Below are 57,671 nucleotides of genomic sequence, written 5' to 3'. Positions count from 1 at the left end.
TCGATCAGGATGATGGTGATGCCATGTTCGCGGATCTTGCGGATGATGGCCATCAGCTCCTTGATGTCGGGCGCCGTCAGGCCCGCAGCCGGTTCGTCGAGCAGCAGCAGGCGCGGGTTGAGGCCCAGCGCGCGGCCGATTTCCAGCAGCCGCTGTTTGCCGTATGGCAGGTTGCGTGCCTCCTCGTCGGCCAGGTCGGCCAGGCCGACGAATTCCAGGATGCTGGCGGCCCGCTCGCGCGCGGCCTTTTCTTCGCGCTTGTAGCGCGGCGTGTGCAGCATCACGTCCAGCACGTTCGACTTGAAGGTGTTGTGCAGGCCCACCAGCACGTTTTCCGTCGCCGTCATCTCGCCGAACAGCTGCACGTTCTGGAAGGTGCGCGCCACACCGCCCAGGGCGATCTCGGACGGCGTGCGCCCGGAGATCACCACGCCGGCGAATTCCACCTTGCCCGCCGTCGGCTTGTAGATGCCCGTCAGCACGTTCATCATGGTGCTCTTGCCCGAGCCGTTCGGCCCGATCAAGCCATGCACGGAGCCTTGCGTGACGTTCAGGTCCACCTGGTTCAAGGCCTTCAGGCCGCCGAACTGCATCAGCGCCTGCTCCACGCGCAGCAGGGTTTCGCCTTGCGCGCCGCCTTGCGCATGATCAAACGGCGCCACGCCGCTGGACGCCACGGCTTTCACGTGGCGGCGGCCCTTGCCGACAAAGCTCATCAGGAAACCGACGATGCCGTCCTGCAGGTAGTACACGACAAACAGGGTCATCAGGCCGAAAATGGTCAGGCGCCAGTCGACCATGTTATCGAGCTTGTAGGAAAACGCGGCCAGGCCGATGGTGGCCACCAGGGGCACGATGACGCCGCGAACGGTCGAGCGTTTTTTCGCCAGCATGAAAGCCGAGCCGATCACGCCCAGCACGGCGGCTGCCACGGCGATCTTGCGGAACAGTTCGATATCCGACAGCAAGCTCGGCAGCATGACGACGATCAGGGCGCCGATCAGCGCGCCTGAACGGGTCTTGCGCCCGCCCATGATGACGGCCAGCAGGAACAGTATGGTCAGCTCGAAGTTGTAGGTATTGGGTGAAATATATTCTTCCGAATACGCATACAGGCTGCCGGCCAGGCCCGCGAAGCCGGCGCTGATGACGAAGGCGTAGACCTTGTAGCGGTAGACGGACACGCCCATGCAGTCGGACGCGATGGGGCTGTCGCGCAGCGCCTCGAAGGCCCGCCCCAGGTTCGATTTCAGGATGCGGTGCACGACGATCAGCGAAATGAGCATCAGCGCGGCCACCATGTAGTAATACTCGACCTCGCTCAATTTGTGGCCGAAGATGGCGGGCTTGTGGATCTTGATGCCCATCGGCCCTTCCGTCAGGAAGCTCATTTCATTGATCAGGATTTGCACGATGGTGCCGAAGGCCAGCGTGACCATGGCCAGGTACGGGCCCGTCACCCGCAAGGCAGGCAAGGCCAGGATGGCGCCGAACAGGGCCGCGCCCAGGATGCTGGCGGGGATGGCCAGCCAGAACGGCGCGCCCAGCTTGAACACCAGCACGCCCGTGGCATACGAGCCGATGCCGAACAGGCCCGCGTGGCCGAGCGACACCTGCCCCGTGTAGCCGACAACGATGTCGAGGCCGAACAGCAGGATGGCGTAGATCAGGATGGTCTCGGCCAGGTGAATATAGTAGGGATTCGGAATGACGACGGGGAACAGCGCGAGCACGGCCAGTCCCGCCGCGCTCAGCGCCAGCATGGTGATTTTCTTGTTCATGAATCCCTCAGACTTTCTTGATCGCGGCTTTGCCGAACAGGCCCGACGGCTTGATGGCCAGCACCAGCAGCAGCAACAGCAGGCCAGGCACTTCCTTGTAGCCGGTGGAGATGTAATAACCGGTGGTGGTCTCGGCGATGCCCAGGATCAGGCCGCCGACGATGGCGCCCACGCCCGAGGTCAGCCCGCCGATGATGGCCACGGCGAACGCTTTCAGGCCCAGCGAGGCGCCCATGGTCGCGCCCGTCAGGGTCAGCGGCGCCACCAGCACGCCCGCGAAGGCGGCCGTGGCCGACGACAGCGCGTAGGAAAACGTGATGACCATGCCCGTGTTGATGCCCATCAGGCCTGCCGCGTCGCGGTCATTCGCCGTCGCCACGACGGCCTTGCCGTAGATCGACTTTCGGTTGAACACTTCGACGGCCAGCATGATGGCCAGCGCGCCGATGATGACGGCCACCTGCATCTGCTGCACGTTGGCGCCAAACACCTGGAAGGGCGCGGCCGACAGCGGCGACGGGAACATCAGGTCATCCTTGCCCCAGATGTTTTCCGCCACGTTCTTGAAAATGATGGCCAGGGCGATGGTCGACATGATCCAGCCGAATTCGGACTTGATCTTGATGGCGGGCCGCACGCCGATCCACTCGACGAACACGCCCTGCAAGGCGCCGAAGGCGATGACGATGGGGATCATCAGCAGGTAGCTCATGTAGGGGCCGCCGTGGATGCTGCCCACCAGCGACAGGCCCACCAGTGCGCCCAGCATCAGCGATTCGCCCTGGCCGAAATTGAGGGTGCCGGAGGTGGCAAAGGTCAGCTGGTAGCCGAAAGCGATGACGGCATAGATCATGCCCAGCGCGACGCCGCTGAAGACAAGCTGCAGGAAGATTTCCATGGTATTCCCCGAAGGAAGGAAGATAAAAAAATGGCCAGTCCTGATTCCTCAAGGCTGGCCACTGCGCGGCGACTGTCTGCCAGGCTTATTTCGCGAGGACGACTTTGCCGTCCTTGACTTCGCCAAATACGGTCAGGTCGGCCGTGATCGCTTCATGGTTGGTTTTGCTGAAGGGCTTGTTGTACGTGGTGACGGCGCCTTCCACTTTTTCCGTCAGGTTTTCCAGCGCGGCGCGCACTTTCGGGCCATCCGTGCCGCCCGCCTGCTTGATGGCGGCGGCCAGCAGGTAGATGGAGTCGTAGCCTTGCGCAGCCGACACGGCGGACGGCATGCGGCCGCCCGACGGCTTGTAGGCGGCGACATAGGCGTCGATGAAGGCCTTGCGTTTTGGCGTGCTGGCGTCCTGGATGAAGGTTTGCGGCATGCGCGTGCCGTCGCCATTCTTGCCCGCGTTATCGATGAAGTTACCCATGGCCAGGGTCCAGCTGCCGATCAGCGGCACTTTCCAGCCCAGCTTTTCCATGCCGTTGGCAATCTGCGCCAGTTCCGGGCCGATGCCGTAGGTCAGCACCACTTCCGCGCCCGCCTGCTTGGCTTTCAGCAACTGGGCCGTCATGTCGACGTCCTTGATATTGTATTTTTCCACGGTGACGGGCTTGATGCCCTTCGCGTCGAGGGCTTTTTCCAGGTCGGCGCGGCCCAGCTGGCCGTAGTTGGTGGAGTCGGCCAGGATCGCCACTTTCTTGAACTTGCGGCGGTCGACGGCTTCCTCGACGATCATGTGCGACTGGATCTGGTCGTTGGCGGCGTTGCGGAAAATGTAGTTTTCAGGCTGGTCGGCAAACTGCTTGGTGACGATGGAACCGGTCGCCACATTGTTGATCACGGGGATCTTCGCTTCCTGGTAGAAACGTTGCGACGCCAGCGCCACGCCCGTATTGATATAGCCGACGGTGGCGGCGACCTTTTCCTTGTTGATCAGTTCTTGGGCGATTTGCACGCCGCGTTCGTTCTTGGCCTCGTCGTCGCGCTCGATCAGCAACAGCGAACGGCCCATGACGCCGCCCTTGGCATTGATTTCCGCGACGGCCAGTTTCACGCCGTCACGCATCGACACGCCCATCGGCGCGGAACCGCCCGTGAACGGACCGGAGACGCCGATCTTGATGGGGTCGGCTGCGGCTGCCGCTTGCGAGAAACCCAAAACCAAACTTGCCACGAGCAATTTCTGTTTCAAATTCATTGTCATCTCCTGTAATACAACGTTTTTAATGCCACTTATTTTTATAGTCGTACGCTGGATAACCGCCCCATCGATAAATCATTGTAGGTTAGTAAACATGCTCCAGCAACAACAACATATGACGCGTCGCAGCATGCGAAAAAGCCGACGTTGTCAGCCTTTTGTAAGGAAAATATGACGCAAATTGACACAGCTTGCGCCAACGGCGAACAGTGCTGTGGCATAGCGGGACAGTGCGATATGAGCGAACTGGGCAATTAACAAGATACTGATCTGGCGCAAGATTGCCACCGTCCGGCATGCTAAGTTCGGCCATGCCTGCGCGTACACGCGGGTCCGATCAGCCACTCCCACCGCCTGGAGGCGATATGCAGCACCCGCAGACATTCCCCGTTTCCACCCTGCTGTGCGTCACCCTGTCAAGCCTGCTGCTGGGCGGCTGCGCCAGCAACCTGGCGCCCGTGCGCAGCTTCGCCACCCAGACACAGAAAGTGGCCGTGCACTTCGAGCCCATGGTCGCGGGCAGCGTGCACAGCTGCATGGACAAGTCCATGCGCAAGCGCCTGATCCTGGCGGAGCGTTTCGATGCGCAAGCCAGCGAACAGGCGGCGCGCAGCGATTGCGCCGCCATCGCCGAGGCCAGCGTGCCGATCGCCACGCTGAATGCACTGCTGCTGCGCTATGCGCACACGCTGGCGGCGCTGGCCGACGAGCAGTTGCCCGTGTACACGGAGGAACTGACGGGACTGGGCACTTCGCTGGGCGGCCTGGCGCAGCCGGGCACGGGCGCCCCCCTGCTCGACGCGGACAAGCTGGCGAAAGTGGTCAAACTGAGCGACCTGCTGGGCCGCCTGGGCACGCAGCGGCTGCAGAAATCGGCCTTGCGCGAGCTGCTCGATCAGCAGGAAGCCGTCGCCATCGTCAGCAATGCGCTCAAGGAATATGCCCAGCGCAGCTACCGCGCGGGGCTGCAGGACGAGCTGCGCGACCTGGCCCTGCTGCGTGGCGCCGTCGATGGCAGCGCGCAGCGCGAACCGCTGGCCGCCAATTACGTGCGCACGCGGCTGTACCTGGAGGGACTGCAGTTGCAGGAAAGGGAAAAGATCGTTGCCACCTACGTGCAAGCCGTCGACGCGCTGCAGGCCAGCGTGGCCGCGTTGCGGGCCAATCTCGACCGTTTGCAGGCGCCGGAACTGGAGCGGCAGCTGGCGCAGTTTGCCCGCCACGCCGATACCCTGCAACGGCAAGCCGCCTATTACGCCCCTGCCCGCTGGTAAATGGCCGCCCCACTGGAGAATCCCATGCCCGAATTGACCGAACTGCCGAAGGAAGAGTATTTCGCCATCGCCGACAGCCTGGCCCAGGCGTCGAGCCTGGTGCTGGAATTGCGCATCCGCGCACGTGAATCGCTGGCGCCGGAAGAAAGCGCGCGGCTGGAAAACTATGAACAGCACCTGGACCAGATGGTGGCCCTGTTCCGCGCCTTCGGCATCACGCTGATCGCCGAAGGCGCCGAACAGGCACGCGCCGACATCGACGCCGCCATCGCCAAAGGCAAGTTGCAGCTCAAGCGCATCGCCGACGTCAAGGCAGCCATCAGCGCGGCCGCCAAGCTGGTCGACCTGGGCGCCGCCATCCTGTCGCGCGACCCGTTCGCCATCGGCGAAGCGGCGGCCAGCCTGCGGGCCAAGCCGAAGAAGGCAGAGAATAGCTAGGGCTCGGGCGGGCGGTGCCCCATCGCGTGCGTGGCCATTTTCAGGTACAAATTCGCCTGTGCCTCGTTGTGCGCGTAGCCCATGCGCCCTTCGGCCAGGGCGACGGATTTCTGCTGCAGCGCTTCCGGATACTCAAGGTCGCAGGCGGCATCGAGCCAATGGCGCGCACGCGCTTCGTCGCTGTCTTGCAGCATGTTCGCCAGGATGAACATGGCGGGCGCCACGCCCCGTTGCGCGGCCTGCTCCAGCCAGCGCATGGCGGCGGCATTGTCCTGCGGCCCGCCCATGCCGTTTTTCAGCATAAGCCCCAGGTAATACGCGGCCGCACCGCCGCCCTGCCCCGCCGCATGCTCGAACAGGGCGCGCGCCTGCGGCTGGGACGCCGGCCCCGCGCGCATCAGTAGCTTGGCCTGGGCCGTGATATCCGGCGCCGGCGACGCTGCCACCGGTGCCGCCAAGGCGGCGGCCAGCAGCACATTTGCCAGCATCATTTCGACAAATCGAGCTGGTACAGCGCAAAGCCCTTGCCGGCGCCATCGTCAGCCTTTAACTGCATCACATTGCCGATGCCGGCCGCTTTCGCCAGCTCGATCACGTTGGGCGCCGAATGGAACACCACGGGGCCCTTGGTGGCAACTTTGGCGAAACGCCAGCTGCGCGCCGAACCGTTTTTCGCCCGCGTCAGGTTTTTTTCCTGCGTGACGTAGGCGATCAACAGTTCGCGGTTGTTGTCGGGCGAGGCCACCACCGTCTTGCTGCCATCGAGTCCAGGGAAATTGCCGCCGCCGCTGGCGCGGTAGTTATTTGTCGCAATCAGGAATTCCTGGCCCGCGTCCACCGGCTTGCCCTTGTACGTCAAACCCTTGATGCGCTGGCCGGGCTGCTGCGTGATGTCGATCTGGTAGCGCACGTCGGCGCTGGTGATGGCGTCGAAGTTGTAGCTCGGATGGGCCGCGTTGACCAGTTCCTGCGCTTCCAGCTTGTTCGGGTCGATGGTGTTGAAACGCTGCGCCGACTCTTCCAGCCAGGCCTTCAGTTCCGCGCCATTCATCTTCACGCCGTACAGCGCGTTCGGATACAGGTACAGGTCGGCCGCGTTATTCAGCGCCACATTGCCCGCCTTGACGTCCGTGTAGTCGGACACGCCGGCCGAACCGCTCTTGAACGGCGACGACATCGACAACACGGGCAAGTGCGCGTACTGCGGCAGGTTCGCCTTCACATACGCAGCCAGGTAGCCGGCCTGCGCCTGGTTCACCACTTCGATGGCGCTGACGTCGCCCACGTCGGCAAAGTAGGTGGACATGCGGAAGTCCGTCCTGCCCACCGGCGTCTGCACGTAGGCGATCGTCGCCGCGTGTTCCTCGGCCACCAGTTTGGCGATGGCAGGATCGGGCTGCACGTAACTCTTGTCGGCGTTCTGGATGCCGCGCGCTTCCACCGTGGTAGCGCTCTTGTCGATGACCCACTGCTTGCCGTCGTGGCGCAAGCGCAGGCCGATGACGCCCAGGTGCTTGCCCCACAAATTGGCCATCACGGTGGGCACGCCGTTCACCAGGCCACGGGCCTTGTCGACGCCGGGCAGATTAAACTGCGGCACCGTGCTGGCGGCGTTCGGGAACAGCTGGTGCGAATGGCCGATCAGCATGGCGTCCACGCCAGGCACTTGCGACAGGTAGTAATTGCCGTTTTCCATGCTTGGCGAATACGCACTGTCATCCAGGCCGCCGTGCGAAATGGCCACCACCAGTTCGGCGCCCTTGGCGCGCATCTCGGGGATGAATTTTTCCGCCGTCTCGCGCACGCCCTGGGTGTACACCCGGCCTTCCAGCCAGCGCTTGTCCCAGGCCATGATGGTCGGCGGCGCGAAGCTGATGATGCCGACCTTCACGGTGCTGGTGATGGCCTTGCCATCGGGGCCGGTGGCCGTGATCTGCTTGTCGATGATGTGATACGGCGCGAACAGCGGCTTGCCGCTCTTCACGCTGTAGACGTTGGCCAGCACTTGCGGGAACGCGGGGCCGGCGCACCGCGGCTTGGCGGCATCGACGCTGTCGACGTCGAACTGGTTGCCCGTCACCTGGCTCAAAAACGCCAGGCCGTAGTTGAATTCATGGTTGCCGATGCCGCCGCCGTCCACTTTCAGCAGGTTCATGGCCTTGTAGATGGCCAGCGTCTGGTCGCAGGCCAGCGGTTTGACGAGGGCCTGGTAGTCGGCCAGCGCCGTGCCCTGGATGGTGTCGCCATTGTCGAGCAAGAGCGTGTTCGGGAACTCGGCCCGCGCCTGCGCGATCAGGGCCGCCGTGCGTTCCAGGCCGATCGACGGCTCCGCCTGCAGCTTGTAGTAATCATAACTGAGCACATTGGCGTGCAAGTCCGTCGTCTCCAGCAGGGCCAGGGTGGCGCTGCTGCCTGCCTGCGCGGCGGCCAGCGGGTGGGCCGGCCCGGTGGCGGCGGGCGGCAAGGCGCCGCAGCCGGCCAGCAGCAGCGGCAGCAGGGCAAGGCGGGGAAGTTGGCTCATGAGGTGTTCCTGTTGAAAGACAATATCGCCAGCATCATACGCAGCACGCCAGCCCCTATCAAGGCATAAATATTGTCGCAAATACAGCAAAACAGCGATTTTATTGCCCCTGACGCCAGCGATTCGGCGCCACCGGCATGGGAAACGGCCCGCGCTCGCGTATAATTCAGGGTTTGATTTCACCATAGAAGACCAGAACATTATGGAAGCCGAACGCATCAACGCCATCTCCGCCCTGCTCAACGACCTGACCGTCCGCGAAGCCGAACTTCGGAGGTATCTTTGACTTCACTGTCAAGTCGGAGAAACTAGAGCAAGTCAACGAAGAACTGGAAGATCCAACCGTCTGGAACGATCCCAAGCGCGCCCAGGATCTCGGTAAAGAAAAGAAGGCGCTGGAAGCCATCGTCTTTACCCTGACCAAGGCCGATGCCGACCTGCGCGACACCCGCGACCTGTTCGACATGGCCCGCGAAGAAGGCGACGACGAGACCCTGGAAGCGATCGAGCAGGACGTGCAGGAAATCCGCAAGGTCATCGAAAGCATGGAATTCCGCCGGATGTTCAACAATCCGATGGACCCGAACAACTGCTTCATCGACATCCAGGCCGGTGCCGGCGGTACGGAAGCCCAGGACTGGGCCTCGATGCTGCTGCGCCAGTACCTGCGCTACTGCGAACGCAAGGGTTTTAAAGTTGAAATCCTCGAGCAGTCCGATGGCGAGGTGGCCGGCATCAAGACGGCCACCCTGAAGGTCGAGGGCGATCACGCCTATGGCTTCCTGCGCACGGAAACGGGCGTGCACCGCCTGGTGCGCAAGTCGCCGTTCGACTCGGCCAACGGCCGCCACACTTCGTTTACGTCGCTGTTCGTGTATCCGGAAGTCGATGATTCGATCGAGATCGACGTCAACCCGGCCGATATCCGCGTCGATACCTACCGCGCGTCGGGCGCCGGTGGTCAGCACATCAACAAAACCGACTCCGCCGTCCGCATGACCCACGCGCCGACCGGCATCGTGGTGCAGTGCCAGAATGACCGTTCGCAGCACCGCAACCGCGCCGAAGCGATGGAAATGCTGAAAGCCAAACTGTACGAACATGAGCTGCGCAAGCGCATGAGCGAACAGCAGAAGCTGGAAGACTCGAAGACCGACGTGGGCTGGGGTCACCAGATCCGTTCTTACGTGCTGGACCAGTCCCGCATCAAGGACTTGCGCACCGGCTTCGAGACGGGCAACACCAAGGGCGTGCTCGATGGCGACATCGACGACTTCATCTCCGCCTCGCTGAAACAGGGCGTGTAAGCATGGCAGTCTCCGCCCCAGCGCCGGCGCAGCGTGCCTTCCTGTTCGACATGGATGGCACGATCGTCGACAACATGGCCTACCACACGCAATCGTGGCTGGCGTTCTTTGAACGCCAGGGCCATGCGCTGGACGCGGGCGCGTTTTTCCGCGACACGGCGGGACGGCAGGGTCACGAAATCATCGCCAAGTACCTGGGCGAGGATGCAGACCACGTTACCCTGCTGGCGCAAAAGGAAGTCGTCTACCGCGAACTGTATGGCCCACATTTGGCGACAGTCGCCGGTTTCGACCGGCTGATCGCCAGCGCGCGCCAGCATGGCGTGGCGCTGGTGGTCGGCACAGCCGCGCCGAACGAGAATATCGCGTTCACGCTCGACGGCCTGGACCTGCGCCACCGCTTCGACGCCATCGTCGGCGCCGCCGACGTGGAACGGGGCAAGCCGCACCCGGACGTTTTCCTCAAGGGCGCGCAGCTGGCAGGCGCGCTGCCGCAGGACTGCATCGTCTTTGAAGACGCGCCCCTGGGCGTGGAAGCGGCGCGCCGCGCCGGCATGCGCGTCGTGGTGCTCACCACCACCCTGCCGGCTGAAGCGTTTGCCGCCTTCGACAACGTGATCGCCATCGTGCCGGATTTCTCCGCGCTCGACGTCGACGCACTGTTTGCCAGCGTGGCGCCAGCGCTGGCACCACATCATCAATAATCACCAACGAAGAACATCATGACTACGGATATCCAAGAACAAGCCGCCGCCCCCGATGAAAACAAGATCATCGCCGAGCGCCGCGCCAAGCTGGCCGCACTGCGCGAACAAGGCGTCGCCTTCCCGAACGATTTCCGCCCTGAGCACAAGGCGGCCGATCTGCACGCGCAATACGACGGCAAGTCGCGCGAAGAGCTGGAAGAAAACCCCGTACACGTGGTGCTGGCCGGCCGCATGATGCTCAAGCGCGAAGCCGGCAAGAAAGCCGCTTTCGCCACCCTGCAAGACGCTTCCGGCCCGAAGGCCGATGGCCGCATCCAGATCTACGCCACGCTTGATCTCACCGGCGAAGCGGCGATGGCCGCCCTGCACCACTACGACCTGGGCGATATCCTGGGCGTGCAAGGCACCCTGTTCAAGACCAAGACGGATGAACTGACCATCAAGGTCACGCAACTGCGCCTGATCACGAAGTCGCTGCGCCCGCTGCCGGACAAATTCCACGGCCTGGCCGACCAGGAAACGAAATATCGCCAGCGCTACGTCGACCTGATCATGAACGAAGAGACGCGCCGCACCTTCAAGGCGCGTACCGCCGCCATCTCGTCGATCCGCCGCTTCATGGAAAAGAACGAATTCATGGAAGTGGAAACGCCGATGCTGCACACCATCCCTGGCGGCGCCGCGGCCAAGCCGTTCATTACGCACCACAATGCGCTCGACATGCAAATGTTCCTGCGCATCGCGCCCGAGCTGTACCTGAAGCGCCTGGTGGTGGGCGGCTTTGACCGCGTGTTCGAGATCAACCGCAACTTCCGCAACGAAGGCGTGTCGATCCGTCACAATCCTGAATTCACGATGATGGAATTCTACGCGGCCTACACCGACTACAAATGGCTGATGGATTTCACCGAAGCCGTCATCCGCCAGGCCGCCATCGACGCGCACGGCACCGCCACCCTGACCTACGGCGGCCGCGAACTGGATCTGGCAAAACCGTTCCACCGCCTGACCATCGTCGAAGCGATCAACAAGTACGCGCCGGGCTACACGCCGGAGCAGCTGAGCTCTGCGGACTTCATCAAGGAAGAGCTGAAGAAATTCGGCGTCAAGCCGTTCGCCACGGCCGGCCTGGGCGCGCTGCAACTGGCGCTGTTCGAAGAAACGGCTGAAGCGCAGCTGTGGGAACCGACCTACATCATCGACTACCCGGTCGAAGTGTCGCCACTGGCGCGCGCTTCCGACACAGTGGCCGGCATCACCGAGCGCTTTGAGCTGTTCATGGTGGGCCGCGAGATCGCCAACGGCTTCTCCGAGTTGAACGACGCGGAAGACCAGTCGGCCCGCTTCCTGGCGCAAGTCGCTGCCAAGGATGCAGGCGATGAAGAAGCGATGTTCTACGACGCCGACTACATCCGCGCGCTGGAATACGGCATGCCGCCAGCCGGCGGCTGCGGTATCGGCATCGACCGCCTGATGATGATCATCACGGATTCGCCGAACATCCGTGACGTGCTGCTGTTCCCTCACCTGCGCCGCGAAGAATGATGAACACCTGAAAAATCTACTGCGCGTCGCGATTTGCGGCCTGCGATGCTCACTGTGCGAAAGCACAGTTACGCTTCTTAGCCGCAACTCGCATCCGCTCGCTACGATTTTTCAGGCGTTCGATGCTTCAAGGCAAAAAAAGCCGCCTGATCTTGCGATCAGGCGGCTTTTTTTAACCCCAACAGCAAGGGCCGGGGTCGGACCCTCAGGGTCCGACCCCAGTATTTCTTGGGTTTATTGGGTCATACCCGGCGGGTCCGACCCCGGCCTTTCTTTCGGGTTTACTGGATCACCGTATAGCAAGGCACATACGCCGTTCCCGCCAATTTCATCCGGTGCTGCGCGACGAACGATGCCAGCAGCGCATCCATCGGGCCCATGATGGCCTTGTCGCCATGGATTTCGAAATTGCCGTGTTCCTCGATCGAGCGGATGCCATCGTCCTTGACGTTGCCGGCCACCACGCCCGAGAAGGCGCGGCGCAACTGGGCTGCCAGCAAGTGGGTCGGCTGGTTCTTGTGCAGGCTCAGGTTGCGCATGTTTTCATGCGTGGGGTGGAACGGCTTCTGGAATTCATGGTCGATCTTCAAGAGCCAATTGAAGTAATACGCATCGCTGTGCGCCTTGCGGAATTCGCGCACCTGGCGGATGCCTTCGAGCATTTCGCGCGCCACCAGTTCCGGATCGTCGATGATGATCTTGTAGCGCTGCTGCGCTTCCGGGCCCAGGGTGTCATGGATGAACTGGTTGATCTGCACGAAATACTCGCGCGAGGTTTCCGGTCCCGTGAAGATCAGCGGGAAGGGAATTTCCGCATTATCCGGGTGCAGCAGGATGCCGAGGATATATAAAATCTCTTCGGCCGTGCCGGCGCCGCCCGGGAACACGACGATGCCGTGGCCCGCGCGCACGAACGCTTCCAGGCGTTTTTCGATGTCCGGCATGATGACCAGGTCATTGACGATGGGGTTCGGCGATTCGGCGGCGATGATGCCCGGCTCGGTGATGCCCAGGTAGCGGCCGTTGTGCAGGCGCTGCTTGGCGTGGCCGATGGTGGCGCCCTTCATGGGGCCCTTCATGGCACCGGGGCCGCAGCCCGTGCAGATATCCAGGCCGCGCAAACCCAGCTGGTAGCCCACTTCCTTCGAATAATTGTATTCGGCGCGGTTGATCGAGTGGCCGCCCCAGCACACCACCAGGTTCGGGTTGAGCTGGGTTTGCAGCACATTGGCGTTGCGCAGGATGTGGAAGACGGCATCCGTCACGCCTTCCGTGCTGTGCAAATCGAATTTCGGGTTGCCCGTGACTTCATCGCTGACAAAGATAATGTCGCGCAAGACGGCGAACAAATGCTCGTGGATGCCCTTGATCATCTTGCCGTCGACGAAAGCGATGGCCGGCGCGCCCTTGATGTCAAGCTTGATGCCACGTTCGCGCTGGATGATGGAAATCTCGAAGGATTGATACCGCTCAAGCAAGGCGCGCCCATCGTCGATGGTGCTACCGCAATTCAATACCGCCAGCGCGCAGCGGCGGAAAGTGTTGTACAGGCCGCCCTGGCTGGTGTCGAGCAGTTTATTGACTTCAGTCTTGGAGAGCACGTCAAGGCGGCCTTCCGGTGAAACCAGAGTATCGATAACGTCGTGTTCCATAATGCGAAAAATCCTTTTAAAATCGATCCTCGAATGTCTTGCAGCACCAATATACGACAAGTCAGGCAAGTTGTGCTGTAGCGCCGCAAATTTGCCGCCCCCACTCTGCGCCGCAAACCGGTTTGACTAATATGAAACAGTCATTCTTGCTAATGCGAATGGAAACCTTCGCTCAGCGCAATTTGTAGATTAGAATGCCAGCCTATTGGAATTCCCGTGCATGAGGTTCTTCAAAAGAGTCCCCGCCGCCCGCAGGCTTCCATAAGTTTGTTTTATCGATTGACTATAATAATTTTTCAGGAGGAACCGCATGAGCGGTGCGACTACGCCCAACAAGGAAGCCGTTATTCCCGAGTTCAAGCAGATTATGGGCCATCCAAGCCCATTGTGGATGTTGTTCATGACTGAATTCTGGGAACGCTTCGCGTTCTACGGAGTTCGCTGGGCGCTGGTCCTGTACATCGTGGCCCAGTTCCATGGCGGCGATGCCTCGGGCCAGGCTGCGGCCAACCTGACGTACGGTTCCTTCCTCGCGCTGGTGTACGCCGGCGCCCTGTTCGGCGGCTATATCGCCGACCGCATCATCGGCTACCAGCGCTCCATCCTGCTGGGCGCCATCTTCATGGCAACCGGCCTGTTCTGCATTGCCGTGCCAAACCAGGACATCTTCAACCTGGGCCTGGCGACCATGATCGTCGGTAACGGCATGTTCAAGCCGAACATCTCGACCATGGTGGGCAAGCTGTATGCGTCGGCCGATCCGCGCCGCGACAGTGGCTTCACGATCTTCTACATGGGCATCAACATGGGCGCGATGGTCGCTCCCGTATTTACCCAATGGCTGGCCGAATCGATCTTCGGCACGGGCGGCATGCCGTCGTACAAGATGGTCTTCATGGCAGCCGGCGTGGGCATGCTGATCAGCCTGGTATGGTTCTACATCGGCCGCAACTCGCTCAAGGGCATCGGCGCGCCGGAAGCGCACGCCGCCAACCCGATGCGCGTCATCTGGGTCGCCCTGGGCTGCCTGTGCGTGATTCCGCTGATGTACTTCCTGCTGACGGTGGGCGCCGCCAACCTGCAGATCGTGCTGACCGTGCTGTTCGTCGGCCTGGCCGTCATGCTGATGGTCGAAGGTATCCGCGACGGCAAGGTGGCGCGTGACAAAACCATCGCCATGCTGGTGATTTTCGCCTTCAACATCCTGTTCTGGATGTTCTTCGAACAGGCTGGCAGCTCGTTTACCTTCCTGGCTGAAAACATCGTCAACCGCGACCTGGGCTTCTGGATCTTCCCGACCGCCTATTTCCAGAGCGTCAACTCGGTCGCCATCATCGTTTTCGCACCGATCATCGCCGCAGTATGGGTATTCCTGGCGCGCCGCAACGTCAACCCGTCGATCCCGCGCAAGTTCGGCCTGGGCTTGCTGGGCAATGCAGCCGCCTTCGGCCTGCTGATCTTTGCATTGTCGAGCCTGGTTGGCGCCGACAACAAGATCCCGTTCTGGACCCTGTTCATGGTGTATGTGATCCAGTCGATCGGCGAACTGTGCCTGTCCCCTATCGGCCTGTCGATGGTCACCAAGCTGGCACCGGTACGCCTGGTCGGCATGGGCATGGGCGGCTGGTTCCTGTCGACCGGTATCGGCAACAACCTGTCGGGCATCTTCGCCAGCCACGTCAGCGGCAATACAGGCATGACGGCCGATTCGGCGCTGGCCGGCTACACCTTCGGCTTCTGGTCGCTGCTGGGCGCCGGCGTCGTGCTGTTCCTGATCGCACCGCTGATCAACAAACTGATGCACGGCGTGAAGTAATTTTTCTGCCATAGCTAAAAACGGCGGCCTGCGGGCCGCCGTTTTTCATTCCGGCGCCAGATTTCCCCTTGGCGGGCGGTACAATACGGCCAGGGCCAGCGGCCAACCACCAACTTACACGAAGAATTCCATGTCCAGCATCTCCAACACCTCGCCCCTTTCCGACGACGAATACGCCGAACTCGACACCCTGTTGGCCGCGCCTGCCCTGGAAGGGCGGGCCATGGACGTGTCGATGCTGGAAGGTTTTCTCACGGCCGTCGCCCTCAGCCCGAAACAGCTCGCGCCAGGGCAATGGCTGCCGTGGGTATGGGACAAGGCGGCCGGCACCACGGCGCCCACGCCCGGCGCGGACAGCGACCGCGCGGCAAGCCTGGCCCAGCGCCACCACGCCTACATGGTCGAATGGCTGGCGAAAGATCCGGACAGCTTCGAACCGATCTACGAATGCGGCCCCGAATGGAGCGTGCCCGCCTGGTGCGCCGGTTTTGTGCTGGGCACCACCCTGGACAAGCCGCAATGGGCAGCCCTGGCCGTCAGCCACCCGCAATATCTGGCGCCATTCCAGCACCTGGCCACGGCCACCGAACTCGATGACGAAGCGGCTGAAACAGCCATGGATGGCGTCACGCCGTCCGTCATCGCCATCAACGCGGCCTGGGCGCGCCAGCGCCACCTGAAAAGCCAGGCACAAAGCCAGACTGGCGCCACGGTGCTGCGCGAACTGCCTAAAACAGGCCGCAACGACCCATGCCACTGCGGCAGCGGCAAGAAGTATAAAAAATGCTGTGCCGACGCCGATAGCGCGGCCGGCTAAGAAAGCCTCTCCTTGCGCCAGCTGCTGACGGCCCTGCTGCGTTTCCTGCTGCGCCACGCGCTGCAGTTCGCGCTGTTCATCGTCATCCTGCTGGCCGGGCGCCTGCTGCTGGCCGAATGGCGCGTCTACAGCGCCGGCAGCGAGGCGATTGCCGCACTGCGCCAGGCATCGAGCAGCGCCGGCACGCATGGCGCCAGTCTGGCCGATACCACCACGGCGCGCGTCAACGCCTTGCGCCACGCCTCGCACGCCGCCATCTCGGCCCGCCTGGCGCAAGTGCAGTCACAATTGGCCGCCTTGCGCGCGCGCCAGCAACCCTCACTGTTCACCCTGCCCCTGCCCGACGCGGACACGCTGGCGCAACACGCGCAGCAGGAAGCCGCGCGCCGCGTGGAAATCGAAGTGCTGGCGCAGGAAGCGCGCTATCTGCTGGCCCTGCAGGCAGCCCTGAATGGCGAGGATGCACGCCAGACCCTGGCGCGCCTGCATGCGGACCACGTGCGCGCGTACGCGGCGCTGCAAGAAAATGTGCGCCAGCGCCAGCTGCTCGAAGCGCAGCATCCGCTGGCGGCCCGCCTGCCAGGCAGCGATGCCCATGCGCAGCTGTCGCAGCTTGAAAACGCAGGCCGGCGCCTGCGCGCGAGCAATCTGCAAGCCTACAATGCCTGGCTGGCGCAGCGCGCCCGCGCACGCGACGCCACCAGCGCCGCCCGCCCCGCGCCATTCGCCATCGACGAACAGGCGCTGGCCGGCGCGCTGGCGCCCGTACAAGCGGCCATCGCGGCCGGCGAGGCGCAGCTGGCACGCAACTGGATCGGCCGCTGGCGCGCTCCCGTCATGGACGTGGCGCCCACGGCCGCCCTGCTGGTGCTGTCGGCCATCCTGCTGCCCGTCGCCATCAAGGCTTTCTTTTACTTCGTGCTGGCGCCCGTCGCCGCACGCTTAAAACCATTGTCGATCGCGCGCGAACTGCAGCTCGCGGGCAGCTCCCTGCCCCTGCCGCCGCATGGCGAATCGCGCATCTCCGCCGTCTCGCAGGCGCTGCAGCTGCGGCCCGGCCAGCGCATGCTGATCCATCCCGAGTACCTGCAATCGTCGCCCGTCAGCACGCGCAAGCGCACGCAATGGCTGCTGGACTGGCGCTTCCCGTTCACCAGCCTGGCCGCCGGCATGGTGGCGCTGACGCGCCTGGATAGCGACGCGACCGCGTCCGTAACGATTTCCGCCAGCGACGATCCGCTGCTGGAAATCGCCGTCGTCGAGCTGCCCGCCGGCAGCGCGCTGGTGTTCCAGCCACGCGGCCTGGTCGGACTGCTCTGCGATGCGGGCCAGCCCCTGGCGATCAGCAGCCACTGGCGCCTGGGCAGCCTGCATGCCTGGCTCACCTTGCAGCTGCGCTTCATCGTCTTTCGCGGCCCCGTCACCCTGATCGTGCGCGGCTGCCGCGGCGTGCGCCTGGAACGGGCGGGCCAGGGCCGTTCCATCAGCCAGTCCGCCACCCTGGGATTTACCACCGACGTGCTGTATTCCACCCTGCGCAGCGAAACCTTCATTCCCTACCTGCGCGGCCAGCAAGCCTTGCTCAACGACCGTTTCGACGGCGACAACGGCGTCTACCTGTACGAAGAAACCCCGCGCCACGGCAAGCAGCCGGGCAAGGTGGGCAGCTGGTTCGAAGGGTTGACCGACGCGATTTTAAAAGTATTCGGCATCTAGGCCGAAAGAACGCCATGAACGACTTCCTGTTTGCCGATTTTCTCGACGACCATGCCGTGTATGCGGCGCTGCAGGCCTACTGGGATGCACGCCTGGCCTGTTTCGACGGCCAGTGCACGCCGTACCTGCGCACCGCGTTTGCCAATGGCCAGCCGTTTTATGACGGCAATCCCATCGTCAACCTGGCGGACCGGCCCAATGGCAAGGCGGCGCGCATCGTGCAGCAATGCCCGCGTGAATTCGGCCACGACTACACCAGCTTCGAGCAAGCCATCGAATTGAGCGGCCCCGATGGGAGCCATGCGGTGCGGGAAAAAATCATCGTGCTGACCTTGACGCAGCAGACGGCGCGGCGCGCCGAGGCGGAACTGCGGGCGTGGTTTGCGCCGGCGTAAGCCTTCATTTCCGTGAAGATGCGCCGTCCGGCACAAATTCCTTCCGCAATAACCCATAGACATGCAGGTCGACAAACACGCCATTCAGGCATTCGCCCTGCCGCAGCACGCCTTCCAGCGTGAATCCCAGCCGTGTAGCCAGCGCCATGCTGGCCTGGTTGCCGGCCGCGCACTGCAATTGAATGCGGTTCAAATCCAGCGCGCCAAACGCATGTGCCAGCACGGCGCGCACGCACGCGCCGGCGATGCCGCGCCCCTGGAAGTGGCGGGCCAGGTAATAGCCCATTTTTGCCTTGCGGTCAGCGGCATCGATCTCTTTCAAACGGATGCTGCCGCACAAGGCCGTGCCGGAAAAAATATGCCACTCCAGGACGTCGCCGCTTGCGGCGCGCGCGGCAGCGGCCTGCAGATATGCGCCGGCATCGGCAACGGCGGCCAGTTGCAGCACGGCGGGAAGGTAAGCTTGCAGGTGTTCACGGTTTTCCCGCACCAGCACGGCGAGCGCCTCGGCATGTTCAGGCAATGCTGGAACAATACAAATATCAGGGAATGCTGAAGAAATCAGATGCATGGCTGCCCGTAGGCCGGCAAGTTAAACAACACGCAGCCGGATCGTCAGGCTGCAACCGAATGCGACACCACCAGCCATTCGCCCGGCTGCAGCCCGGCAGCCGCCTCGCGCGTGGCCAGTACGCTGTCCGGATCGAGGTCGGCGCGGGTCAATTTATAGGAATAGGCGAAATCGTCGGCATCAAATGCCTGCCCCGCCTTGACGTAATACTTGAAGCCGACGAAGGTATCGGGATTCGTGACGACTGCATATTCAAGCGTGACGCTGTTCATGGCGGGCCTCGTCGACGGTGGTGAGATGGCCATTATGCGTCAATTCCACCATCGGCGACGCAAAGACGCCGCCTTGCGGCAAGTCAATGGCAAGGATCGCTGGCAACGATACAGTAGCCTGGGTCGACACATACCGCACCTTCTGGCCGCCATGCGCAACTTCTTCAGCACAATCAGGAACAGCTTGATGCCGTCGGCCAGGCTATCGCCGGCGGCGCGCAGCGAACAGCTGTCTGACCGGGATGGACTGCCCGCCTTCGATCCCGGGCCGGCCGCCGTCGTCAAAGCCTGCACGGACTGGCTGGCAGCGGCGCAAGATCATTCCGCCTCGGCCGATGGCGGCGTCGCCCGCGATTACAGCCTGCAGACTGGCTGGTCAAGTTCCTACCCCGAGACCACCGGCTACATCATCCCCACCATGATCGCCATGGCGCAGCGCACGGGCGACGCCGCGCTGCATGGGCGCGCGCGGCACATGCTCGACTGGTGCGTGGCGATCCAGTTCGATAATGGCGGTTTCCAGGGCGGGAAGATCGACTCCACGCCGCGCGTGCCCGTCACATTCAACACGGGCCAGATCCTGCTGGGGCTTGCCGCCGGCGTGGCGGCGTATGGCGATGCCTACAAGGAGGCCATGCACGGCGCGGCGCGCTGGCTGCGCGACAGCCAGGATGCCGATGGCTGCTGGCGCCAGTACCCGACGCCGTTCGCGCAGCCGGGCGAGAAGGCCTATGAAACGCACGTGGCGTGGGGGCTGTTCGAGGCCGACCGCGTGGCGCCTGGCCATGGCTACGGCGCTGCCGGCTTGCGCCAGGTCGACTGGGCCCTCACCAGGCAGCAGCCGAACGGCTGGTTCGCCTCGAACTGCCTCGACGATCCCGCCCTGCCCCTGAGCCACACCATCGGCTACGCCTTGCGCGGCTTGCTGGAGGCCTATCGCTACTCTGCGCGCGCCGGTCTGCTGCACGCCGCCATGCGCACGGGCGCCGGTGTCGCCAGCGCCGTGACGGCCGACGGCTACCTGCCCGGCCGCCTGGGACCGCACTTCGAGCCAGGCGCCGATTACGCCTGCCTCACCGGCTCCGCGCAAAACGCGCATTGCCTGTTGCTGCTGTACCAGCTGACGGGCGAGCGCCGCCTGCTCGATGCGGGCCGCCGTTTGAACCGCTACGTGCGGCGGTCGGTCGCCATCGGCGGTCCCGCGCACATCCGCGGCGGCGTCAAGGGTTCGTTCCCCGTCGATGGCGACTATGGCACCAGGTCCTACCTGAACTGGGCCGCCAAGTTCTGCATCGATGCGAACCTGCTGGAAATGGACATCAAGCGGGAAACTGGCGATGCTTGAAAAGGCAAAAGACGCCCTCCGCGCCGCGCTGGAAATGCGGCGCCGCGCCGCCAGCGCCCGGGCACTGCGCCAGGGCGGCCGCCACGTGACGCGCGCCGAACTGGCGGCCGGTCTGGCGCGGCTGGGCGTGGCGCACGGCGATGTGCTGTTCGTCCACTCCTCGCTGAAAAGCCTGGGCTACGTGGAAGGCGGCGCGTTGACGGTGATCCGCGCCCTGCAGGACGCCGTCGGCCCGCAAGGCAGCCTGCTGCTGCCCACCTATTATCTGCCCGGCGGCAGCGTGCGCGCCACCTGCGACCTGCCTGGCTATGTGTTCGATCCGCGCCGCCACGGCACGCACATGGGGCGCCTGCCCGAGGCGTTCCTGGCCAGCGGCAACATCCATCGCAGCATCCACCCCACGCATTCCGTGTCGGCCTGGGGCCGCCATGCCGCCCACCTCACCGCAGACCACCACCGTGCGCCTTCGATCTTTGGCGCAGGCTCGCCCTGGCAGCGCTGCATCGGCTGCGAGCAGGCCAAAGTGCTGGGCCTGGGCATTTCCATGGGACCGGTCACGTTCTACCACGCGCTGGAAGACGCCATGGGCAAGGCCTTTCCCGTCCCCGTCTGGGAGAACAGGACGGCGCTGCTGGCCTGCCTAGACCACGATGGCAAGCGCTGGCAAGTCCCCGTGCGCCCTTTCGATCCCGCCATCGCCCAGCGCCGCATCGACCATCCCGGCCGCGGCGACTTGCGCGACTATTTTCAAACAGAGTTAGACGCCGCCGGCCTGCGCGCCAGCGGACAAGTGGGCGAGGCGGCATCGTGGCTGATACCGGCGCAGGCGTTCTATGCGCACCTGCGCCTGCTGGCCAGCGAAAACGTGACGATCTACGCCACCGCCGCGCAGCTGGCGGCGCGGCCCGTCCCGCTCACCGCGCCCACCCCGCTACGGCACGGCCGGTGAGGCCGGCAAGGCCGCTGGCGCGGGCCGGCTGCCAGTGACGCCGCGCTGCAGATCGTAAATGCCGCCGCCGCTGGCGACAAAATACAAGGTGCCGCCATCGGCACTCACCGCATCCTCGATGGGAGCGTCCGTACCCCGCTTGCGCACCGTCCACGTCCCCTCCTGCAAATCGGCCACCAGCACCTGCATGGGCGCGCTTTGCGCCGGCAGCTCGACGGTGACCGTCCCGTCCAGCGGCAAGCCGCTCTTCGAGAACAGCACCACGCGGTCCTTGATCCGCACGCCGGCCAGCAAGGCCGAATCGATGGCCGTCGTCGGCAATGCGGGCAGCGGGCTGCTGGCATCCATCACCTGCATCACGTTGAGGAACAGGTCCGTTTCATTGGGCCCCGGCGGCGACACTTCCAGCCGCCAGGCGCCCGCTTCCTCGGTCGAATACTCGGCTTCCGGCTGGATGGCATAATTCGTCCCGCCGACACTGAACTCATTGCCGCTGCCACCCACCTTGGCCAGCACGGCATTTGCCGGCAGCACGGTACGGTTGACCAGCTTGCCGTTGTACTGCAAGGTATGGTTATAGTCCCATTCCGTACGCCGGATGATCGCCGTGTCGCCGCTGATCTCCGGTTCATTCTGGCTGTGCAGCAGCCAGGTCTTCCTGAAGCCCGCGTCGCTGGCACTGACCTTGTCAAACACGACCAGCGCTGCCGGATGGTCCGCATTCTTCAGATTCAGGAATACGAACGAACGCTGGAACTGGCGCACCTTGGCGCTGTATGCGGCTGTCAGGTCGCCCTTGATGTAGCTGAAGTCGGGCGCCCCCGCCACGCCGCCGACCTGCTGCTGGCGCAGCACCGTGGCCACCTTGTAGCCATTGGCCAGTTCCGCCAGGCTTTGCGGCTCGTCGCCCGGGAAACGCTGGCCGCCGTCATTCGCATAACTGTCAAATTGTTCGTCCGGATCATGCACCAGCACGGTGTTGTGCGCGATGCTGCGCTTGTGATAATTCATGTCGTGCGCGCTGCCGTATTCAAGCACGATGGCGGGATCGGCGACATCCCGGCCGCTATAAATGCCCGAATCAATGGCAAGGGCGCCCTTGTAGTAAATCTGGAAATGCCCGGCATCGTAATGCTCGTGGTTGCCGAACCAGTCGCCACCGAGCTTCATCGTCGCCACGACATTGCCTGACTGAACCTGAATGCGCTCGCCCTCCGTCCAGCCCGTGCGGGCGACCATCAGTCCGGCGGGGTCCGGGAAATACTTGGTCAACGGCAACGCCGTCGGGCCGGGCGTGCTGCCCATGGCCGTATTGCCCAGCAGAATGGGCCAGATGCTGTCCCTGGAATGGATAAAGCTGGCCGACTGCTGCTGCGACTGCTTCAAATACTCCTGCTTCAAGGTGGCATTGTTGTAATAGGTGGCGGGCAGCATGAAGGCCAGCGGTTCGCTCCAGTATTGCGTGCTGTTGGTGTAGGAAGAATGGTAGACGTCGCCATCGCGCATCCATTGCCCGTCGGGGCGGCGCGTGTACAGCCAATGATACGGCGTCATCTGCTGCACGGGATCGAACACGGGAGCGGCGCCCATGCGCCGGAATATCCATGCGGCGTACATATCCGCCAGGAAGCGTACCGTGCCGTAGGAGGCGCCCTGGTGATAGGCTTGCGCGGCGTAGGCGTAATTGCGCGGCGCGATATAGTCGGCAAAAAAGCGCCCGGCAACGATGTTGTAGACCAGCGGCGCCTCGTCATAAAAGGCGATGGCGGCGGCCAGCTGGTCGCGCAGCAACTGGTTGTCGCTGCCATGGCCGACGACAGCGCCCTGCCGCGATGGCGGAAAGCCGATTTCCATCGTCGCCGCCAGTTGGGTAAAGCGCGTGACGACATACGCGCGCTGCTGGGCCGTCATCAGGGCGAAACACCAGTCGTACACCATGGCGCTGGCCAGGACGATATCGCCTTTCTCGTTCGGATGATTGTAGCCGGGCGCAAAACGCACGGCCGCCAGGTAGTCGAGCAGCATCTGCACGGCTTCCTGGCCCCGCTGCGCCTGGTCCGCCGGGCCGCCATATTCATACAAAAGGGAGTGCAGCGCTTTCGCCTTGATCCTGCTCACCACATCGCCCTGGTGGTTGTTCCTGGCCGGACCACCGGGCACGAACACGGGCAGCGCCACCAGCGCCGGCGCCTCGACAAACCCCTTCAGTACAGCGCGGTGCGGTGCCATCTCCTGCGCAGCCGATTCGAAACGGCCGCGTATCGCCGCCAGGTCCCCTGCCCTGGCAAACACGCGCGGATGTTCGCCAGCGGGCGGCAGCACGGTGGGCAGCGGATACACGCCATAACCTTGCGGCACGAAATCGGCCAGCGCCGTCACCAGCAGGCAATCGATGCCCAGGCCGCCCTCGCGGTACTGCAGCTTCAGTTCACGCTCGCCGGCGGCCAGCCAGCGCGTGACAGGCATCCACGTCCACTGCGCTGGCTGGCCGGCGGAAAATGGCACGGCGACGCTGGCATAGGCGGCATTGTCGAGCGCCAGGTACAGGGACGCGGCGTTCGCCGCCGGCGCCAGCACGCGCAGCCAGATGGTGTAATGGCCATCGCGGGGCACGGCCACGGTGTACGACAACTGTGCCGCCGCGCCTGGCGCTTCGGCGCGCGCCAGGTCGACGGGGGTACTCAGGTAAGCACCGCCAGAGACCACGTTGCGGCCCAGGCTTTCCGTCGCCCACGGTGCGCCAGGCGCCGTGGCTTCCGCTTCAAACATGGCCTCGACGGGAAAAGGCGCGGCATGCAGAACGGGACAGGCCGCCAGCAAGGCAACATGGATAAAACCGTGCAAGGTGTGACGGCATCGCGGCGTGGACATGGATAGCACCCCAGTTTGTTGCATTTTAAATAGCACGAACAATACACCATCCAGCGCATTTTGATTTCATTTTTATAACAAATTGTGCCGCTGCCTGCCTGATACCCGCAAAAAAAAACCGCCCGGTATGATCCGGGCGGTTTTCAATGGACAGGCCAAGGCATCAGGCGGGCGGGCTATCCGCCTTCTTCTCGCGCGCCACGAGATACAGCAGCACGATGATGGCCGCATACGGCAGCAGCGACAGCGCATCCGACTGCAGGCCCGCGTAGAACGGATTGCCATGCTCGGCCCAGTCGGCCATCATCTGGTCGAAGTGCGTCAGCACGCCAGCCGTGATGGCGATGATGATGCCGGCCAGCGCACCGCCGGCGATGTAGCCGGAGGCCAGCAGCACGCCCGAACTGCGGTCGCCCGCCAGCTGGCGCTCTTCCTCGTTCAGCTTGGCGTTGTGTTCCAGCTTGTTGTTGCGGCGGTCGGCCAGCCAGCGCACCAGGCCACCGACGAAGATCGGCAAGGTGGACGACAGCGGCAGGTACACGCCCACGGAGAACGCCAAGGACGGGATGCCGGCCATTTCCAGCACCACGGCGATCATCACGCCAAACAGCACCAGGGTCCATGGCAGCTGCTGGTCGAGTATGCCCTTGATGATGTAGGACATCAGCACGGCCTTCGGCGCATCGTATTTCTTCACTTCCGTGCCGTCCGGGCGCTTGTTGTAATGGCCGTTGATGCCCGGGTCGACCAGGTAGGCCAGCTGGCCATCGTCCTTGACGAAATACTTGCCGGCCGGGCCGCCCACGGTATCAGTCTTTTGCCAGACTTTATACGTATTGTGGTCGGTATCGGCTTGCGGGCCATGCAGCTCACCCGTCACCGTCAGCTTCGACGCGTCGACCGTCAGGCCAGGCGCCACTTGCGCGGCCGGCACGTAGACGGTGCTGGCATCATTGAGTTTCAGCAGGATCGGTCCGAGGATCAGGGCCGACGACAAGGCGCCCGCCAGAATCGCGTACTGCTGCAGGCGCGGCGTGGCGCCCACCAGGTAGCCCGTCTTCAAGTCTTGCGACGTTGTGCCGGCATTGCTGGCGGCGATACACACGATGGCGCCGACCGACAGGGCTGTCACATAGTAGCGCCCGCCCGTCCAGCCCATGATCAGGAAGATCAGACAGGTAAACAGCAAGGTGGCCACGGCCATGCCGGAAATCGGGTTCGACGAGGAACCGATTTCACCGGTCAGGCGCGACGACACGGTGGCGAACAGGAAGCCGAAGACGAGGATCAGCAGCGCACCGAGGAAATTCATGTGCAGCGGCGTGGCAAAGGTGATCACGGCGATGATGGCCAGGCAGCCGATGACCACCCATTTCAGGGGAATATCCTGGTCGGTGCGCAGGGTGGACGTCGCCTTGACGCCCTTGCCCAGGCCCTTCAGGCCGGCCGACAGGCTGCGCCAGATCATCGGCATGGCGCGTACCAGCGAAATCAGGCCGCCGGCGGCGACGGCGCCCGCGCCGATGTACAGCACGTAGGCGCTGCGTACGTCGTCGGCGCCCATTTCGCTGATCAATTTGGTGCCCGGCGAAAGCACGGTGGTCAAGCTGTCGCCGAAGAACTTGATCATCGGGATCAGCACCAGGTACGACAGCACACCGCCGGCCGCCATGGTGGCGGCGATGCGCGGGCCGATGATATAGCCCACGCCCAGCAATTCAGGCGAAATCTCGGCGCCGATGGAGCCGCCCTTCAGCGGTGCGGCAAATTCCACGCCCGGCGTGTCCTTCCAGCCCTTGAACGAGATATTGAAGACCTTGTACAGCAGGCCGACGGCAAAGCCGCCGAAGATGATCTTGGCGCGGCGCTTGGCGTCCAGCGCGGCGGCCGAATCCTTGGCGATGCTTTCGCCGGCGGCCAGGCGCGATTCTTCCGTGGCGGCGGCCTTCAGCACTTCGGCGCAGGCCGTGCCTTCGGGGAACTTGAGTTCCTTGTGCTGGTCGACGATCATGGTGCGGCGCATCGGGATCATCATCAGGATGCCCAGCAGGCCACCGAGGATACCGACCAGCATGACACGCGAGATTTCCAGGTCGAAGCCGAGAATCAGGATGGCGGGCATGGTCACGCCCAGGCCGAAGGCCAGCGATTCGCCGGCCGAACCTGCCGTTTGCGTGATGCTGTTTTCCAGGATCGACGAATCCTTGCCGCCCACCTTCTTGGCCAGGCCGAACAGGGTGATGGCGATGACGGCGACGGGAATCGAGGCGCTGACGGTCAGGCCCACTTTCAGCACCAGGTACAGCGAGGAGGCGCCAAAGACCATCCCCAGGATGACGCCCATGAATAGCGCGCGGAAGGTCATCTCGGGCAGCTTCGCATCGGCCGGGATGTACGGCTTCACGACGCTCGGTGTTGCATCTTTTGCCATGGATATTTCCTTAATTTTTAAAAATAAACAGCCCGGATTGACGCCCGGGCTATTTTCTTGAAGCCGAGACTATCGCACAGCCGCGTTTCGATGAAAAGGTTTTTTGCTCCCGCCCCGGGTGCCTGGCCCGGCGCCCGCCAACGCCGGGGCGCCGGGCGCATTGGTCTATAATCGCTGCCACCGTGCCCTGCACGCTCACGCGAGACTGACTTGACTGCCAAACGATCCGGATTTCCCTGGCCTTCGCGCCGCGCCACCATGCGCGGCTTCATCATCGCCGGCTGCGCCGCGCTGGCCGCTGCCCTGCTGCTGGCCGCCTGGCTGTTCCTGTACGTGCGCCCGCGCCTGCCCGAGCTGGGCGTCATCACCGACTACCAGCCGAAGATCCCGCTGCGCGTCTACACGGCCGACAATGTGCTGATCGGCGAATTCGGCGAGGAACACCGCGACTTCGTGCCGATCGCGCAAGTGCCGGAAATGATGAAAAAGGCCCTGCTGGCCATCGAGGACAGCCGCTTCTATGAACACAACGGCATCGACTTCGTGCGCGCCGGCGGCGCCGTGCTGTCGAACCTGCGCCACGGCTTCGGCCACGGCGGCGGCTCGACCATCACCATGCAGGTGGCGCGCAATTTCTTCCTGACGCGCGAAAAAGTCGCCTCGCGCAAGCTCAATGAAATCATGCTGGCCCTCAAAATCGAGTCAGCCCTGTCGAAAGACCAGATTCTCGAGCTGTACATGAACCAGATGTACCTGGGCCAGCGCTCGTTCGGCTTCGGCAGCGCGGCGCAGACGTATTTCGGCAAGCCTTTGTCGGAACTGTCGATCGCCGAAATGGCCATGCTGGCCGGCCTGCCGCAAAATCCTTCGCGCCACAACCCGATCAGCAATCCGAAAAAAGCGCACGCGCGCCAGCAGCTGGTCTTGAAGCGCATGCGCGAACTCGATTACATCAGCGAAGGCCAGTACCGGCAGGCGCTGGCCCAACCGCTGCATGTCAACAGCCGCGGCAAGCAGGGCTTCGACACGCACGCCGAATACGTGGCCGAACTGGCGCGCCAGGCCGTCTACGCGCAATACAAGGAAGACAGCTATACCAAGGGCATCAGCGTCTACACGACGATCCTGAAAGCCGACCAGGACGCGGCCTACGCGTCGACGCGCCGCAACGTCATCGCCTATGACCAGCGCCACGGCTACCGCGGCCCGGAAACCTTCATCGACATGCCCGCCGACCCAGAGCAGCGCGACGACGCCATCGACGCCGCACTGCAAAAACGCCCGGACAGCGACGGCCTGATCGCCGCCGTCGTCACGGACGTCGCCAGCGGCAAGGTGATGGCCGACATCGGCGATGGCGACGCCAAGGCCATCACGGGAGACGGCTTGCGCTTCGCCGCCCCGGCGCTGTCCGCCAAGGCCAGCGCCGGCATCAAGCTGCGTCCGGGCGCCGTGATCCGCATCAGCCAGGACGCCAAGGGCAACTGGGCCATCACGCAAGTGCCGCTGGTGGCCGCCGCCTTTGTCTCGCTCGACGCCGACACGGGCGCCTACCACGCCATGGTGGGCGGCTTCGACTACAACCTGCAAAAGTTCAACCACGTCACGCAAGCGTGGCGCCAGCCCGGTTCGGCCATGAAGCCCTTCGTGTATTCGGCGGCGCTGGAAAAAGGCTTTTCGCCGGCCACCCTGATCAACGACGTGCCTTTGGAAATGCAGGCGGGCGGCAAGGTATGGGCGCCGCAGAACGACGACTTCAAGTTCGATGGCCCGATCACCATGCGCTATGCGCTGGCGCAATCGAAGAACGTGGCGTCGGTGCGCATCCTGCGCGCGCTGGGCGTGTCGTACACCCACGATTTCCTGGAAAAATTCGGCTTTGATCCGGCGCGCCAGCCGAACAATCTGACCATGGCGCTGGGTACCGGCTCCGTCACGCCCGTGCAGATGGCGGGCGCCTACGCCCTCTTCGCCAATGGCGGCCACCAGGTGGAACCGTATCTGATCGACCGCATCGTCGACGCCAGGGGCACGGTGCTGATGCAGACCAAGCCACCTGCGCCTAACGACGACAAGACCCTGGCGCTGGACCCGCGCAACGCCTTCGTCATGGACAGCATGCTGCGCGAAGTGACGCGCTCGGGCACGGGTGCGGCGGCGACGAAAAAACTCGGACGCAATGACATCGCCGGCAAGACGGGCACCACCAGCGACGCCGTCGACGGCTGGTTCGCCGGCTATGGCGGCGGCATCGTGGCGGTGGCGTGGATGGGCTATGACGAGCCCAAGTCGCTGGGCGGACGCGAATTCGGCTCCACCCTAGCCATGCCGATCTGGATCGACTACATGCGCACGGCCCTGTCGACCCGCCCGCAAGTGGCGCGCGCCGTGCCGGCGGGCCTGAGCCAGGTCGATGGCGAATGGATGTACGACGAATTCATCGACATGAACGGGATCAGGACGCTGGACATGGAGGTGGAAACGCCGACGGATCCGGCGGCCGTGCCAGAGACGGTGCCGGTGGAAACCACGAACTGATGAGCCCGTAGGTCGGGTTAGCCGGAACGGCGTAACCCGACAAGCCGCCGTCGGCAGCGTTTTTACGCCGCCTTGACCATGCTCAAATACCCGCGCACCGTACTGATGACACTGTCGGCGAAATCATCGACATTGACTTTCGCCGCGCGGTATTTCCAGCGTTTCACGTACCAGTCCTGGAACAGGGCCAGGCAATGCGCCGACAGCAGGGTCGGATCGCCTTGCGGCTTCGGTTCGATTTCCGCGATGGTGGTGGCGATCAGGGTCTGCACGAACAATTCGGAATTTTTCGCCATGCTGCGCTGCTCCACCTGCAGCACGCGCGAATCCATGAAGACAAAATAAAACCACGGCTGCAGCACTTCGGACAGGTAGATCGACGAGCGTATCATCGCCTCGATCCGGTCCAGCGGCGACTTCACGTCGGCGAACAGCAGCGGCATGGCCTGCGTGGCGTGGCGCACCACGTCCTCGATCATCTCGGCCAGTTGATCCTTGCTGGTGATGTAGCCATACAACCCGCCCATCGACAAACCCGTCTCGCGGCACAGGTCGCGCAAGCTCATGGCGCGGAAACCCACGTCATTGGCCAGGCGGAAAGTGGCACCGAAGATGCGTTCGAGATTTTCCAGTGCCGGCTTGCGGCGCTTGACGCCGATACGGCCCGCGTGGCGGTCAAGAATATATTCCCAGATATTTTCGCCATTCAAAGGCGTCATCTGCTGAAACTGTTCAAAATTAAAATGGGTCGACAAGTGCATTCCCAAGTAACGGTTATGAGCGGTGTAAATACAGCGCCGGAAAATGGCCCTGCAAGACGGCGGGACTGCGGATTTCGGGGCGATTATAGCTCAGGAAAACAACTATTTGACTTTTCAACTATGCAATGGGCGTATAAGCAACGAGGAATGCGCACAGTTATTGCGCTGCATCATGCAATTCAAATGCTTTTTCCATCCAGCAGTGCTACATTTCAAAAACCGAGCGCTCGCTATATTTAAGGCATCAATAGAATGTAAGGCCCGCACGCGGTAATCGCTACAGCTTCGACATTTCCACTTATTTCCACTATTAACCGGTGAGTGATTTGGCCGGTCACAAATACATAACGGAGACAAAATGAAGAATCGCTTCTGGCAACTGCTATCGACCCTGCTGTTTTCCCTCGCCATCCTGCCCGGCAGCGCCAGCGCCGCCGGCTACACGCAAACCAAATACCCTGTCGTCCTCGTGCACGGCCTGTTCGGCTTTGACAAGCTGGGTCCCGTCGAATATTTCTATGGCATTCCCGCCGCCCTGCGCAGCGGCGGCGCGCAAGTGTATGTGACCACCGTGTCGGCTGCCAACAGCACCGAAGTGCGCGGCGAGCAGCTGCTGTCGCAGGTGCGGCAAATCCTCGCCGCCACGGGCGCGGCCAAGGTCAATCTGATCGGCCATAGCCACGGCGGCCCTACTGCCCGCTATGTCGCCTCCGTGCGCCCCGACCTGGTGGCTTCCGTCACCAGCGTGGCCGGCGTCAACAAGGGATCCAAGGTGGCCGATATCCTCAGCGGCGCCATTCCCAATACCAGCGGCGCGCTGGGCAATGCGCTCGCTTCCCTGATCGGTATTTTGTCAGGCAACAAGGGACTGCCGCAAAACGCGGGCGCCTCGCTGGCGTCCTTGTCCACGGCCGGTTCGCTGGCGTTCAACAGCCGCCATCCGCAAGGCATTCCCGCCAGCGCCTGCGGCGAAGGCGCCTACCAGGTGCAGGGCGTGCACTACTTTTCGTGGAGCGGCGCGCAGCCGTACACGAATGTGCTTGACGTGGGCGATCCGCTGCTGGCCGCCATCAGCCTGGCCTTCGGCGGCGCCAAGAACGATGGCCTGGTCAGCAGCTGCTCCAGCCACCTGGGCAAGGTGATCCGCGACGACTACGCCATGAACCACCTCGATGAAGTCAACCAGTTCGTCGGCATCGTCAACCTGTTCGAGACCAGCCCCGTGACGGTCTTCCGCCAGCAGGCCAACCGCCTGCAAGGCCTGGGACTGTAAGGAGAAGCGCATGCACGCGAAATGGATCATCGGCGCCAGCCTGGCGGCCCTGGCCCTGTATCTGGTCCTGCGACCGGGCGAGCCGCCGGCCCCGCCGCCGGAAAAGCCGGAGCCGGACCTGTTCGCGTTCGTGCGCTCGATGGAAGGCACGCGGCCCGATGGCAAGGTGACAGTGGCCGCCGGCGAGAAGCTGGTGGTCGACGCGGAACTGGGCCACTTGTTCGACTACTACCTGGCCGGCCTCGGCGAAAAGCCGCTGGCAGCCATCCGCAGCCAGATCGAGGCGGAACTGGACAAGCGCCTGTCCGCCGCCCCGGCGCGCGAGGCCAAGCGCCTGCTGGCTGCTTATTTGGCCTACAAGCAGGCGCTGGCCGGCGCGGAACAGGCCCTGCCCGCGCAGGCCGATGCCGCCACGGCGGCGCGCGCGCGGCTGCAAGCCATGCGCGGCCTGCGCGGCAATTACTTTACCCCCGAAGAAAGTGCGGGCCTGTTCGGCGCCAGCGACGCCCATGACGACGACGCCGTGGCGCGCATGGCCATACTCGGCGACGCCACGCTCGACGAAGCGCAGCGCCAGCAGAAACTGGCGGCGCTGGACCAGCTGCTGTCGCCGGCCCAGCGCGCCGCGCGCGACGCGCCCATGAAAGTGGCGCAGCTTGACGCATCGGTCCAGGCGCTGCGCGCCCAGGGCGGCGGCGAGAATGAAGTCTACCGCCTGCGCGCCAGCACCTTCACGCCAGCGGCCGCGGCGCGCCTGGCGGAGCTGGACCGCGAGGAATCGCAGTGGCAGCAGCGCATCATCGCCTACCAGGCCGCCAGGGCGCAACAGGCCAGCCTGGCCGGCGGCGCACAGGAACCGGCGGCACTGCAGCAGCTGCGCGACGCCAGCTTCACGCCGGAGGAACAGCGCCGCCTGGGCGCCTACGAATAGGCGCCGCACCTGCGCAGCTACGTCAGGCGCGCCAGCAATTGCGCCGCCGCCATCACATCCGTGCTGCCCTGCCCCTGCTCAAAGCAGGCATGCACGGGCGCCAGCAGCGCCCTGGCCTCGGCACTGCGTCCCTGCGCATGCAGCAGCGTCGCCAGGCTGGTGGCGCAGCGCAGTTCCCAGCCCGGCACGCCCTGCTCGCGCGCCAGCGCCAGCGCCTCCTGCAGTTGCGCCGCCACTTGCGCCAGGCCCGCCTGGTCGTCTTCCTCCAGGGTGCGCCACTGGCGGTGCGCGGCGCGGCGCAGCACTTCCGGCATGCTCCACGGCGCCTGGCCGGTGCGGGCGCGCCGCACGGCCTGCGTGTCAGCCGCGGCGTCATGCAGGGTGGCCATGACATCGATCTGCATGGGCCAGCTGCGCACCGTGGGCCAGCAAAATTCGCCGAGCCGTTCGTCCATGTCGAGCAGCTGCTGGTAGCCGGCGCCCCAGGCGCTCCAGTACAGCAGTCCGTAGCGCGCAGCATGCTCGCGCAGCAGACAGTTCCAGGCGCGCGCCAGTCCGTGCTCGCCGCACCACAGGGCCACGGGAATGGCGGAAAAGGCCAGCGCCACGCACAGCGAGGCGCCATTGTGCTCAAAGCCCAGCATCACCGCTTCGCGCGCGATATGCAGGGCTTCGTCGGGGCGCCCCAGCAGCCACAGGCAGCGCGACAGATTGCCGCGCAAGCATACCTGGTGATCGGCCAGCAAGGCATTGTTCAGGGTCAGCTGGCCGGCGCCGTCGGGATGCGCCAGCACCATGCGCGCGAGTGCCGCCGATTCGCCGTGGCGCCCCTGCAGATGCTCGCCCGCCGAGCGCATGCGCGCCTGCACCAGCTGCATCGCCGTGCTGCCGCTGGCCTGGCACAGGGCGCCAAACTGCGCCACATAGGCGCCGGCGCCCGTGAAGTCGGCCAGCGCCATGCTGCAGATCCACATGCCGCAGATCGCCTCGGCACGCCGCGCGGTGCTGTCCGTCTGCATGGCCAGCGCATAACCGTGGCGGAAGGACAGCAACATGGCGCCCGTCACGCCCTGCGTATGCATCAGCAGATGCGCCAGCGAGGCATGCAGCTGCATTTCGCTGTCGCGGTCATCGATCGCATGCAGCGCCAGCTGTTCCAGCGCGCGCTCCACGCGCACGCGGTATTCGTCCATCAGCGACAACTGGTAGAACAGGGTTTGCGCGGCCAGGGTCAGGGCGATGCCCAGCGCCGCATCGGCCGCATCGCCGAAGGCCCAGTCGATGGCGGCGCGCAGGTCGTCCACGTGGCGGCCATAGCAGGCGCTCCAGCTGGCGAACGACATGCGCTCCCAGTCGGCTGCCACGCGCTCGGCCAGCGCCAGGCAGTGGCGCGCATGGCGCAGGAACACGGCGTCGCCCTGCCCGCCCGCCTGCAGCTGCGTGGCCGCGTACGCGCGCGTCGTTTCAAGCAGCCGGTAATACACGTGCTCGCAGCAAAATTCGATGCTGACGAGGGATTTGGCGGCCAGGTCGGCCACCGTATCGAACACGTCGCGCCCCGCCACGGCGGTGGCCGACTGCATGCGGAAACGGCTGCTGAACGCGCTCAGCACCTGCAGCACCTCGCGCTCCTCGGCGTCCAGCAAACCATAGCTCCAGTCCAGGGTGGCGCGCAGGGTCTGGTGGCGCAGCGGCACATTGCGGGGGCCGCGCGTGAGCAGGCGGAAACGGTCGTCGAGCTGGCGCCGCAGTTCATGGATGCCAAAGTGGCCGCTGCGCCCGGCCGCCAGTTCCAGTGCCAGCGGGATGCCGTCGAGGCGGCGGCAGATTTCCGCCACCACGGGCACGTCGTCGTCGGCCAGCACGAAACTGTCATCGACGGCTGCGCAGCGCTCGCAAAACAGCTGCACGGCGGCGAAGTGCCGGGCCGCCTGCGCGTCAGGCACGACGTCGGCCGGCGGCAGTCCCAGCGCGGGCAGGCGCTGCAGATGTTCGCTGGTGATGCGCAGCGGTTCGCGGCTGGTGGCCAGCACATGCAGCTGCGGCGCGCCCTTGAGCAAGGCATCGGCCAGCGCGGCCGCCGCGCCGATCACGTGTTCGCAGTTATCCAGCACGATCAGCATATGACGCTGGCGCAGATAAGCCAGCAGGCCGGGCATGGAATCGCCGGCCGGCACGGCCACGCCCAGCGCCGTGGCCAGGGCCAGCGGCACCAGGCGGCCTTCGCCCAGCGGCGCCAGGTCGACGAAGCAGACGCCATCGGCATAGCGGCGCAGCACGCGCGTGGCCAGCGCCACGGCTACCGTCGTCTTGCCGATACCGCCTGGTCCGACGATGCACAGCAGACGCAGTTGCAGCAGCTGGTTGGCCATCGCCTGCACGGTTTCGCCGCGGCCCACCATGCGCGTCAGCAGCACCGGCAGGTTGTGGCGCGGCTCGGGGGTGGCCGGGCCGGCCGCCGCCTGTCCCGTGTACGACAGGGGCGCCAGGAAGCCGTAGCCGCGTCCGGGGATGGTGGTGATGTAGCGCTGGCCGTCGCGGCCATCGCCCAGCACCTTGCGCAGCGCGGCCAGGTGCACGCGCAAGGTGGCATCGTCGACAACGGCATGCGGCCAGACGATGGCCAGCAATTCATTCTTGTCGACCACCTCGCCGGCCCGCTCCAGCAATGCCAGCAGCAAGTCCATGGCACGGCTCCCCAGGCGCAGCGCGCGCTCGCCATCGAACAGCAGGCGCTCGAGCGGCAATAGGCGAAACGGGCCGAAAACAAAGGCCGGAATGGAGCTGTTCATAGTTGATGCATGGGGAAAGAGTGAAAGCAAACGGCGTGCGGTGGCCATATTCTACTGAGCATCGGCGCCAGGCCGCATGGCGCCATGTATGCGTCCTGTTACAAGGCGCGCTCACATGGCCGTCGCCGGCGACGAATGCGGCGCGGCAGCACCGGCCAGCAGCGCGCCGATGGCCGCTGCCGGCGCCGGGCGGTGCAGGTAAAAGCCCTGCACCTGCTGGCAGCCAAGGCGGCGCAGGCGTTCGAGCTGCTCGCCGCTTTCCACTCCTTCTGCCACCACCTGCAAGCCCAGTCCGCGCGCCAGGGCGATGGTCGAGGCGACGATCATGGCGTCATTGCGGTCGATGGCAATGTCGCGGATAAAGGAGCGGTCGATCTTCAGCGTGTGGATCGGCAGCATCTTGATGTGGCTCAGGCCAGAATAACCGGTACCGTAATCGTCGAGCGAAATGGCCACGCCCAGCGCGCGCAGGCGCACCAGCACATCCTTGGCCTGCGAGATATCGTCGATGAAGCAGCTTTCCGTCACTTCCAGTTCCAGCAGCCCTGGCGCCAGGCCGTACCTGTCCAGGCAGCGCGTCACGGTGGCCAGCAACTGCGGGTCGCGCAGCTGCCGTGCCGAGATGTTGATCGCCACCGGCACCAGCGCCAGCCCCGCCATGCGCCACTGCGCCAGCTGGCGGCAGGCGGCGGCAATGCTCCAGTTGCCCAGCGCGATGATGGCCTGGGTTTCCTCGGCCAGGCCGATGAATTCATTCGGGAAGATCAGGCCATGCCGCGGATGGTCCCAGCGCAGCAGGGCTTCCAGGCCGACGATATGCCGGCGCGCCGTGTCGAACTTGCCCTGGTAATGCAGGCAGAATTCGTCGTCGCGCATGGCCAGCTCGAAGCGCCCCTGCAATTCCAGGCTGCGCGCCGACGACAGGTTCAGGGCCATGTCATGGAAACGGTAGCTGTCGCGCGTCGCCTTGGCATTGTCCATGGCGCTGCCGGCACTGGCCAGCAAGGCGTCGACGCTCTGCCCGTCGCGCGGATACAGGGCGATGCCGATGCTGGCCGTGGCCGAGATCGCGGCGCCATCAGGCACTGAAAATGGCTGGCGCAGCGCCGCGAGGGCGCTGCCCGCAACGGCTGCCAGGCGCTCCTCGCTGCCCACTTCGCACAGCAGCAGGACGAATTCATCGCCGCCGAAACGCGCCAGCAGGTCGCCATCGCGCAACACGCGGCGCAGGCGCCCTGCCGCCTCCTGCAGCAAGGCGTCGCCGGCCAGGTGGCCCAGGCGCTCGTTGACGTGCTTGAAGCGGTCCATGTCGACCAGCAGCAGCGCATAATGGTTGCGGCTGTGGCGCGCCTGCAGCAGCTTGGCGCCGGCGCTGTCGTAAAAGCGGCGGCGGCTGGCCACCCCCGTCAGCGCGTCGCAGGCGGCCAGCTGGTCGGCGCGCTGTTTTTCGCGCGCCAGCTGCAGGCTCAGGGTGATGTGCGCGCCTTCCGCCTGGCGCCGCTGCGCGCGCAGCCGCCGCCGCGCGGCCCACACTACGGCGCCACCCAGCGACAGCACGGCCAGCGACACCAGCGCCGCCTGCGCGATCAGACGCAGACGCAGCCCGTCAAGCTGCGCCAGCACCCGCCCGCGCCGCTGGCTGACGCGTACCTGCAAGCCATGGCGCAGCAAGGTGCGCTGTTCCAGCAGGCAGCCCGCGTCGTGGCCGGCCTGGCCTGGCCCGGCGGCCGGCACGCCGTCCTGCAGCGCCGCCAGCACGGCGCCCGCGGCGCCGGCGATCTCGATGCGGCCATGCGCCTTGCGGCTGATGTCGCGGTAAGGACGCAGGAAATGCGCCAGGTCGGCGGGCAGTGCTGGCAGCGGCGCCAGGGCGTCGTCCAGCTGCGCCGCCAGGATCGCCGCCACATCGCGGTTCTCGATGCGCGCGCGCTCCAGCGCCTGCTCGGCCTCGTCGCCGAGGCGCACGGCCGTATAACCCCAGATGCACAGCAGCAGGCAGGCGGCCAGCACGGCGCACAGGACCGTGCTGGCCGCATGGCCCTGCCAGGCCGCGTCCAGCCAGCGCCGCGCGGCGAGCCGGCGTTCCACAATGACAGGCGCCTCCACTCAGCCCACTATGCGCTCAGGCGCCGCAAGGCGCGGGCCGGCGCAGGACGGCCAGGCAAGGCATGGGCCGGCAAGGCCGCCGGCGCCGGCTGCAGGCGGAACACGTTGACCACCTGCAGCAGGTTCGCCGCCTCGGTTTCGAGCGACTGCGAGGCCGCTGCCGCTTCTTCCACCAGCGCCGCATTCTGTTGCGTCACTTCGTCCATCTGCACCACGGCCTGGCTGATCTGGCCGATGCCCGTGCTTTGCTCGGCGCTGGCCACCGTGATGTCGGCCACCATCTGGCTCACGCGCGCGACGGCAGCCACCACCTCCTGCATGGTGGCTCCAGCCTGCGCCACCAGCGCCGCGCCCGCGTCGACCTGCTGCGTGGAATTGGCGATCAGCGCGCGAATATCGCGCGCGGCGGCGGCGCTGCGCTGGGCCAGGCTGCGCACCTCGGTGGCAACGACGGCAAAGCCGCGTCCCTGCTCGCCCGCGCGCGCCGCTTCCACGGCCGCATTCAGGGCCAGGATATTCGTCTGGAAAGCCAGCATGTCGATCACGCCGATGATATCGGCAATCTGCGCCGACGAAGCGCTGATCGCGTCCATGGTGTGGATCACCTGCCCCACGGCCTGGCCGCCGTCGCCGGCGATCTTTGCCGCCTCGGTGGCCAGCGCGCTGGCGTGGCGCGCATTGTCCGCATTCTGCTGCACCGTGGAACTCAGTTCCTCCATGGCGGACGCCGTCTGTTCCAGCGAGCTGGCTTGTTCTTCCGTGCGCGCCGACAGGTCGATATTGCCGGCGGCGATCTGCGTCGAGGCCGTGGCAATGGTGTCGGTACCGCTGCGCACGCGCTGCACGATGTCGAGCAGGTTGCCGTTCATGATGGACAGTGCGTCGAGCAGCTTGCCCGTCTCGTCGCGGCCATGCCGGCCAAAGCGCGACGTCAGGTCGCCGGCGGCCACCGTCTGGGCCACGCCCAGCGCATATTGCAGCGGCGCGACGATGCTGCGCGTGACCAGCCACGCCGTCACCAGCGAAAAGGCGATGGCCAGCGCGCTCAGCGCCAGCATCATGCTGCGCGCCGACAGGTATTCCGCGTGCACCTGGGCGCCTGCCGCTTCCATGCGCTCGTGCTGGTGCATGATCAGGGTTTCCAGCGCCGCCATGTAGCGCAGCTGGTCGCCGCGCACGCTGCCCAGCAGCAGGGCCGCCGCCTCGTCGCGCGCCTCGGCGTCGAGCAGGGCCAGCACTTTGTCGCGGCCCTGGTTGAAGGTGGCGCGCGCCTGCGTCACGGCCGCCATCAGCGCGCGGCCCTGGTCCGACAGGATGATGCGGTCAAGCTGGGCCAGGCGCTGCTCCGTGTCCGCGCCCGCCCTGGCGATGCTGTCGCGCTCCTGCGCCAGCTGCCGCGGATCCGTCATCAGCAGCAGGTTGCGCGACGAGCGCGCGATGACATTGACGTTCTTGATGATGTCATTGGCCAGCACGGTCTTCGGATATTTGTCGTCGATTACGTCGCGCATGCGCAACTCCAGGCTGGACAGGCGTAGCATGCCCAGCGCCGCAGTGCCCAGCAACATCAAGGTCAATAAAGCAAAGGACCAGCGCAAGCGGGTCCCGATATTCATATTCGCCATCTTCATTCGCATCCTTCAGAGTGGTGCATCGGTCATCGCGCCGGGCCTCCATGCAAGGCTGACGGCAATGGCTGGCGCCGCCAGCGGCCATGGAAGGCCGGGCGCAGCGGGCGGAGGGGTCAGCCTGGACAAGGCGGAGGCGGGAGCTTGGGTTGCTACGGGGCAAGTGTGAGTTATCTCACAGGCAATGTCGCGTTAAGTTTTGCAAAGATTTGCTTAGATGATAAAACAGCTATTTTAATAACACTGTTTTTTTGGTAAGTAGTAACCACAACAGGCGCAGAATACGGCAGGCGGCGCGCCATGCAAAACGGCCGCACAGGGCGGCCGTCGGCTGGGTGGCGCAAGCGCCCTGCATCACCTCAAGGCATCAGAAGACTTCCCATTCGTCCTCGCGCGGCGCGCTCTGGCGCTGGGACGGCACGGCGCGCAGCACGGGCCGCGCCTTCGCCGGTGCCGCTGGACGCAGCGGACGCACGGGCGCCGCCGCCTTGCGCGGCTGACCAGCGGACGCCACCTGCGCCACCTGCATGCCATCGAGCTTGAACACGCTGACCACCCCGGCCAGCTGGCCCGATTGCTCCTGCAGCGATTCGGCCGCGGCGGCCGCCTCTTCCACCAGGGCCGCATTCTGCTGCGTCACCTGGTCCATCTGGCCGATGGCCTGGTTGATCTGGTCGATGCCCGAGCTTTGCTCCTGCGTGGCCAGGCTGATTTCGGCCATGATGTCCGTCACGCGCTGCACGCTGGAGACGATTTCCGCCATCGTGCTGCCCGCCTCGGCCACCAGCTTGCTGCCCGCGTCCACCGCCACCACGGAGTCGCCGATCAGGGTCTTGATCTCTTTCGCCGCGGCGGCCGAGCGCTGCGCCAGGTTGCGCACTTCCGTCGCCACGACGGCAAAGCCGCGTCCCTGTTCGCCCGCGCGCGCCGCTTCCACGGCCGCGTTCAAGGCGAGAATATTCGTCTGGAAGGCGATGCCGTCGATGACGGAAATAATGTCGACGATCTTGCGCGACGAGTCGTTGATGGCATCCATGGTCTCGACCACCTTGCCCACCACCTCGCCGCCCTTCACCGCCACGCCCGAGGCGCTCAGCGCCAGCTGGTTGGCCTGCTGGGCGTTGTCGGCATTCTGCCGCACGGTCGACGTCAGCTCTTCCATCGACGACGCCGTCTCTTCCAGCGAACTGGCTTGTTCTTCCGTTCGCGAGGACAGGTCCAGGTTGCCGCTGGCGATCTGCGACGACGCCGTGGCGATGGTCTCCGTGCCGCCGCGCACCTGGCCGACGATGTTCACCAGGCTGGAATTCATGTCTTTCAGCGCCTGCAGCAGCTGGCCCGTTTCTTCCGTCGTGTGCACCTCGATCTGGCTGGTCAGGTCGCCCGAGGCCACCGTTTGCGCCACTTTCACGGCCGAATTGATCGGCTGCGTGATGGCCCGCGTGATGTAGGCGGCGCAGGCGATGCCGATGGCCGACGCCAGCAGCGCCAGGATCACCATCAGGCTTTCCGAGCGCACCACGGCCGCGCCGCCCGCCTTCACGCTGGCCTCGGCCACGCCGTTATTGAGCTTGATGATCTCGTTCAGGCTCGCTTCGGCTTTGCTGAACAACGCGCGCGAATCCTGGTACTGCTTGTAGAAGTCCACGAACAGCGCTTTCTGGCGCTGCTCGTCGCGGTTGTCGGCCAGCTGGCGCAGGATGGCGCGCACTTTGTCGTCGTCCGCCTTCCAGGCCGTCCACTCGCCCTGGAAGCGCTGCCACAGCACGGCTTCCGCAGGGGTTTGCGGCAGCGGCTCGTACAGCTTGCGCCCCGCCTCGATATTGGTCCAGGCGCGCGTGCGCAGCTGCAGCGCTTCGGCAAATTTGTCCTGTGCCTGGTAATTGTTTTCATAGATGGCGGCCGTCAGGGTCGCGGCGGCGACGGCCGTCTGGCCTTCATTCATCATCAGCAAGCCCTGGATCGACGGCAGGCGCACCACGCCAATTTCATTGACGGCGTTGCCCACGGTGGCGATGCCCGTATAGCCGCTGATGCCGACAACCAGCAGAGCCGCCATCATCACGGCAACGAGGGTCGCCAACTTCCATTTGATCAGTAAATTCTTAAACATGGCTTGGTCCTTTATAAAGTCACGAAGATTGCTGGCGAAGTTGGGGCTGGCATGTTCGAGTAAAACAGCTGACACTTGTATAAAGGCGGCGGGGATGGGGCGTACGCTTCGTTACAATTGGCGAGATTCAATAATAGAAGCATAGTGGAAAATGCGCGCGCTGGCTGCTGCATACTTGATACAAATCAATATTTCTTTCCTGACTGTGGCGTGCCTTGCACAGTGGCATCGAAAAGGCGTCCGATGCCCTGCTTTGGTGCAACGATTCCTGCTCCGCGCCTATTGGCTGCGCAGTTAATAGTCGTATAAGATGGTCAGCAAGCAAACAACAGGGACACCATGGCTTATCCTATCGAACACAAACTGGTGATCGGCGTCGCTTCGAGCGCGCTGTTCGACTTGTCGGAATCGCACCAGGTCTACCTCGACAGCGGCCCGGAGGAATACCGCAAGTATCAGGAAACGCATATAGCCGAGGTGCTGCCGCGCGGCGTGGCCTTCCCTTTCATCCGCCGCTTCCTGAACATCAACAAACACTATCCGCGCCAGTCGCCCGTGGAAGTGGTGCTGTTTTCGCGCAATTCGCCGGAAACGGGCTTGCGCGTCATGCACTCGATCGCCCACTATGGCCTGGACATTTCGCGCGCCGCCTTCATGACGGGCAAGTCGCCCTACCCCTACCTGCCCGCCTTCAATGCGTCGCTGTTCCTCAGCGCGAATGAAGACGATGTGCGCAGTGCGCTGGCCTGCGAGTATCCGGCCGGCCTGGTGCTGCCGTCGCGCACGGAAGACGACGAGAGCGACGAGGAATTGCGCGTGGCCTTCGACTTCGATGGCGTGATCGCCGATGACGAGGCGGAAACCGTTTTCAAGCGCAACAATGACGTCGACGAATTCCACGCCCATGAAACCCTGAACGTGGGCACGCCGCACCGTCCCGGCCCGCTGGCCGACCTGTTCCAGAAGCTGGCCACCATGCAGCGCCTGGAAGAAAAAGCGCAGCGGCGCGATCCCGGCTACAAGAAGATCCTGCGCATCGCCATCATCACGGCGCGCAACGCGCCTTCGCACGAACGGGTCGTGACGACCCTGAAAAGCTGGGGCGTGGCGGCCGACGAGACGTTTTTCCTTGGCGGCATGGACAAGTCGCGCGTGCTGGGCGTGTTCAAGCCGCATATCTTCTTCGACGACCAGCTGAGCCACCTGAAATCGGTGGGCGGCACGATACCCATGGTGCATGTCCCCTTTGGCATCGCGAATGTGCGCGCAGGATAAAACCTGCTGCGCGGCGCGCTTTGCGGCCTGCGATGCTCACTGTACTCATGCACAGTTGCGCTTCCCGGCCACGAATCACTGTCGCTCACGACGGTTTTCTCAAGCGCGGAGATATAGGTGATGGTCTATAATCTTGCCTGTCAGCGCCGTCACCGGCGGCGCTGCGCGTACCACTGCTGTTCCATTCAACTGCCTCTGCCACTAGCGTCGTCGCCTGCATGTCCTTAGACTTAACAAAATCCCTCCCCAAACCCGGCAGCCGCTTTGCGCTGCCCGCCCTGTATGGTTCATCCGACGCCTATGCCCTGGCGCTGGCCGCGCTGGAATTGAAGTCGCGCGGGCAGATGCTGGCCGTGGTCGTGGCGCAGGCCAGCGATGGCCAGCGCCTGCTCGATGAAATACCGTGGTTTGGCGGCAAGGAGCTGCGCTGCCATTTGCTGCCGGACTGGGAAACCCTGCCCTACGACGCTTTTTCGCCGCACCAGGACCTGGTCTCCGAGCGCCTGGCCACGCTGCACGAAATCCAGAACCGCCAGTGCGACGTCTTGATCGTGCCGGCCACCACGGCGCTGGTGCGCCTGGCGCCGCCATCGTTCCTGGCTGCCTACACCTTCTTCTTCAAGAAGGGCGAACAGCTCGACGAGGCGCGTTTGAAGGCGCAGCTGACCCTGGCCGGCTACAGCCACGTCTCGCAAGTGATGTCGCCCGGCGAGTACTCGGTGCGCGGCGGCCTGCTCGATTTGTTCCCCATGGGTTCGGCCCTGCCCTACCGGCTCGACCTGTTCGGCGACACCATCGAGACCATCCGCACGTTTGACGCCGACACCCAGCGCTCGCTGTATCCCGTGCACGAAGTGCGCCTGCTGCCGGGCCGCGAATTTCCCATGGATGAAGCGGCGCGCACCACCTTCCGCAACCGCTGGCGCGAACAGTTCGAGGGCGACCCGTCGCGCTCGGTGGTCTACAAGGACATCAGCAGCGGCATCGCCTCGGCCGGTATCGAATACTACCTGCCCCTGTTCTTCGAGCAGACGGCCACCCTGTTCGACTACCTGCCGCAAGACGCCACGCTGGCCCTGGTGGGCGACATCGACGCGGCCATCGGGCGCTTCTGGACGGATACGCAGTCGCGCTACCGCTTCCTGAAGGCGGACCGCGAGCGGCCGATCCTGCCGCCCGAATCGCTGTTCCTCTCCGACGAGCAGTTCTTCGGCCTGGCCAAGCCGTATCCGCGCCTGGCGATCAGCAAATCGAACGATGCGCTGGCGTCCGAGCTGTCGGCGCCCGTGCCGAACATCGCCGTCAACCGCCGCGCCGACGATCCGCTGGCGAACCTGCGCAGCTACCTGCTGCAGGCGGGCCGCCGCGTGATGATCTGTGCCGAATCGAACGGCCGCCGCGAAACCCTGCAGCAGTACTTCACCGAATACGACCTGCACCTCACGCCCGTCGAAGGCTGCGACGGCTTTTTGCAGTCCGATGCCAGGTTGATGCTGGGCGTGGCGCCGCTGCACGCCGGTTTCGAACTGTTCCGGCCCGAGGGCAACCTGGCCTTCGTCACGGAAACAGAGCTGTACGCCGGTTCCGGGCGCCGGGTCGGCACAAAAAAACAGGAAGGCGTGACGCAGGTCGAGTCGATGGTGCGCGACCTGTCGGAGCTGAAAATCGGCGACCCGGTGGTGCATATCAACCACGGCATCGGGCGCTACATGGGCCTGACCAGCATGGACCTGGGCGAAGGCGAGACGGAATTTTTGCACCTGGAGTACGCCAAGGACACGAAACTGTATGTGCCCGTGTCGCAGCTGCACGTCATTTCCCGCTATTCGGGCGCTTCGCCGGAAGACGCGCCGCTGCATTCGCTCGGTTCCGGGCAGTGGGAAAAAGCCAAAAAACGCGCGGCCGAACAGGTACGCGACACGGCCGCCGAGCTGCTCAACCTGTACGCCCGCCGCGCGCTGCGCCAGGGCCATGCGTTTGAATTCTCCGCGCACGACTACCAGCGCTTCGCCGACAGCTTCGGCTTCGAGGAAACGCCGGACCAGGCCGAGGCCATCCACAACGTCATCAAGGACATGACCTCGGGCAAACCGATGGACCGCCTGGTGTGCGGCGACGTCGGCTTCGGCAAGACGGAAGTGGCGCTGCGCGCCGCGTTCATCGCCGTCATGGGCGGCAAGCAGGTGGCCATCCTGGCGCCCACCACCCTGCTGGCCGAACAGCACGCGCAAACCTTTGCCGACCGCTTCGCCGACTGGCCCGTGCGCATCGCCGAATTGTCGCGCTTCCGCACCGGCAAGGAGATCACGCAAGCGTTCAAGGGCATGGCCGACGGCACCATCGACATCGTCATCGGCACGCATAAACTGCTGTCCGACGACGTGAAGTTTACCCGCCTTGGTCTCGTCATCATCGACGAGGAACACAGGTTCGGCGTGCGCCAGAAGGAAGCGCTGAAAGCGCTGCGCGCGGAAGTGGACGTGCTGACCCTGACGGCCACGCCGATTCCCCGTACCCTGGGCATGGCGCTGGAAGGCTTGCGCGACTTTTCCATCATCGCCACGGCGCCGCAAAAGCGCCTGGCCATCAAGACGTTTGTGCGCAGCGAAGGCGAGGCGATCATCCGCGAAGCGTGCTTGCGCGAACTCAAGCGCGGCGGCCAGATCTACTTCCTGCACAATGAAGTGGAAACCATCCAGAACCGCCTGGCCATGCTGACGGAACTGCTGCCCGAGGCGCGCATCGCCGTGGCGCACGGCCAGATGCACGAGCGCGACCTGGAAAAGGTCATGCGCGATTTCGTCGCCCAGCGCTTCAATATTCTGCTGTGCACGACCATCATTGAAACCGGTATCGACGTGCCGACGGCGAACACCATCATCATGCACCGCGCCGACAAGTTCGGCCTGGCGCAGCTGCACCAGCTGCGCGGCAGGGTGGGACGCTCGCATCACCAGGCCTACGCCTATTTGCTGGTGCACGACGTGCAGGGCCTGTCCAAGCTGGCGCAGCGCCGCCTGGACGCCATCCAGCAGATGGAAGAACTGGGCAGCGGCTTCTACCTGGCCATGCACGACCTGGAAATCCGCGGCGCCGGCGAAGTGCTGGGTGAAAGCCAGTCCGGCGAGATGACGGAAATCGGCTTCCAGCTGTATTCGGACATGCTCAACGAAGCCGTGCGCTCGCTGAAAGCGGGCAAGGAGCCGGACCTGGCGGCGCCGCTGGCGTCGACCACCGAGATCAACCTGCACGTGCCGGCCCTGCTGCCGGCCGACTTCTGCGGCGATGTGCACGAGCGCCTGTCGATCTACAAGCGCCTGGCCAACTGCGCCACGCAGGAGAAGATCGACGATATCCAGGAGGAACTGATCGACCGCTTCGGCAAGCTGCCCGACGCGGTAAAAGCGCTGATCGAGACGCACCGTTTGCGCATCGCGGCGAAAACCGTGGGCATCGTCAAGATCGACGTGCATGGCGAGGCGGCCACCCTGCAATTCATGGCCAAGCCGCCGATCGATCCGATGCGCATCATCGACTTGATCCAGAAGAACCGCCATATCAAGCTGCATGGCCAGGACAAGCTGAAAATCACGGTCGCCATGCCGGACCTGGCCGCGCGCGTAACGCAGATCAAGACCACCATCAAGCAATTGACGCTTTAGACTATTTTCATCATTTATGCAGGGCTGACCCATGACCAATACCAAGACCATCACCATGAATCTGATCCTGCAAGGCCTGGACGGCGACAGCGCGCGCCTCGAACGCATCGCCGCGCTGGCCGCGCCGACGTCCATCACGCGCCTGGGCCCGAACGCCGTGCGCTGCGAGCAGATCGCCTACTCGCCCGCGCTGCGCCCGACCATCGAAGTGGCGGCGCAGGCGGCGCAACTGGACGCCACCTACATGATGGGCCAGCGCGAACTGAGCGAATTCAAGCTGGTGGCGATGGACATGGATTCGACCCTGATCACCATCGAGTGCATCGATGAAATCGCCGACATGCAGGGCCTGAAACCGCAGGTGGCCGCCATCACGGAAGCGGCCATGCGCGGCGAACTTGATTTTGCCGCCAGCCTGAAACAGCGCGTGGCCCTGCTCGAAGGCCTCGACGCGTCGGCCCTGCAGCGTGTCTACGACGAGCGCTTGAAACTCTCGCTGGGCGCGGAAGCCATGCTGGCGGCCGTGCAAAAGGCCGGCCTGAAAACCCTGCTGGTGTCGGGCGGCTTCACCTTCTTCACCGAGCGCCTGAAAGCGCGCCTGGGCCTCGACTACACGCATGCGAATGAACTGGAAATCGTTGACGGCAAGCTGACGGGCCGGGTGTTGGGCGGCATCGTCGACGCGGAAGAAAAGCAGCGCACGGTGGAGCGCGTGTGCAAGGAGATGGGCATTGCGCCTTCCGAAGCCATCGTCATGGGCGACGGCGCCAACGACCTGAAAATGATGGGCATCGCCGGCCTGTCGGTGGCCTTCCGCGCCAAGCCCGTGGTGCGCTCGCAGGCCGATGTGGCGCTCAACTTCGTCGGCCTCGATGGCTTGCTGAACGTACTGGCCTGATGGCCTGAGCCGGCGGAACCTGGCGCCGGCGGGGGCGGTGCGCGCAGGGCGCGATATTTTTGCTATATTGCAAATTATTGAACAGCCTGCCTGCCCAACATGAAGGAAGCCTCCATGCCGCCGCCACTGCCGGAAGATATACAACGCCACCTGGAACTATTCGTCGCCGCCGCGCAAAGCGCCTTCGGTGCCGACCTGGCCGCCGCCGTGCTGTTTGGCTCGGCCGCCGACGGCCAGTTGCGCGCCACCTCCGACGTCAACCTGCTGTTGCTGCTCAAGCGCTTTACGCCGGCAGCGGCCGATGCGCTGCGCGGGCCATTGCGCCTGGCGCATGCCGCCATCGACCTGCAGGTGATGTTCCTGCAAGAAAACGAATTGGCGCCCGCCGCCGATGCCTTCGCCGTCAAGTTCGCCGACATCGTCGCGCGCCACCAGGTGCTGCTGGGCAGTGACCCTTTCGCCAGCCTGCGCACCAGCCGCGACGCCGTGCTGCGCCGCCTGCGGCAAGTGCTGCTGAACCAGCAGCTGCGCATGCGCGAACGGTATATGCTATTGAGCCTGAATGAAGAACAGCTGGCCGGCGCCATCGCCGACGCGGCCGGCCCGCTGCGCTCGGCGGCCGCCTCGCTGGCGCAGCTAGAGGGCAAGTCGGCGCAGTCCGGCAAGCAGGCGCTCGAAGCGTTTGTCGACCAGCTGGGCGAACCGGCCCTGCACGCGGCCCTGCAAACCATGTCGGCCGCGCGCGAGACGGCGCGCCTGGCGCCGGGACAGGGCCTGCCCGCCTTCACGGGCCTGATGACGCTCACCGAACGCTTGCGCGAACACGCGGAGCAGATGCGGTGAACGGCGTCAATCCCTTTGACTGGAGCGGGCCATGGTTCCTGCTGGCCTACCTGGCCTTCGGCCTGCTCGTCTACTACCTGGCGCGCGAGCTGCTGATCGGCCAGGAATTGCGCAATCCGCATGCCCAGCTGTCGCTCGCCGATGATCCTTACCGCATCGCCTATTTGCGCGGCGGCGCGCTCGAAGCCGTGAAGATCGCCGCCATCGTGCTGGTCGACCGCGGCTTGCTGCGCGCCGATGGCCCGCTGCTGGAAACGGCCAGCGCCGACAGCCTGCGCTTCGCCAGCCACGACATCGAACGCGACGTGCTGCGGCTGTACCTGGGCCGCCAGGGCCACAGCAAGGAGCTGGCCGTGCAGGCCGCGATGCTGCCGGCATGCCGCGCCTACCAGGACATCTTGACGCGGCAGGAATTGCTGGTCGGCCCGCCGCTGCTGCGCCGGCGCAAGCGCATCACCTGGACCGCGCACTGGCTGCTGCTGACGGTGGCCGCCGTCAAGGCCGTCATCGCCATCAGCCGCCAGCACTACAACCTGCTGTTCCTGGCGGTCCTGCTGGCGGTCTTCCTGCTGATGCTGCGCGGCTTGCGCACCCAGGCGACCAGCTGGAGCGCGCGGCGGCTGCTGACGGACCTGCGCATGCTGTTCGGCCGCCTGAACCTGCGCTCGGCGCGCCTGCAGGCGGGCAGCAGCAGCGCCGACATGGCACTGCTGGCGGCCATCTTCGGCATCGGCGCCCTGCCCTTGTCCGTGTACGCGTTTGTCGCCGAACTGTACCCAACGCCCCGGCACAACAGCGGCGGCGACTCCTCGTCCGGCGGCACGGGCGACGCGGGCGACTCGTCATCGGGCGGCGGCGGGGACGGCGGTGGCAGCGGCTGCGGCGGCTGTGGCGGGGGCGGCGGCTGTGGCAGCTAGCGCGGCGGGCGCAGCGGACCGCGTCGGCCTGGGCTGGCGCGGCGAACTGGCCGCCGGCATCGTCGCCAACCTGGCGCACATCGACGTGCTGGAAGTGATCGCCGATGATTATTACGGCGCGACGCGCGCCAGCGTCGCCGCCTTGCGCAGCCTGGCGCGGCAAATACCGGTCAGCCTGCACGGCGTGGGCATGGGACTGGCTTCCAGCATCCCCGCAGAACCGCGCCGGCTGCACGCCATGGCACGCCTGATGCGGGAGGTGCAAGCGGAATCGTGGTCGGAGCACCTGAGTTTCGTGCGCGCGGGCGGCGTCGAGATCGGCCACCTGGCGGCGCCGCCGCGCACGCCATGCAGCGCCGCCGGCGCGATCGCCAATATCGGGCTGGCCACGCGCATCGTCGGCAGCGCGCCGCTGATGGAAAATATCGCCACGCTGATCGCGCCGCCCGCCAGCACGCTCGACGAAGCCGAGTGGCTGGCGCGCATCGCCGATGGCGCGCAAGTGCCGCTGCTGCTCGACCTGCACAACCTGTATGCGAACGCCTGCAATTTTGGCCAGGATGCGGAACAGTCGCTGCTGCGTTTACCGCTGGCCAGGGTCGCCGCCGTGCACCTGAGCGGCGGCCACTGGATCGCTGCGCCCGATGGCAGCCGACGCCTGCTGGACGACCATCTGCACGACGTGCCGTCCGCCGTCTTCGACTTATTGAGCGTGCTGGCGCGCCATGCGCCGCAGCCACTGACGGTGATCGTCGAGCGCGACGGCAATTATCCGTCGTTCGGCCATGTGCTCGGGCAGCTGGAACTGGCGCGCGCTGCCTTGCGCGCTGGGCGAAACGCATGAGTTCCCCCGCGCTGGAAACCTGCCTGGCCAAGCTGTACACGGACGACGCCTTGCGTGAGGCCTTCCTGCGGGCGCCCCACGCGCAGGCGCTGCTGCATGGCTTGTCGCCGCAGGAAGCCGAGGCCATGGCGGCGATCGACCGCATCGGCCTGCAAATGGCCGCGGCCAGTTACCAGGCCAAGCGCGCGGGGCGCGCAGCGCATGGCAGCCAGCCCAAAGCGGCGCGGCGCTGGTGGCAGCGGCTGCTGCCAGCCTGGTGCTGATGACCGTTACAAGTGCCACAGACGCAGCGGCAGCAATCCCCACCAGGCCAGCACCAGCAGCAATTGCAGCGCCGCCAGCAAGGCGACCCAGTCCCATTTCGCCAGCGTGCCGTATTCGGCCGCCGTGCCGCGGCTGCGCCAGCAACGGGCCAGGCCAAAGGCCATGGCCAGCGGCAGCGCGCCCGTCGCCAGCGCCAGCAGCACGCTGGCAATGGTGACGTCGCCCAGGCGCAGGAAGGACTGGAAGTACAGGAACGGCAGGGGTAGCAAGAGTCCCAGCAGCGACAGCACGGGCGCGAACAGATGGTCGGCCCGCCCCAGGCTGCGGCGCGCGGCGCGGTACACGCCCACCAGCAGCACGTACAGCAAGCCAGCCACGCCCAGCGCCAGGCTGCCCCACAAGACCAGCATGCGCAGCATCGAGGCCCGCTCATAGCTGCGCAAGCCATCGCTGAGCACATGCCGGCCCTCTTCCTGCATCAGCACGTGGGACGGGGTGCTGCGGTCGCTGGCGCGGAACAGGAAGCCACCCACCGGTTCCAGCTCCTTCGGCTCGCCCTGGAAGGGAATCAGGAACAGCGACTCGCCATCCCATTTCAGGCGCGTAAAACCGAAGACGGCGTCGACCCAGGCCATGCTGGCCATGGCGCTGGGCGATGGCACGTACACGCCCTGCCAGTTTTCCACCGTGGGCGCGGGCGTGCCGCGGGGCGCCGGCGCGCGCAGCGGCACGTCGAGGTCGCGCAGCAGCAAGCGGTTGAAGCGCTCGTAGTCAGCCCCTTCCGCATCCGTATTGAAGGCAACAAAGAATGCGCTGCCCTGTTCCGGGTAGATGCACAGCATGGCGCGGAAACCCGCCGTGGTGCCAGGATGGCAGGCGCCCACCACATTGTGGCGGTCGCGCACGGCCAGCGCCAGGCCATGGCCCGTTTCCAGGCCCGCCTGCGCCGCATCCGTGCCGGCCGGCTCGGACAAGGCGCCCATCAGTGCCAGGTCGATGAACTGCGCGCCCTTCAGCTTGCCGTCGCCCAAGAGGAATTGCGCCAGCCTGGCCATGTCGTCAGCCGTGGTGGTGAACTGGCCCGCCGGGCGCAGATACTGGGGCACGGCCGCCTGCGCCACGCCATGCTCGACGTGGCCCATGGCCAGGCGCGGGTTGCGCTGCGCGCCCGTTTGCGTGCTCATTTGCGTCACAAAGCCAAAGGTACTGTCGGCCATGCCCAGCGGCTGCAGCAACTGCGCATCCAGGTAGCGCTCATAAGGCTGGCCCGTGACGCGCTCGATCACCATGCCCAGCACGCCATAGCCCATGTTCGAATACGCGTAACGGGTGCCGGGACGCGTGCGCACGCGCAGCAGGCCGCCGCCGTCGAAGGCCTCGGCCAGCGGCGTGTCCGGCTGCGGCTTGCCGCTGAACGCCTGCCACAGGCGCACATTGTCGAGGCCTGCCGTATGCGCCAGCAGGTGGCGGATGCGCACGGGGTCGCTGGCCAGCCAGGGGTTGCGCAGCGCCAGTTCGGGCAGCACCTGCTGCACCGGGGTGTCGAGCGTGAGCCGGTCTTCGCTGATCAGGCGCAAGACGCCCAGCGCCAGCATCACCTTGGCCACGGAACCCACCTGCACGCGCGTGTCGGCCTGCATGGAGGCCTTGGCGGCCACATCGCGCAGGCCCGCTGCGCCCGTGCGCACTTTGCCATCCGGCAGCACTTCGCTCCACACGGCGCCCGCCAGGCCCTCGTCCTTCAGGCCGGCGGCAAAGTCCGCCTCCAGGGTAGCGGGAACGGGGGCCGCGTGGGCCGTCGCGCCGCACAGCAGCAAGACCGGCAAGGCGCGGCGCAGCCATCGCCTGGCGCGCATGGCCAGCGTGGGATGTCGGTTTGATGTCAACAATCTGTTCTGCCTTTTCCATGGACTGCGCTCCCCTGCAAAATTGCTTGTTACAATAAAAACGTTACCAAGCGAGGAACTGACATGTCACAAGAGATTATTCTGGATACCAAACTCCAGCAGACCAAAAACCTGGCCTGGTGGTTGTACCTGATTCATGGCGCCAGCTTCGTGTTTTCGCTGGGCGCCTTTTCCTTCATTCCGCTCATCATCAATTATGTGAAGCGGGACGAGGCGGCCGGGACCTTCGTATTCAGCCATCACAGCTGGATGATCCGTTCCTTCTGGTGGTATGTGTGCTGGGTCGTCGTGGGCGCCGTGCTGTGGGTCACCATCATCGGCATTCCGCTGGCGCTCATCGTCTGGGGTGTGGCCTGGCTGTGGAAGGCCTACCGTTTGCTGCGCGGCTTCCTCGACCTGAACAACAACACCCCCGTCCCCATGTAACTGAATCCCGGGCAAGCCAGCGGGCCTGCCCCTGCCGCTACATCGACGCGAACGCCCGTTCGATATCGGCGATCAGATCCTGCGGATCTTCCAGCCCCACGTTCAGGCGCACCAGCTGGCCCGGCAGCTTCCAGCCCTTGCGCATGGAGGCGATGCGGTATGGCATCACCAGGCTGTTGGCGCCGCCCCAGCTGTAACCTATCTTGAACAACTGCAAGGCATCGACGAAGCGGTCCGTCTGCGCCTCGGTGTAGCGGGCATCGAACAGCACGGAAAACAGGCCGCCCGCGCCCGTGAAATCGCGCTGCCAGATGGCGTGGCCGGGGCAATCCTCGAAGGCCGGATGCAGCACCGTGGCGATCTCGCCGCGTCCCTTGAGCCAGGCAGCCACCGTGCGCGCGCCCGCGTCATGGGCATCGAAACGCAGCTTCATGGTGGGCAAGCCGCGCAGCACCAGGTAGGCATCGTCGGCGCCCACGCCCATGCCAAGGCGCATGTGCGCCTGCGCCAGGCGCTCGTGCAGCGCCCTGTCGCGCGTAATGAGTGCGCCCATCAGCACGTCCGAGCCGCCCGACTGGTATTTCGTCAGCGCCTGCATGATGATGTCCACGCCCAGGTCGAAGCCGCGCAGGGCCAGTCCCGCCGACCAGGTGTTGTCCAGTGCCACCAGCACGCCGCGCGCATGGGCGGCCGCGCAAATGGCGGGCAAGTCCGGCACTTCCATGGTCACGGACCCCGGTGCTTCCGTCCAGATCAGCTTGGTATTTTCCTGGATGAGCGCGGCGATGCCGGCGCCGATCAGCGGGTCGTAATAGCGCGCCGTGATGCCGAAATCCTGCGCCAGCCAGCGGCCCAGCTCGCGGTTCGGGTTGTAGATATTTTCCGGCAGTAATACGTCATCGCCTGTTTTGAGCAGGGCAAAGTCCGCCATGGCGATGGCCGCCAGCCCAGACGGCGCCAGCAGGCAGTGATGCCCCCCTTCGATCTCCGCCAGCCGCGCTTCCAGGGTGAAGGTGGTGGGCGTGCCGTGCAAGCCGTAGGTGTAGGCGTTTTTTTCTTTCCAGTCGCCAGAGCGCATAGCCGCCACGTCCTTGAACAGCACGGTCGAAGCGTGATGAATGGCATTGGGAAAGGCGGCAAAGCCTTGCGGCGCCTGGTAATCGCTGTGGATCAGCGCGGTCTGCGGAGATTTGGGTGTGGTCATGGCGTCAGCATAAGAGCATGGGGCAAATAAAAAGGCGGGCCAGCAATTGCCGGTCCGCCTTGATTGTAAGGGCTTTGCGCCCTGCACGCCGTACACCTGACAGAGTGTTACACCTGCATAAAAAACATTCAGGCCAAGGCGCGCTGCCGAAGACAGTACCATACTGTACGGCAAGGCAGCGCAACCCCGGCATGGAGGTTTTTTACTCGGCAGCGCCCCACAGGTCGTGCGCATCGGCCGACGTGATGGTCACGTCGACGAATTGACCGACGGCCAGCTTGCGGTGCGGTTCGAACGGCGGCTTCACATACACGACGCCATCGATTTCCGGCGCATCGGCGGACGAGCGGCCCACGCCGCCGGAGCGGGTGACTTCATCGATCAGCACGCGGACGGTCTTGCCGACCTTCGCTTGCAGGCGTTTCTTGGAAATTTCTTCCTGCAGCAGCATGACGCGGCCGCGGCGCTCTTCGCGCAGCTCTTCCGGCACAGGGTTGGCGATCTCGTTGGCGGTCGCGCCTTCGACAGGCGAATAGGCGAAGCAGCCCAGACGGTCAATCTGCGCTTCCTTGAGGAAGTCCAGCAAGTATTCGAATTCCGCTTCCGTTTCACCAGGGAAACCGGCGATAAAGGTCGAGCGGATGGTCAGGTCCGGGTTGATGGCGCGCCAGGCCTGGATGCGGTCGAGGTTTTTCTCGCCGCTGGCCGGACGCTTCATGCGTTTCAAGACATCAGGATGCGCGTGCTGCATCGGGATGTCGAGGTAAGGCAGGATGTGGCCGCCGCTCATCATCGGGATGATCTGGTCCACGTGCGGGTATGGATACACATAGTGCAGGCGCACCCAGGCGCCGTAAGACTTGGCCAGTTCGCCCAGCGCTTCCGTCAGCTGCGTCATGTGGGTTTTCACGGGACGGCCATTCCAGAAGCCGGAACGGAATTTCACGTCCACGCCATACGCGGAGGTATCTTGCGAAATGACCAGCAATTCCTTGACGCCAGCCTTGAACAGGTTTTCCGCTTCGATCATCAGCTCGCCGATCGGACGCGAGACGAGGTCGCCGCGCATCGACGGGATGATGCAGAAGCTGCAGCGGTGGTTGCAGCCTTCGGAAATTTTCAGGTAGGCATAGTGCTTCGGCGTCAGCTTGACGCCTTGCGGCGGCACCAGGTCGAGGAACGGCGCATGCGGCTTCGGCAGGTGCAAGTGGACGGAATCCATTACTTCGGCCAGCGCGTGCGGGCCCGTGACGGACAGCACTTTCGGGTGCACCTTCATGATGATGTCGTCGCCGGCAGCATCTTTCTTGGCGCCCAGGCAGCCGGTAACGATGACCTTGCCGTTTTCAGCCAGCGCTTCGCCGATGGCGTCCAGCGACTCTTGCACGGCAGCATCGATAAAGCCGCAGGTATTGACGATCACCAGATCGGCGCCAGCGTAGGATTTCGCCGTTTCGTAGCCTTCGGCGCGCAGTTGGGTCAGGATTTGTTCGGAGTCGACCAGCGCTTTCGGGCAGCCGAGCGAGACAAAGCCCACTTTCGGCGCCGCACCTGGCATGGCCAGCATGGCCTCGGGCTGGGCGGAAGGAACGGGAATACGGTGAATTTCAGACATAGTTGGCAGCTAGTAAAATGGTGAGGCGAATCGGCTATTGTACCCCGAGCCGCCTCTTGCTGTCAGTGGCGGTCTGGTTTTGCTGCGGGATATGCAACGGTGGGAGCTACGGGCGACCCGCCCTGAGCATCTTCTTTCACGCATTCCATATCTGGCTGCAGCCCATACTTGACTAATGTACTTGTTATTTCATACACAGTCTCGCTATAATAAGATTTTATTGCACTGTGGAAATAAAATGTTCATCAAAAATCTCGTTGCCAACGTTTTTGCAGGAGCCGTCTCTGCGCTGATGCTCGGTGGCTGTGTCACAACGCATGTGCAGCGCCCTCTCAGCGTCGGCGTGCCCTCCGAAGGTACAGCCGTTACTGTCAGCATTACTGCCAACACTGATGAGGTGAACGGATTGGGCCAGATCACTTTGGGCCGCCTGAGTAGCGGAGACGCAGTATCCAGCCTGGTCCTGCAGCAATATATCCTGAACCAGGTTGCCAAGGATATGGCGCGCGACACGACTCTTTTCATGGGGACCCTGCCACCGGGGAAATACTACTTCAGTAAACTGGCCGACGCCGGCAAATCAAACCGCTACATCAAAATGGGCAGCGGCCTGGACTTATTTACTGTGGAGGAAGGCAAGCCGGTCGATCTGGGCCGCCTGATCGTCACTCCTCTTTATGGCGAACGTGTACTGGTCGGCCGCAGCGTGCGGGTGCGAGACAACCGCACCCTGCTCGAACGCTATTCTCCCGAGCACCTGAAGCTGTTTGCACCCGAAAAGACAGTCAGCTGGTCCGGATCGCGCAGTGATACGGATCGCGCTGAGGAAGTCGCCATGGCCCGCCCCACCGGCGCCGAATGCGTGACGGAGCTACCAGACGGCAGCGTGGCGGCCGCAACCCGTATGGGCACAGTGCTGTGGCGCAGCCCTGAGGGAACATGGAAACAACTGGCCAGCGACAAAATAGAGACGCTGAACTGCGTGCAGCCGGTGCAAATGCCGGATGCAGACTTGCTGGCCTTCGGCGAGTTCGGCACCCTGCTGCGCCATGCGCCGGGACAGAACAAGCTTGAACCGATTGACACTGGCAACCTTCCCTATGGCAATCTGGTCGGACTGGCTGGCAATATGGACGCAGGCTGGTATGTCGCCGTCCAGCGTAACAATGAAGTCACGATTTATCATTCCGCCCGTCTCGAGCGCGGCGAGTGGAATCAGGTACGCAGCGAGAAGCTGGGGAAGTGGCTCCTGAACCAGGACACCTGGTTCTGGCTGCGCGATATCGGCACAGGCTTTGCCTACACGTCGACGAAAGGAACGCTGCACCTCTACGACTACGCCAGTGGCCAGTGGTCAGAGCGGGCAATGCCCGATCGCCGTGTGGATGCGATGCGCATCAGCGGCAGCGGCATGTGGAGCCTCATAACACAAGGTTACGGGCCATTTGCGATCACCTCCAGAGATGCTTTCGTTTCAGTGAATCAAGGTCAAACCTGGCAAGAGATCACCGCTAGCCACATTCCGCTGGTTCAGCGTACCGATGGCACCCTGCTGCGTTTTGAAAGCAGTCTGATGAGCGATACGACCTTACATGCCAGTAGCGACATGGGCAAAACGTGGACACTGGTGGACGCCAAACCGAAATCACGCGAGTTGACCCCGCTTAAATCGGGTGCGATTCTGGGAAAAATAACGCGCTGGAGCGTGCCGGCGCAATTTGAAATATCGAACGACGGCGGTAAAAGCTGGACTGCCGAAAGCATGAAGTGAAAGTTCTGACCGTCAGTCGACAATGCCATGCCCACCTGATGTGAACGATGACTACCAGGCGGCATCCGTGCCGTCTGCCTGGATCAACTTGCAGAGCAGGAGCCGGATGGCGGACGCGCCTGAATATGTGGTGGAAGGCACGTCGATTGAAACCCTGATTGAGCAGATCTTTGGCAATCAGGAAGTCAGCTATATCCACGTCCACAACGCCGGACGCGGTTGCTACGCTGTCCGGGATGACCGGGCATAGGTAGCAATGGATTGCATGTGCGATTCTCAGGCTCCTGCATCGCTTATCATCAACTGCAGGCTATGAGCTTGCTCAGTCCGGTTCCAAGGCACGGCAGGAAGCAGCACCTGGGAATTCAATACGTAGCTTGGGCCAGGTACCTTGCCAATTCTTGCCACGCACGCGGCCTGCGTGGACCGATTGCTTCGCTGTCAGAAATCGCCCTGTCGGCCGGACTACCAGATCGAAAAGATCATGCAGGCCGAAAGGCGCCGCTATATCGATGTCTGCAAGGTCATTGAGTCGCACACCCACGGCAGTGGCGGTTTCCGGCCAGTATCTCATGGCATCGGAAGCGGTCAGGTAAGGCAGGTCCGCATTGCGTTCATGCATACGCGCCTGATTCTTTACCGACCAGCCCAGCGTGCCGTCCCGTGCTCTTAAACTCGACTCAAGCATGGCGTCATGCGCCTGTGTCGCCTTGCTTGGGTCGTACCAGATGACGTCGATATCGTGAGGCAGTGGCCAAGGCGAACGTTGATGCAAATGATCCCACTCACAGCATCGCACAAATCCCGCAGCAACCCAGCAATCGGGCAGATCAAGTTCCCTGACAAGACGAAGGACATGCATTTGCTCATTATCGGCTGCAATCATTGCCTGCAATTGCTCAAGCAGCGCCATAGATACTCCTCGTGAACCTGCAGTTGCATATCAAACGAACGCTGCGATGTCATCCTTGCCCGACAGCGTCTGCCCATCAAGGAAAAATGGTTGCACCATGCTCCGATCAAAACCCGGCACACCGAGGCGATATGGCGCCTGAATGCACAACGGCACAGGAACTCCTGTGCCGTTGTGCGACGTAAAAACCGGATCAGCTTATTTTTTGTCCGTCGGCGGCACCGGCGGAACAAACGGGAACGTGCCGAACAGATTCTTGCTCTGGCTCTGCATCTGCTCCTGCATCTGCACGAACAGGCTCTTGCTCTGGTCGATGTAGTTGTTCATCATGCCTTGCATCATCGGGCCCTGGACATTCATGAACTGCGTCCACATTTCCGGGCTGAATGGCTTGCCTTCGAAGCTGCCGGCCGACGTGCCCGTGAACTTGTGCTGGAT

At 64.2% G+C, this 57,671-nt stretch carries 44 protein-coding genes (2 of these 44 running past the window's edge); 24 read left to right on the top strand and 20 right to left on the bottom strand.

The features are described 5' to 3' along the window. The 3 genes from ACQ4WR_RS26305 to ACQ4WR_RS26295 form a co-directional block, all read right to left on the bottom strand. Positions 1–1,781, bottom strand: the 5' portion of a protein-coding gene (locus tag ACQ4WR_RS26305; RefSeq protein ID WP_102294041.1) for a branched-chain amino acid ABC transporter ATP-binding protein/permease. It extends 169 nt beyond the left edge of the window; only the first 1,781 of its 1,950 coding nucleotides appear in the window; the start codon lies at positions 1,779–1,781; the stop codon falls past the left edge of the window. A 7-nt stretch (positions 1,782–1,788) separates the two neighbouring features. Continuing rightward, positions 1,789–2,679 (bottom strand): branched-chain amino acid ABC transporter permease, encoded by an 891-nt coding sequence (locus ACQ4WR_RS26300; protein ID WP_071323239.1) that lies wholly within the window; start codon positions 2,677–2,679, stop codon positions 1,789–1,791. Between the two features lie 85 nt (positions 2,680–2,764). Further along, positions 2,765–3,922: an ABC transporter substrate-binding protein gene (locus ACQ4WR_RS26295; protein ID WP_102294040.1), complete on the bottom strand. Its 1,158-nt coding sequence runs from the start codon at positions 3,920–3,922 to the stop codon at positions 2,765–2,767. A 368-nt stretch (positions 3,923–4,290) separates the two neighbouring features. Between ACQ4WR_RS26295 and ACQ4WR_RS26290 the strand changes: the two genes are divergently transcribed. Together ACQ4WR_RS26290 and ACQ4WR_RS26285 are read left to right on the top strand one after the other, a co-directional pair. After that, the gene (locus tag ACQ4WR_RS26290) at positions 4,291–5,199 is read left to right on the top strand and encodes a hypothetical protein (RefSeq protein ID WP_436490902.1); all 909 of its coding nucleotides are present in this window, start codon (positions 4,291–4,293) and stop codon (positions 5,197–5,199) included. 24 nt (positions 5,200–5,223) lie between these two features. Next, positions 5,224–5,637 (top strand): hypothetical protein, encoded by a 414-nt coding sequence (locus tag ACQ4WR_RS26285; protein ID WP_146012335.1) that lies wholly within the window; start codon positions 5,224–5,226, stop codon positions 5,635–5,637. Here the strand turns inward: ACQ4WR_RS26285 and ACQ4WR_RS26280 are convergent. Beyond that, complete coding sequence (locus ACQ4WR_RS26280; protein ID WP_436490901.1) at positions 5,634–6,128, bottom strand: tetratricopeptide repeat protein; 495 nt, start codon at positions 6,126–6,128, stop codon at positions 5,634–5,636. The two genes, ACQ4WR_RS26285 and ACQ4WR_RS26280, sit on opposite strands and share 4 nt — an antisense overlap. Next, entirely contained in the window at positions 6,125–8,158 is a 2,034-nt protein-coding gene (locus tag ACQ4WR_RS26275; protein WP_436490900.1) for a bifunctional 2',3'-cyclic-nucleotide 2'-phosphodiesterase/3'-nucleotidase, read from the bottom strand. The genes ACQ4WR_RS26280 and ACQ4WR_RS26275 overlap by 4 nt, the downstream gene beginning before the upstream one ends. Before the next feature lie 202 nt (positions 8,159–8,360). Here ACQ4WR_RS26275 and prfB point away from each other — a divergent pair. From prfB to lysS, 3 genes are all read left to right on the top strand, one after another. Then, positions 8,361–9,465 (top strand): peptide chain release factor 2 gene (gene prfB, locus ACQ4WR_RS26270; protein WP_139176255.1). Its coding sequence is split into 2 segments (ribosomal slippage): positions 8,361–8,441 and positions 8,443–9,465, totalling 1,104 coding nucleotides; the frame shifts between segments, so codons are not numbered across the junction. A gap of 2 nt (positions 9,466–9,467) precedes the next feature. Beyond that, positions 9,468–10,169: an HAD family hydrolase gene (locus ACQ4WR_RS26265; RefSeq protein WP_436490898.1), complete on the top strand. Its 702-nt coding sequence runs from the start codon at positions 9,468–9,470 to the stop codon at positions 10,167–10,169. 18 nt (positions 10,170–10,187) lie between these two features. Beyond that, complete coding sequence (lysS, locus tag ACQ4WR_RS26260) at positions 10,188–11,717, top strand: lysine--tRNA ligase (protein ID WP_436490896.1); 1,530 nt, start codon at positions 10,188–10,190, stop codon at positions 11,715–11,717. 281 nt (positions 11,718–11,998) lie between these two features. On the opposite strand, the gene ppnN is transcribed toward lysS, so the two are convergent. Continuing rightward, positions 11,999–13,369, bottom strand: coding sequence for a nucleotide 5'-monophosphate nucleosidase PpnN (gene ppnN, locus ACQ4WR_RS26255; protein ID WP_102299417.1), 1,371 nt, complete (start codon positions 13,367–13,369; stop codon positions 11,999–12,001). Between the two features lie 310 nt (positions 13,370–13,679). On the opposite strand from ppnN, the gene ACQ4WR_RS26250 reads away from it, so the two are divergent. The 4 genes from ACQ4WR_RS26250 to ACQ4WR_RS26235 all read left to right on the top strand — a co-directional run bounded on the left by ACQ4WR_RS26250 (position 13,680) and on the right by ACQ4WR_RS26235 (position 18,113). Beyond that, positions 13,680–15,185, top strand: a complete 1,506-nt coding sequence (locus ACQ4WR_RS26250) for a peptide MFS transporter (RefSeq protein ID WP_102299419.1) — start codon at positions 13,680–13,682, stop codon at positions 15,183–15,185. Positions 15,186–15,315: 130 nt separating this feature from the next. After that, on the top strand, positions 15,316–16,002 hold the full coding sequence (locus ACQ4WR_RS26245; RefSeq protein WP_436490894.1) for a UPF0149 family protein: 687 nt from the start codon (positions 15,316–15,318) through the stop codon (positions 16,000–16,002). 12 nt (positions 16,003–16,014) lie between these two features. After that, on the top strand, positions 16,015–17,718 hold the full coding sequence (locus ACQ4WR_RS26240; protein ID WP_436490892.1) for a coiled-coil domain-containing protein: 1,704 nt from the start codon (positions 16,015–16,017) through the stop codon (positions 17,716–17,718). Positions 17,719–17,732: 14 nt separating this feature from the next. Further along, positions 17,733–18,113, top strand: a complete 381-nt coding sequence (locus ACQ4WR_RS26235) for a hypothetical protein (RefSeq protein WP_436490890.1) — start codon at positions 17,733–17,735, stop codon at positions 18,111–18,113. A gap of 4 nt (positions 18,114–18,117) precedes the next feature. On the opposite strand, the gene ACQ4WR_RS26230 is transcribed toward ACQ4WR_RS26235, so the two are convergent. Then, positions 18,118–18,684, bottom strand: a complete 567-nt coding sequence (locus ACQ4WR_RS26230; RefSeq protein ID WP_436490888.1) for a GNAT family N-acetyltransferase — start codon at positions 18,682–18,684, stop codon at positions 18,118–18,120. A 44-nt stretch (positions 18,685–18,728) separates the two neighbouring features. Continuing rightward, positions 18,729–18,956, bottom strand: coding sequence for a hypothetical protein (locus ACQ4WR_RS26225; RefSeq protein WP_102299747.1), 228 nt, complete (start codon positions 18,954–18,956; stop codon positions 18,729–18,731). 187 nt (positions 18,957–19,143) lie between these two features. Between ACQ4WR_RS26225 and ACQ4WR_RS26220 the strand changes: the two genes are divergently transcribed. Both ACQ4WR_RS26220 and ACQ4WR_RS26215 read left to right on the top strand, forming a co-directional pair. Beyond that, the gene (locus ACQ4WR_RS26220; RefSeq protein WP_436490886.1) at positions 19,144–20,301 is read left to right on the top strand and encodes a prenyltransferase/squalene oxidase repeat-containing protein; all 1,158 of its coding nucleotides are present in this window, start codon (positions 19,144–19,146) and stop codon (positions 20,299–20,301) included. Then, entirely contained in the window at positions 20,294–21,250 is a 957-nt protein-coding gene (locus ACQ4WR_RS26215; RefSeq protein WP_436490884.1) for an AAC(3) family N-acetyltransferase, read from the top strand. Before ACQ4WR_RS26220 ends, ACQ4WR_RS26215 begins: the two co-directional genes overlap by 8 nt. On the opposite strand, the gene hepB is transcribed toward ACQ4WR_RS26215, so the two are convergent. Together hepB and ACQ4WR_RS26205 are read right to left on the bottom strand one after the other, a co-directional pair. After that, positions 21,233–24,121, bottom strand: a complete 2,889-nt coding sequence (gene hepB, locus ACQ4WR_RS26210) for a heparin/heparin-sulfate lyase HepB (protein WP_436490882.1) — start codon at positions 24,119–24,121, stop codon at positions 21,233–21,235. The two genes, ACQ4WR_RS26215 and hepB, sit on opposite strands and share 18 nt — an antisense overlap. 163 nt (positions 24,122–24,284) lie before the next feature. After that, positions 24,285–26,552, bottom strand: coding sequence for an OPT family oligopeptide transporter (locus ACQ4WR_RS26205; RefSeq protein WP_436490880.1), 2,268 nt, complete (start codon positions 26,550–26,552; stop codon positions 24,285–24,287). Positions 26,553–26,810: 258 nt separating this feature from the next. Between ACQ4WR_RS26205 and ACQ4WR_RS26200 the strand changes: the two genes are divergently transcribed. Continuing rightward, positions 26,811–29,090, top strand: coding sequence for a penicillin-binding protein 1A (locus ACQ4WR_RS26200; RefSeq protein ID WP_436490927.1), 2,280 nt, complete (start codon positions 26,811–26,813; stop codon positions 29,088–29,090). Positions 29,091–29,152: 62 nt separating this feature from the next. Here the strand turns inward: ACQ4WR_RS26200 and ACQ4WR_RS26195 are convergent, their stop codons facing one another. Continuing rightward, positions 29,153–29,851 carry a TetR/AcrR family transcriptional regulator gene (locus ACQ4WR_RS26195; protein ID WP_102296464.1) on the bottom strand — a complete coding sequence of 233 codons (699 nt, stop codon included), beginning with the start codon at positions 29,849–29,851 and terminating at the stop codon, positions 29,153–29,155. Positions 29,852–30,209: 358 nt separating this feature from the next. Here ACQ4WR_RS26195 and ACQ4WR_RS26190 point away from each other — a divergent pair, with 358 nt between their 5' ends. Together ACQ4WR_RS26190 and ACQ4WR_RS26185 are read left to right on the top strand one after the other, a co-directional pair. Continuing rightward, complete coding sequence (locus ACQ4WR_RS26190; protein ID WP_436490878.1) at positions 30,210–31,124, top strand: lipase family alpha/beta hydrolase; 915 nt, start codon at positions 30,210–30,212, stop codon at positions 31,122–31,124. 10 nt (positions 31,125–31,134) lie between these two features. After that, on the top strand, positions 31,135–32,055 hold the full coding sequence (locus ACQ4WR_RS26185; protein WP_436490876.1) for a lipase secretion chaperone: 921 nt from the start codon (positions 31,135–31,137) through the stop codon (positions 32,053–32,055). A 17-nt stretch (positions 32,056–32,072) separates the two neighbouring features. On the opposite strand, the gene ACQ4WR_RS26180 is transcribed toward ACQ4WR_RS26185, so the two are convergent. From ACQ4WR_RS26180 to ACQ4WR_RS26165, 4 genes are all read right to left on the bottom strand, one after another. After that, on the bottom strand, positions 32,073–34,847 hold the full coding sequence (locus ACQ4WR_RS26180; RefSeq protein ID WP_436490874.1) for an ATP-binding protein: 2,775 nt from the start codon (positions 34,845–34,847) through the stop codon (positions 32,073–32,075). A gap of 111 nt (positions 34,848–34,958) precedes the next feature. Then, positions 34,959–36,935, bottom strand: a complete 1,977-nt coding sequence (locus ACQ4WR_RS26175; protein WP_436490873.1) for a putative bifunctional diguanylate cyclase/phosphodiesterase — start codon at positions 36,933–36,935, stop codon at positions 34,959–34,961. Positions 36,936–36,961: 26 nt separating this feature from the next. Then, on the bottom strand, positions 36,962–38,569 hold the full coding sequence (locus ACQ4WR_RS26170; protein ID WP_436490872.1) for a methyl-accepting chemotaxis protein: 1,608 nt from the start codon (positions 38,567–38,569) through the stop codon (positions 36,962–36,964). A 379-nt stretch (positions 38,570–38,948) separates the two neighbouring features. Continuing rightward, positions 38,949–40,694: a methyl-accepting chemotaxis protein gene (locus ACQ4WR_RS26165; RefSeq protein WP_436490870.1), complete on the bottom strand. Its 1,746-nt coding sequence runs from the start codon at positions 40,692–40,694 to the stop codon at positions 38,949–38,951. Between the two features lie 339 nt (positions 40,695–41,033). On the opposite strand from ACQ4WR_RS26165, the gene ACQ4WR_RS26160 reads away from it, so the two are divergent. From ACQ4WR_RS26160 to ACQ4WR_RS26130, 7 genes are all read left to right on the top strand, one after another. Further along, positions 41,034–41,969: a 5'-nucleotidase gene (locus ACQ4WR_RS26160; RefSeq protein WP_102299449.1), complete on the top strand. Its 936-nt coding sequence runs from the start codon at positions 41,034–41,036 to the stop codon at positions 41,967–41,969. Positions 41,970–42,187: 218 nt separating this feature from the next. Further along, a complete protein-coding gene (gene mfd, locus ACQ4WR_RS26155) occupies positions 42,188–45,631 on the top strand; it encodes a transcription-repair coupling factor (protein ID WP_436490867.1) in 3,444 nt (1,147 codons plus the stop codon). 55 nt (positions 45,632–45,686) lie between these two features. After that, positions 45,687–46,529 carry a phosphoserine phosphatase SerB gene (gene serB / locus ACQ4WR_RS26150; protein WP_102299453.1) on the top strand — a complete coding sequence of 281 codons (843 nt, stop codon included), beginning with the start codon at positions 45,687–45,689 and terminating at the stop codon, positions 46,527–46,529. A gap of 114 nt (positions 46,530–46,643) precedes the next feature. Then, the gene (locus ACQ4WR_RS26145; protein WP_436490865.1) at positions 46,644–47,372 is read left to right on the top strand and encodes a hypothetical protein; all 729 of its coding nucleotides are present in this window, start codon (positions 46,644–46,646) and stop codon (positions 47,370–47,372) included. Then, complete coding sequence (locus ACQ4WR_RS26140; RefSeq protein ID WP_436490863.1) at positions 47,369–48,289, top strand: TIGR04222 domain-containing membrane protein; 921 nt, start codon at positions 47,369–47,371, stop codon at positions 48,287–48,289. Before ACQ4WR_RS26145 ends, ACQ4WR_RS26140 begins: the two co-directional genes overlap by 4 nt. After that, positions 48,279–49,133, top strand: coding sequence for an MbnB/TglH/ChrH family RiPP precursor modification enzyme (locus tag ACQ4WR_RS26135; protein WP_436490861.1), 855 nt, complete (start codon positions 48,279–48,281; stop codon positions 49,131–49,133). Before ACQ4WR_RS26140 ends, ACQ4WR_RS26135 begins: the two co-directional genes overlap by 11 nt. Continuing rightward, a complete protein-coding gene (locus ACQ4WR_RS26130; RefSeq protein ID WP_436490859.1) occupies positions 49,130–49,396 on the top strand; it encodes a hypothetical protein in 267 nt (88 codons plus the stop codon). Before ACQ4WR_RS26135 ends, ACQ4WR_RS26130 begins: the two co-directional genes overlap by 4 nt. A gap of 6 nt (positions 49,397–49,402) precedes the next feature. Here ACQ4WR_RS26130 and ACQ4WR_RS26125 read toward each other — a convergent pair whose 3' ends face one another. After that, positions 49,403–51,283: a serine hydrolase domain-containing protein gene (locus tag ACQ4WR_RS26125; protein ID WP_436490857.1), complete on the bottom strand. Its 1,881-nt coding sequence runs from the start codon at positions 51,281–51,283 to the stop codon at positions 49,403–49,405. An 84-nt stretch (positions 51,284–51,367) separates the two neighbouring features. Between ACQ4WR_RS26125 and ACQ4WR_RS26120 the strand changes: the two genes are divergently transcribed. Then, positions 51,368–51,730 (top strand): DUF4870 family protein, encoded by a 363-nt coding sequence (locus ACQ4WR_RS26120; RefSeq protein WP_102297639.1) that lies wholly within the window; start codon positions 51,368–51,370, stop codon positions 51,728–51,730. A gap of 37 nt (positions 51,731–51,767) precedes the next feature. On the opposite strand, the gene ACQ4WR_RS26115 is transcribed toward ACQ4WR_RS26120, so the two are convergent. Together ACQ4WR_RS26115 and rimO are read right to left on the bottom strand one after the other, a co-directional pair. Further along, entirely contained in the window at positions 51,768–52,934 is a 1,167-nt protein-coding gene (locus ACQ4WR_RS26115) for a cystathionine beta-lyase (protein ID WP_102297636.1), read from the bottom strand. A gap of 202 nt (positions 52,935–53,136) precedes the next feature. Continuing rightward, complete coding sequence (gene rimO / locus ACQ4WR_RS26110; RefSeq protein ID WP_180979539.1) at positions 53,137–54,492, bottom strand: 30S ribosomal protein S12 methylthiotransferase RimO; 1,356 nt, start codon at positions 54,490–54,492, stop codon at positions 53,137–53,139. Between the two features lie 295 nt (positions 54,493–54,787). On the opposite strand from rimO, the gene ACQ4WR_RS26105 reads away from it, so the two are divergent. Both ACQ4WR_RS26105 and ACQ4WR_RS26100 read left to right on the top strand, forming a co-directional pair. Next, positions 54,788–56,320 (top strand): beta propeller repeat protein, encoded by a 1,533-nt coding sequence (locus ACQ4WR_RS26105; RefSeq protein ID WP_436490855.1) that lies wholly within the window; start codon positions 54,788–54,790, stop codon positions 56,318–56,320. A 40-nt stretch (positions 56,321–56,360) separates the two neighbouring features. Next, the gene (locus ACQ4WR_RS26100) at positions 56,361–56,570 is read left to right on the top strand and encodes a DUF1203 domain-containing protein (RefSeq protein WP_436490853.1); all 210 of its coding nucleotides are present in this window, start codon (positions 56,361–56,363) and stop codon (positions 56,568–56,570) included. Positions 56,571–56,642: 72 nt separating this feature from the next. Here ACQ4WR_RS26100 and ACQ4WR_RS26095 read toward each other — a convergent pair whose 3' ends face one another. Further along, complete coding sequence (locus ACQ4WR_RS26095) at positions 56,643–57,233, bottom strand: nucleotidyltransferase family protein (RefSeq protein ID WP_436490851.1); 591 nt, start codon at positions 57,231–57,233, stop codon at positions 56,643–56,645. A 198-nt stretch (positions 57,234–57,431) separates the two neighbouring features. Beyond that, a protein-coding gene (phaR, locus tag ACQ4WR_RS26090) for a polyhydroxyalkanoate synthesis repressor PhaR (RefSeq protein WP_071076767.1) crosses the window boundary here: on the bottom strand, positions 57,432–57,671 show its 3' end. Its footprint extends 324 nt past the window's final position; the window shows 240 of its 564 coding nt (coding positions 325–564); the start codon falls outside the window, past its right edge — the gene reads right to left on this strand; its stop codon occupies positions 57,432–57,434.

Source organism: Janthinobacterium amylolyticum, assembly GCF_051380655.1.
Taxonomy (GTDB): Bacteria; Pseudomonadota; Gammaproteobacteria; order Burkholderiales; family Burkholderiaceae_D; genus Janthinobacterium.
This window is presented reverse-complemented; position numbering and strand designations above follow the sequence as displayed.

What these genes read in the sequence shown, in the direction of transcription:
- ACQ4WR_RS26300 (WP_071323239.1), bottom strand. Translation starts at nt 2,679, where the DNA reads ATGGAAATCTTCCTGCAGCTTGTCTTCAGCGGCGTCGCGCTGGGCATG.
- ACQ4WR_RS26295 (WP_102294040.1), bottom strand. Translation starts at nt 3,922, where the DNA reads ATGAATTTGAAACAGAAATTGCTCGTGGCAAGTTTGGTTTTGGGTTTC.
- ACQ4WR_RS26290 (WP_436490902.1), top strand. Translation starts at nt 4,291, where the DNA reads ATGCAGCACCCGCAGACATTCCCCGTTTCCACCCTGCTGTGCGTCACC.
- ACQ4WR_RS26285 (WP_146012335.1), top strand. Translation starts at nt 5,224, where the DNA reads ATGCCCGAATTGACCGAACTGCCGAAGGAAGAGTATTTCGCCATCGCC.
- ACQ4WR_RS26280 (WP_436490901.1), bottom strand. Translation starts at nt 6,128, where the DNA reads ATGATGCTGGCAAATGTGCTGCTGGCCGCCGCCTTGGCGGCACCGGTG.
- ACQ4WR_RS26275 (WP_436490900.1), bottom strand. Translation starts at nt 8,158, where the DNA reads ATGAGCCAACTTCCCCGCCTTGCCCTGCTGCCGCTGCTGCTGGCCGGC.
- ACQ4WR_RS26265 (WP_436490898.1), top strand. Translation starts at nt 9,468, where the DNA reads ATGGCAGTCTCCGCCCCAGCGCCGGCGCAGCGTGCCTTCCTGTTCGAC.
- lysS (WP_436490896.1), top strand. Translation starts at nt 10,188, where the DNA reads ATGACTACGGATATCCAAGAACAAGCCGCCGCCCCCGATGAAAACAAG.
- ppnN (WP_102299417.1), bottom strand. Translation starts at nt 13,369, where the DNA reads ATGGAACACGACGTTATCGATACTCTGGTTTCACCGGAAGGCCGCCTT.
- ACQ4WR_RS26250 (WP_102299419.1), top strand. Translation starts at nt 13,680, where the DNA reads ATGAGCGGTGCGACTACGCCCAACAAGGAAGCCGTTATTCCCGAGTTC.
- ACQ4WR_RS26245 (WP_436490894.1), top strand. Translation starts at nt 15,316, where the DNA reads ATGTCCAGCATCTCCAACACCTCGCCCCTTTCCGACGACGAATACGCC.
- ACQ4WR_RS26235 (WP_436490890.1), top strand. Translation starts at nt 17,733, where the DNA reads ATGAACGACTTCCTGTTTGCCGATTTTCTCGACGACCATGCCGTGTAT.
- ACQ4WR_RS26230 (WP_436490888.1), bottom strand. Translation starts at nt 18,684, where the DNA reads ATGCATCTGATTTCTTCAGCATTCCCTGATATTTGTATTGTTCCAGCA.
- ACQ4WR_RS26225 (WP_102299747.1), bottom strand. Translation starts at nt 18,956, where the DNA reads ATGAACAGCGTCACGCTTGAATATGCAGTCGTCACGAATCCCGATACC.
- ACQ4WR_RS26220 (WP_436490886.1), top strand. Translation starts at nt 19,144, where the DNA reads ATGCCGTCGGCCAGGCTATCGCCGGCGGCGCGCAGCGAACAGCTGTCT.
- ACQ4WR_RS26215 (WP_436490884.1), top strand. Translation starts at nt 20,294, where the DNA reads ATGCTTGAAAAGGCAAAAGACGCCCTCCGCGCCGCGCTGGAAATGCGG.
- hepB (WP_436490882.1), bottom strand. Translation starts at nt 24,121, where the DNA reads ATGTCCACGCCGCGATGCCGTCACACCTTGCACGGTTTTATCCATGTT.
- ACQ4WR_RS26205 (WP_436490880.1), bottom strand. Translation starts at nt 26,552, where the DNA reads ATGGCAAAAGATGCAACACCGAGCGTCGTGAAGCCGTACATCCCGGCC.
- ACQ4WR_RS26200 (WP_436490927.1), top strand. Translation starts at nt 26,811, where the DNA reads ATGCGCGGCTTCATCATCGCCGGCTGCGCCGCGCTGGCCGCTGCCCTG.
- ACQ4WR_RS26195 (WP_102296464.1), bottom strand. Translation starts at nt 29,851, where the DNA reads ATGCACTTGTCGACCCATTTTAATTTTGAACAGTTTCAGCAGATGACG.
- ACQ4WR_RS26190 (WP_436490878.1), top strand. Translation starts at nt 30,210, where the DNA reads ATGAAGAATCGCTTCTGGCAACTGCTATCGACCCTGCTGTTTTCCCTC.
- ACQ4WR_RS26185 (WP_436490876.1), top strand. Translation starts at nt 31,135, where the DNA reads ATGCACGCGAAATGGATCATCGGCGCCAGCCTGGCGGCCCTGGCCCTG.
- ACQ4WR_RS26180 (WP_436490874.1), bottom strand. Translation starts at nt 34,847, where the DNA reads ATGAACAGCTCCATTCCGGCCTTTGTTTTCGGCCCGTTTCGCCTATTG.
- ACQ4WR_RS26170 (WP_436490872.1), bottom strand. Translation starts at nt 38,569, where the DNA reads ATGAATATCGGGACCCGCTTGCGCTGGTCCTTTGCTTTATTGACCTTG.
- ACQ4WR_RS26165 (WP_436490870.1), bottom strand. Translation starts at nt 40,694, where the DNA reads ATGTTTAAGAATTTACTGATCAAATGGAAGTTGGCGACCCTCGTTGCC.
- ACQ4WR_RS26160 (WP_102299449.1), top strand. Translation starts at nt 41,034, where the DNA reads ATGGCTTATCCTATCGAACACAAACTGGTGATCGGCGTCGCTTCGAGC.
- mfd (WP_436490867.1), top strand. Translation starts at nt 42,188, where the DNA reads ATGTCCTTAGACTTAACAAAATCCCTCCCCAAACCCGGCAGCCGCTTT.
- serB (WP_102299453.1), top strand. Translation starts at nt 45,687, where the DNA reads ATGAATCTGATCCTGCAAGGCCTGGACGGCGACAGCGCGCGCCTCGAA.
- ACQ4WR_RS26145 (WP_436490865.1), top strand. Translation starts at nt 46,644, where the DNA reads ATGCCGCCGCCACTGCCGGAAGATATACAACGCCACCTGGAACTATTC.
- ACQ4WR_RS26130 (WP_436490859.1), top strand. Translation starts at nt 49,130, where the DNA reads ATGAGTTCCCCCGCGCTGGAAACCTGCCTGGCCAAGCTGTACACGGAC.
- ACQ4WR_RS26120 (WP_102297639.1), top strand. Translation starts at nt 51,368, where the DNA reads ATGTCACAAGAGATTATTCTGGATACCAAACTCCAGCAGACCAAAAAC.
- ACQ4WR_RS26115 (WP_102297636.1), bottom strand. Translation starts at nt 52,934, where the DNA reads ATGACCACACCCAAATCTCCGCAGACCGCGCTGATCCACAGCGATTAC.
- rimO (WP_180979539.1), bottom strand. Translation starts at nt 54,492, where the DNA reads ATGCCAGGTGCGGCGCCGAAAGTGGGCTTTGTCTCGCTCGGCTGCCCG.
- ACQ4WR_RS26105 (WP_436490855.1), top strand. Translation starts at nt 54,788, where the DNA reads ATGTTCATCAAAAATCTCGTTGCCAACGTTTTTGCAGGAGCCGTCTCT.
- ACQ4WR_RS26095 (WP_436490851.1), bottom strand. Translation starts at nt 57,233, where the DNA reads ATGGCGCTGCTTGAGCAATTGCAGGCAATGATTGCAGCCGATAATGAG.